At 63.6% G+C, this 56,592-nt stretch carries 50 protein-coding genes; 10 read left to right on the top strand and 40 right to left on the bottom strand.

Annotated elements, in window-relative coordinates; genetic code table 11:
* Nucleotides 1–237: integrase core domain-containing protein (locus BN1136_RS19855; RefSeq protein WP_156135301.1), on the top strand; the 237-nt coding region annotated here is incomplete at its 5' end.
* Nucleotides 238–343: 106 nt separating this feature from the next.
* On the opposite strand, the gene BN1136_RS20200 is transcribed toward BN1136_RS19855, so the two are convergent.
* On the bottom strand, nucleotides 344–1,069 hold the full coding sequence (locus tag BN1136_RS20200; RefSeq protein WP_152552586.1) for an HNH endonuclease: 726 nt from the start codon (nucleotides 1,067–1,069) through the stop codon (nucleotides 344–346).
* Entirely contained in the window at nucleotides 1,066–3,402 is a 2,337-nt protein-coding gene (locus BN1136_RS19850) for an AAA family ATPase (RefSeq protein WP_081843568.1), read from the bottom strand. The genes BN1136_RS20200 and BN1136_RS19850 overlap by 4 nt, the downstream gene beginning before the upstream one ends.
* Before the next feature lie 445 nt (nucleotides 3,403–3,847).
* Here BN1136_RS19850 and BN1136_RS09220 point away from each other — a divergent pair, with 445 nt between their 5' ends.
* Nucleotides 3,848–4,084: a helix-turn-helix domain-containing protein gene (locus BN1136_RS09220; RefSeq protein ID WP_052365650.1), complete on the top strand. Its 237-nt coding sequence runs from the start codon at nucleotides 3,848–3,850 to the stop codon at nucleotides 4,082–4,084.
* Between the two features lie 232 nt (nucleotides 4,085–4,316).
* Here BN1136_RS09220 and BN1136_RS09215 read toward each other — a convergent pair whose 3' ends face one another.
* Nucleotides 4,317–4,838: a GNAT family N-acetyltransferase gene (locus BN1136_RS09215; RefSeq protein ID WP_043756926.1), complete on the bottom strand. Its 522-nt coding sequence runs from the start codon at nucleotides 4,836–4,838 to the stop codon at nucleotides 4,317–4,319.
* 152 nt (nucleotides 4,839–4,990) lie between these two features.
* Between BN1136_RS09215 and BN1136_RS09210 the strand changes: the two genes are divergently transcribed.
* Together BN1136_RS09210 and ypfJ are read left to right on the top strand one after the other, a co-directional pair.
* Nucleotides 4,991–5,254 carry a hypothetical protein gene (locus tag BN1136_RS09210; RefSeq protein WP_043756922.1) on the top strand — a complete coding sequence of 88 codons (264 nt, stop codon included), beginning with the start codon at nucleotides 4,991–4,993 and terminating at the stop codon, nucleotides 5,252–5,254.
* A gap of 73 nt (nucleotides 5,255–5,327) precedes the next feature.
* Nucleotides 5,328–6,182 carry a KPN_02809 family neutral zinc metallopeptidase gene (gene ypfJ / locus BN1136_RS09205; protein ID WP_043756920.1) on the top strand — a complete coding sequence of 285 codons (855 nt, stop codon included), beginning with the start codon at nucleotides 5,328–5,330 and terminating at the stop codon, nucleotides 6,180–6,182.
* Nucleotides 6,183–6,254: 72 nt separating this feature from the next.
* Here ypfJ and BN1136_RS09200 read toward each other — a convergent pair whose 3' ends face one another.
* Nucleotides 6,255–6,932, bottom strand: coding sequence for a Dph6-related ATP pyrophosphatase (locus BN1136_RS09200; protein ID WP_043756919.1), 678 nt, complete (start codon nucleotides 6,930–6,932; stop codon nucleotides 6,255–6,257).
* A 158-nt stretch (nucleotides 6,933–7,090) separates the two neighbouring features.
* Between BN1136_RS09200 and BN1136_RS09195 the strand changes: the two genes are divergently transcribed.
* The 3 genes from BN1136_RS09195 (at nucleotide 7,091) to BN1136_RS09185 (ending at nucleotide 9,599) form a co-directional block, all read left to right on the top strand.
* On the top strand, nucleotides 7,091–8,407 hold the full coding sequence (locus BN1136_RS09195) for an MFS transporter (RefSeq protein ID WP_043756917.1): 1,317 nt from the start codon (nucleotides 7,091–7,093) through the stop codon (nucleotides 8,405–8,407).
* 166 nt (nucleotides 8,408–8,573) lie between these two features.
* The gene (locus BN1136_RS09190) at nucleotides 8,574–9,290 is read left to right on the top strand and encodes a MarC family NAAT transporter (protein ID WP_043756915.1); all 717 of its coding nucleotides are present in this window, start codon (nucleotides 8,574–8,576) and stop codon (nucleotides 9,288–9,290) included.
* Nucleotides 9,291–9,395: 105 nt separating this feature from the next.
* Nucleotides 9,396–9,599, top strand: coding sequence for a hypothetical protein (locus tag BN1136_RS09185; protein ID WP_043808404.1), 204 nt, complete (start codon nucleotides 9,396–9,398; stop codon nucleotides 9,597–9,599).
* 130 nt (nucleotides 9,600–9,729) lie between these two features.
* Here the strand turns inward: BN1136_RS09185 and tldD are convergent, their stop codons facing one another.
* The 25 genes from tldD to BN1136_RS09060 form a co-directional block, all read right to left on the bottom strand.
* Nucleotides 9,730–11,178: a metalloprotease TldD gene (gene tldD, locus BN1136_RS09180; protein ID WP_043756913.1), complete on the bottom strand. Its 1,449-nt coding sequence runs from the start codon at nucleotides 11,176–11,178 to the stop codon at nucleotides 9,730–9,732.
* A gap of 276 nt (nucleotides 11,179–11,454) precedes the next feature.
* On the bottom strand, nucleotides 11,455–12,261 hold the full coding sequence (locus tag BN1136_RS09175; RefSeq protein ID WP_043756911.1) for a carbon-nitrogen hydrolase family protein: 807 nt from the start codon (nucleotides 12,259–12,261) through the stop codon (nucleotides 11,455–11,457).
* A gap of 99 nt (nucleotides 12,262–12,360) precedes the next feature.
* Complete coding sequence (locus BN1136_RS09170) at nucleotides 12,361–16,260, bottom strand: YhdP family protein (protein ID WP_043808403.1); 3,900 nt, start codon at nucleotides 16,258–16,260, stop codon at nucleotides 12,361–12,363.
* Nucleotides 16,261–17,730, bottom strand: a complete 1,470-nt coding sequence (rng, locus tag BN1136_RS09165; protein WP_043756908.1) for a ribonuclease G — start codon at nucleotides 17,728–17,730, stop codon at nucleotides 16,261–16,263.
* 93 nt (nucleotides 17,731–17,823) lie between these two features.
* The gene (locus tag BN1136_RS09160; protein ID WP_043756905.1) at nucleotides 17,824–18,411 is read right to left on the bottom strand and encodes a Maf family protein; all 588 of its coding nucleotides are present in this window, start codon (nucleotides 18,409–18,411) and stop codon (nucleotides 17,824–17,826) included.
* A gap of 51 nt (nucleotides 18,412–18,462) precedes the next feature.
* Nucleotides 18,463–18,948 (bottom strand): rod shape-determining protein MreD, encoded by a 486-nt coding sequence (gene mreD, locus BN1136_RS09155; RefSeq protein ID WP_010672635.1) that lies wholly within the window; start codon nucleotides 18,946–18,948, stop codon nucleotides 18,463–18,465.
* Nucleotides 18,948–19,853 carry a rod shape-determining protein MreC gene (gene mreC, locus BN1136_RS09150; RefSeq protein WP_043756901.1) on the bottom strand — a complete coding sequence of 302 codons (906 nt, stop codon included), beginning with the start codon at nucleotides 19,851–19,853 and terminating at the stop codon, nucleotides 18,948–18,950. Before mreC ends, mreD begins: the two co-directional genes overlap by 1 nt.
* A 41-nt stretch (nucleotides 19,854–19,894) precedes the next feature.
* On the bottom strand, nucleotides 19,895–20,935 hold the full coding sequence (locus BN1136_RS09145) for a rod shape-determining protein (protein WP_005308111.1): 1,041 nt from the start codon (nucleotides 20,933–20,935) through the stop codon (nucleotides 19,895–19,897).
* 216 nt (nucleotides 20,936–21,151) lie between these two features.
* On the bottom strand, nucleotides 21,152–25,186 hold the full coding sequence (locus BN1136_RS20400) for a DUF6701 domain-containing protein (protein WP_197068432.1): 4,035 nt from the start codon (nucleotides 25,184–25,186) through the stop codon (nucleotides 21,152–21,154).
* 25 nt (nucleotides 25,187–25,211) lie between these two features.
* Nucleotides 25,212–25,655, bottom strand: a complete 444-nt coding sequence (locus tag BN1136_RS09135) for an MSHA biogenesis protein MshP (RefSeq protein ID WP_231557855.1) — start codon at nucleotides 25,653–25,655, stop codon at nucleotides 25,212–25,214.
* A gap of 10 nt (nucleotides 25,656–25,665) precedes the next feature.
* A complete protein-coding gene (locus BN1136_RS09130; protein WP_043756897.1) occupies nucleotides 25,666–26,436 on the bottom strand; it encodes a PilW family protein in 771 nt (256 codons plus the stop codon).
* Nucleotides 26,436–27,008 (bottom strand): type II secretion system protein, encoded by a 573-nt coding sequence (locus BN1136_RS09125; protein ID WP_043756894.1) that lies wholly within the window; start codon nucleotides 27,006–27,008, stop codon nucleotides 26,436–26,438. Before BN1136_RS09125 ends, BN1136_RS09130 begins: the two co-directional genes overlap by 1 nt.
* Nucleotides 26,995–27,474: a pilus assembly FimT family protein gene (locus tag BN1136_RS09120; RefSeq protein ID WP_043756891.1), complete on the bottom strand. Its 480-nt coding sequence runs from the start codon at nucleotides 27,472–27,474 to the stop codon at nucleotides 26,995–26,997. The genes BN1136_RS09125 and BN1136_RS09120 overlap by 14 nt, the downstream gene beginning before the upstream one ends.
* A gap of 54 nt (nucleotides 27,475–27,528) precedes the next feature.
* Nucleotides 27,529–28,002, bottom strand: coding sequence for a prepilin-type N-terminal cleavage/methylation domain-containing protein (locus BN1136_RS20600; RefSeq protein WP_043756888.1), 474 nt, complete (start codon nucleotides 28,000–28,002; stop codon nucleotides 27,529–27,531).
* A gap of 19 nt (nucleotides 28,003–28,021) precedes the next feature.
* Complete coding sequence (locus BN1136_RS09110) at nucleotides 28,022–28,681, bottom strand: prepilin-type N-terminal cleavage/methylation domain-containing protein (protein ID WP_043756885.1); 660 nt, start codon at nucleotides 28,679–28,681, stop codon at nucleotides 28,022–28,024.
* Between the two features lie 77 nt (nucleotides 28,682–28,758).
* Nucleotides 28,759–29,217 (bottom strand): hypothetical protein, encoded by a 459-nt coding sequence (locus BN1136_RS09105; protein ID WP_043756882.1) that lies wholly within the window; start codon nucleotides 29,215–29,217, stop codon nucleotides 28,759–28,761.
* Nucleotides 29,218–29,221: 4 nt separating this feature from the next.
* The gene (locus BN1136_RS09100) at nucleotides 29,222–30,442 is read right to left on the bottom strand and encodes a type II secretion system F family protein (RefSeq protein ID WP_043756877.1); all 1,221 of its coding nucleotides are present in this window, start codon (nucleotides 30,440–30,442) and stop codon (nucleotides 29,222–29,224) included.
* Between the two features lie 59 nt (nucleotides 30,443–30,501).
* Complete coding sequence (mshE, locus tag BN1136_RS09095) at nucleotides 30,502–32,214, bottom strand: MSHA fimbrial ATPase MshE (protein ID WP_043756874.1); 1,713 nt, start codon at nucleotides 32,212–32,214, stop codon at nucleotides 30,502–30,504.
* Nucleotides 32,215–32,294: 80 nt separating this feature from the next.
* Nucleotides 32,295–33,497 carry a tetratricopeptide repeat protein gene (locus BN1136_RS09090; protein WP_043756871.1) on the bottom strand — a complete coding sequence of 401 codons (1,203 nt, stop codon included), beginning with the start codon at nucleotides 33,495–33,497 and terminating at the stop codon, nucleotides 32,295–32,297.
* The gene (locus BN1136_RS09085) at nucleotides 33,494–34,384 is read right to left on the bottom strand and encodes an ExeA family protein (RefSeq protein ID WP_043756868.1); all 891 of its coding nucleotides are present in this window, start codon (nucleotides 34,382–34,384) and stop codon (nucleotides 33,494–33,496) included. Before BN1136_RS09085 ends, BN1136_RS09090 begins: the two co-directional genes overlap by 4 nt.
* A 95-nt stretch (nucleotides 34,385–34,479) precedes the next feature.
* A complete protein-coding gene (gene mshL / locus BN1136_RS09080) occupies nucleotides 34,480–36,168 on the bottom strand; it encodes a pilus (MSHA type) biogenesis protein MshL (RefSeq protein WP_043756864.1) in 1,689 nt (562 codons plus the stop codon).
* 70 nt (nucleotides 36,169–36,238) lie between these two features.
* Nucleotides 36,239–36,604 (bottom strand): MSHA biogenesis protein MshK, encoded by a 366-nt coding sequence (locus BN1136_RS09075; protein WP_407921449.1) that lies wholly within the window; start codon nucleotides 36,602–36,604, stop codon nucleotides 36,239–36,241.
* Nucleotides 36,597–37,244 carry a type 4a pilus biogenesis protein PilO gene (gene pilO, locus BN1136_RS09070; protein WP_043756863.1) on the bottom strand — a complete coding sequence of 216 codons (648 nt, stop codon included), beginning with the start codon at nucleotides 37,242–37,244 and terminating at the stop codon, nucleotides 36,597–36,599. Before pilO ends, BN1136_RS09075 begins: the two co-directional genes overlap by 8 nt.
* On the bottom strand, nucleotides 37,244–37,837 hold the full coding sequence (locus tag BN1136_RS09065) for a PilN domain-containing protein (RefSeq protein ID WP_043756860.1): 594 nt from the start codon (nucleotides 37,835–37,837) through the stop codon (nucleotides 37,244–37,246). Before BN1136_RS09065 ends, pilO begins: the two co-directional genes overlap by 1 nt.
* A complete protein-coding gene (locus BN1136_RS09060; RefSeq protein ID WP_043756857.1) occupies nucleotides 37,834–38,700 on the bottom strand; it encodes a hypothetical protein in 867 nt (288 codons plus the stop codon). Before BN1136_RS09060 ends, BN1136_RS09065 begins: the two co-directional genes overlap by 4 nt.
* Nucleotides 38,701–38,769: 69 nt before the next feature.
* Here BN1136_RS09060 and BN1136_RS09055 point away from each other — a divergent pair, with 69 nt between their 5' ends.
* Complete coding sequence (locus BN1136_RS09055; protein ID WP_043756854.1) at nucleotides 38,770–39,717, top strand: 1-aminocyclopropane-1-carboxylate deaminase/D-cysteine desulfhydrase; 948 nt, start codon at nucleotides 38,770–38,772, stop codon at nucleotides 39,715–39,717.
* 79 nt (nucleotides 39,718–39,796) lie between these two features.
* On the opposite strand, the gene BN1136_RS09050 is transcribed toward BN1136_RS09055, so the two are convergent.
* A complete protein-coding gene (locus tag BN1136_RS09050) occupies nucleotides 39,797–41,716 on the bottom strand; it encodes an EAL domain-containing protein (RefSeq protein WP_043756851.1) in 1,920 nt (639 codons plus the stop codon).
* Between the two features lie 514 nt (nucleotides 41,717–42,230).
* Here BN1136_RS09050 and BN1136_RS09045 point away from each other — a divergent pair.
* Nucleotides 42,231–43,751, top strand: coding sequence for an EAL domain-containing protein (locus BN1136_RS09045; RefSeq protein WP_043756848.1), 1,521 nt, complete (start codon nucleotides 42,231–42,233; stop codon nucleotides 43,749–43,751).
* A 173-nt stretch (nucleotides 43,752–43,924) separates the two neighbouring features.
* Nucleotides 43,925–45,022, top strand: coding sequence for a calcium:cation antiporter (locus BN1136_RS09040; RefSeq protein WP_043756842.1), 1,098 nt, complete (start codon nucleotides 43,925–43,927; stop codon nucleotides 45,020–45,022).
* Between the two features lie 87 nt (nucleotides 45,023–45,109).
* Here the strand turns inward: BN1136_RS09040 and hutH are convergent, their stop codons facing one another.
* The 10 genes from hutH to ftsY form a co-directional block, all read right to left on the bottom strand.
* Nucleotides 45,110–46,642 carry a histidine ammonia-lyase gene (gene hutH / locus BN1136_RS09035; RefSeq protein WP_043756839.1) on the bottom strand — a complete coding sequence of 511 codons (1,533 nt, stop codon included), beginning with the start codon at nucleotides 46,640–46,642 and terminating at the stop codon, nucleotides 45,110–45,112.
* A gap of 1 nt (nucleotide 46,643) precedes the next feature.
* A complete protein-coding gene (hutU, locus tag BN1136_RS09030; RefSeq protein WP_043756837.1) occupies nucleotides 46,644–48,362 on the bottom strand; it encodes a urocanate hydratase in 1,719 nt (572 codons plus the stop codon).
* 45 nt (nucleotides 48,363–48,407) lie between these two features.
* The gene (gene hutG / locus BN1136_RS09025; RefSeq protein WP_043756835.1) at nucleotides 48,408–49,358 is read right to left on the bottom strand and encodes a formimidoylglutamase; all 951 of its coding nucleotides are present in this window, start codon (nucleotides 49,356–49,358) and stop codon (nucleotides 48,408–48,410) included.
* A complete protein-coding gene (gene hutI / locus BN1136_RS09020) occupies nucleotides 49,351–50,586 on the bottom strand; it encodes an imidazolonepropionase (RefSeq protein WP_043756833.1) in 1,236 nt (411 codons plus the stop codon). The genes hutG and hutI overlap by 8 nt, the downstream gene beginning before the upstream one ends.
* 156 nt (nucleotides 50,587–50,742) lie before the next feature.
* Nucleotides 50,743–51,447 carry a histidine utilization repressor gene (gene hutC, locus BN1136_RS09015; protein ID WP_043756830.1) on the bottom strand — a complete coding sequence of 235 codons (705 nt, stop codon included), beginning with the start codon at nucleotides 51,445–51,447 and terminating at the stop codon, nucleotides 50,743–50,745.
* Between the two features lie 9 nt (nucleotides 51,448–51,456).
* Nucleotides 51,457–52,116, bottom strand: a complete 660-nt coding sequence (gene can, locus BN1136_RS09010) for a carbonate dehydratase (protein WP_042076162.1) — start codon at nucleotides 52,114–52,116, stop codon at nucleotides 51,457–51,459.
* A 127-nt stretch (nucleotides 52,117–52,243) separates the two neighbouring features.
* Nucleotides 52,244–53,098 (bottom strand): RNA polymerase sigma factor RpoH, encoded by an 855-nt coding sequence (gene rpoH / locus BN1136_RS09005; RefSeq protein WP_043756826.1) that lies wholly within the window; start codon nucleotides 53,096–53,098, stop codon nucleotides 52,244–52,246.
* A 452-nt stretch (nucleotides 53,099–53,550) separates the two neighbouring features.
* Nucleotides 53,551–54,504, bottom strand: a complete 954-nt coding sequence (gene ftsX, locus BN1136_RS09000; RefSeq protein ID WP_005323432.1) for a permease-like cell division protein FtsX — start codon at nucleotides 54,502–54,504, stop codon at nucleotides 53,551–53,553.
* Complete coding sequence (gene ftsE, locus BN1136_RS08995; RefSeq protein ID WP_042076158.1) at nucleotides 54,504–55,172, bottom strand: cell division ATP-binding protein FtsE; 669 nt, start codon at nucleotides 55,170–55,172, stop codon at nucleotides 54,504–54,506. The genes ftsX and ftsE overlap by 1 nt, the downstream gene beginning before the upstream one ends.
* A gap of 131 nt (nucleotides 55,173–55,303) precedes the next feature.
* On the bottom strand, nucleotides 55,304–56,592 hold a 1,289-nt coding region (gene ftsY / locus BN1136_RS08990), incomplete at its 5' end, for a signal recognition particle-docking protein FtsY (RefSeq protein ID WP_043808400.1).

Here is a 56,592-nt window from a genome sequence, read left to right as displayed (position 1 = left end):
CGCTATCGCATGACCCAGAGTAACTGCTGGGATAACGCCCCGGTGGAGCGGTTGTTCAGAAGCCTGAAGTCAGAGTGGCTCCCGGCAACGGGATACATGAGCCTGCGGGAAGCAAAGCGGGATATCAGTTATTACCTAATGGATTACTACAACTGGCGGCGTCCACATCAACACAATGACGGGATGCCGCCAGCAAAAGCCGAGGATCGGCCTAACCAAGTGTCCGGATTTAGTTGACCACTACAAAGCCTGCGCCCCCATGGATTGAATCGCCCCTACTTTCCCTGAAACTATGCTCCAAAATAAGTTGCCTTAATGGCGCCCCGACTAGACTGTTACTCCATTACAGCGGGTCAACAGCAAGTTCCAACGCTTCCATGAAGTCCAACAACTTGGTGTCGTCAGTTGTCGCTGCCATCTGCTGAACTTGGCCACGAAGTTTGTCCATTGCGGCAGAAAACCTTGGGTTGGCACTTTCCGCGAGGGTTCTCTCCGAGGATTTGCTCAGTAGCTCAACACAAAGATGCCGTCCCTGGGGAGTCAAGCCAACGTAGACGCTGATTGATGCACCATTCGTCTCCAAATGAAAATATCTGACATGGGAGTCATAATCATGGAGGCGAGCATGAAAAAAACCGTTGCAGCTCTTTTCATTGATGTACCGCCTACGATTTTGTGGCCAAGTTGACCAATTGGCTTTGCTCTTGACAAGATTACAGTCGAAGCATGCTACTGCAAGATTACGGTATGTAAAGGTGTACTGCCCGTAGGTGTTCTTGGGCAGGATATGCTCAATGGGCCGCGCATAAGCAATCCCAACAAGGCGACGTCGACAGTAACAACAGCGTTCAGCTTGCAGAGCAGCAAGGTGGGATCGAAGTGCTGATATGATCTTCATACCTGAACCATCTTTTTGGCCCTCCACCGTAAATGTAGCAGCACGTATGGCAGACCAGGGGTTGGCTCTGCTTGATGCAAGTTTTCGCCATTCACGATAGAAAGCTCTAGCCTCGACCGAGGTCAATACGTTCTTCCCGAAATCTTTCTCTGCGGTCACTAGTTGATTCACGATCTGGCCTCCTCAGACTTATCGGAGCTAGTCAGTTCCTCTATCGCGAGAGTAGCTCTTCGAATGAGATCAAGGTGCCGCGCAGGTACCTCGGAGCCAAGCGCAGGGACAGCTCTAGTAACCTTCTCCTCCATCTGTTGCAATTCATCAAAGACGCTCTGCAACATTTCAGTTTGCTCCGTGTTGGCAAACTCGATAGCCCGCGAAACCAACTCAGCACAGCGTTCGTGAACCTCTCGGTTGTTGCCTGTGTAGGTATCGAACCCCTGAAAAAGCACTCGTTCGACACTACTTGCAGCTTGCTCCCCAATTACTTCTAGCACACCACCATCAGCCATAAATCGGTATGTGTCGTCCCCACGCGAGGTAGAAATTAGAATCGGTGAGTGCGTAGCGATAACCATCTGGCAATTGAAGTCTCGGCTGATAGTCTGAAAAACCGATGGCAGTGCTCGCTGCCAAGCGACATGCAAGCTAGTTTCGGGCTCATCGATCAGGAAGACAACACCGGGCCGGGCGTATTCAACAAGCCTTGCCGTCAGAAGCAGTAGCTGCTGTTCGCCGGTACTAAGATGATCAAAGGGAACTATCGAATTCTCATGGTTTTTTCGAAAGCCGAGCTTCCACCCATTCATGTTACTTGGAGCCTCATCGACACCAAGTTCACGCACAGACTCCAGGACATCGGAGGTAGCGGACTCCGGCAATAGATAATGTTGACCCGCAAAAGACAGTTGTTCGAGAACTCTGCTGACCGCTGCGATCTTGTCGCGGTCGGCATGGATAGCAACCATCAACTCGGCTAACTTACGTCCAAGCCTTCGCGGCTGTGTGGACATATTACTAGTGCGCGATCCTAGGTAAACGTAGTCGGCTGTTGCCCCCATTTTGGCCTCGAATCTGTCACTGGTTGCAGAAGCGATAGCACGCACAGGCCGCCCAGACGTCACATATGCCTTAGCAAGCTGACGTAAGAGCATGCTTTTTCCCGCCCCGTTGTTTCCGATGACGTAAACGCAGCAGGGTCGCTCTCGTTCCTCCAACAGCTTGTAAACAGGGGAACCATCCAACAGGTCGCTCGCGACCATAGGATCACGCTCGGAAATCCACTGAGATGGATCGAGCACCGCGTTCTGGTTGTCCAGAATTTCTTCTAACTGCACATAGCGAAAAAACCCAGGCACCTCGGGTAACTTCGCCCCGTACATCTTCCGAGCCCGATTTAATAGCGCATCACCCAGATGAGCCTCATAAGGCAGCCGACTCAATGTATCGCCCTTCATTACGTCCATGAATGGGGCACAAAGAAATCTCGCCAAGCGATCCAGAGGTTCGTCTCGTAATCCGTCTACCGCGCGACCATTCATCAGCAGAACCGATTTAATAGTACTAGGCCACTCCTTCGCCATTATCAGCATTGAAAGATCTTTAGGACCGGACACTCGAGCAGGAATCCCTACTACACCCAGAACACACCTACGCTGTAGCAGGTCACGCCGAATCTCGGCCAACCGATCTTTAGCTCGTAAATCAGCGGAGGGAAGGACTACGATCGTGATACGTTGACTATATCTGTGGCCAAGGAACCATTGAGCAAACTCAAGACCTCTGAGCTCTAAGGGGAGAGCCTCATCCGCCAACTTAGAGCGAGAGCGAGTCGGCCAAGCAAATTTGTAGGCTGCTCCTACGCCGTTCCAAGCATTGTCTGCCCCCTGTTTTTCAACTTGAAATCGCACACCATGAGCATGAAGGCGAAGACAGACCTCGAAAAGATAGGGCTGCAGCTCAGCCGGTAATATGTAATCGCCAACAGCATCAACGTCTTTTAGCCGAACCCCTAGCTCACCGGTTGTCAGCGTGTTCAGGTCAAAGACTGCCCGACCACTAACTGACCAGCCATGTGCAAAATCGGCGACGAAGCTTTCGACTTTCCGAGCCCACTTGTTTGAAGATTCCTTAGCGCCCAAGCTTTTGACAAGAAAATCTAATCGATGCAAGTTTGCCGTAGAGTTACCGCTATGGCTGACAAGATAACGTAGCTTATCCAGCACATATTGTGACTGACGTGTCCATTCAAGCTCTGTTACATCAGAGACCTTGAGTCCTAACCAGTCGTTGGCACGGCGCTTGGCATCCATCAAGCCATGAATCGTCTCTGTATCGGCCCATGACCAAGGAAAGTACATGTGTTTTGAGTTCTGCTCAGTGAATAGCAGAAATATGGCAAGCTTGAGACCCCCCTCAGGCATCTGATTAGGCCCTTCTTTCCAGATATCTAAAATCTGCTTCTCAAAGCGAGCGGCATCGATATCGCGTTCGTCTATGTTTTCCATTATCCCAGCAAACTCCCGTAACTCAGACCTAATAAAACTGGTCCTTTCCTGAAAACTACAGCCTCACGATTTACATGTTCACTCAATTAGCGTGTTTCCAGAATCCGATATGGCTTAATCGATAACGATATTGTGTGGCTTTTAGCTTGAGATCACCTTTAACCTGCAACAAACCGACTTTGAAGAGGCACTCGATCGATTTTGTCGAATCACAACAGAAACTTTTACAGTGGTGATTCCCTCTAGTCTCGAAATAAGCGGCTAGTTCGAGCGCGGCACCCTGACCGATGCCGTTCAAGAACAGGCGGCCAACTGGTTAGCAGCTCAGCTCTGGGTGCTCTCCCACCAGCTCGCCCAGCTAAACGATACCTGATACGGCCCATGGGAGGAGCAGTCCACCAACGTGTTATCAGAGCCCCCATCAAAGAAGAAACAACCATGAACAATGACAAAAATCCACTTTCCCAACGAGGTTGCAAGGCTGCAAATCGAGCAAGGATGCTCGCTGCTGGCAGCCTGGCGCAACTACCGGGGCCTGAGTCAGACTGATTTGGCTGAGCGGGTGGGTATTTCGGTGAATGAGCTGGTGACCATGGAGCAACCGGACTACCAGCGCCCCTACCAGCAACTCGCACTGCTGGCAAATGCTCACAACATTCAGCGCGAATATCTGACCGATTAGCTGAGCCAGCTGGCCATGATCTACCGCGCCTGTAACTAGCTTGAGTTTTTACTTGCGGGGGTTTGCGTGGGGGCTAAAAGGTTACCATGACAAAAAATAAAAATAATATTCATATAAATCAAATGCATAAACAATGCTGCTGAGTTCTCCATCGAAGAGCTCAACTGATCCTGCGTGATGCAGGCAGGCCGCATCTCACGGCGGCCCCTTGTACTCTTAGTCCCGGACAGTCCTAGACCTGGCAGGCAGCCGGTTCAGGCACCTCCAGCAGCAGGCACTCCTCTTCGCTGTCACCCAGTCTGACCCGCTTGCACTGACTCAGCCCCAGTTTGGCCAGTAGCCGGACCGAGCGTTCATTGCCCGGAGTGACGATGGCAACGACCCGGTTTACCCCCAGCCTCTCACGACCATCCTGCAGCGCAGCCCGCGCCGCCTCAATGGCGTAGCCCTGTCCGCGCCAGGCCGGCAGGAAGGCGTAGCCGATGTCTTCACAGGGCAGGGTATCGCGCCGGATCAGGCCGCAGATACCGAGGCTGGCGCCATCTTCCCGCCGCACCACCAGGTAGAGGCCGTGGCCGTGACGGGCATAGCTCACCATAGGTCCCTGCTGAATGTACTCTTCCGCATCCCCCTGCGTGCGCAGACCCCGATCGCCGATGTAGCGGTGGAAGTCGCCGTCGTTGAGCAGCTCGAGAATGAAGGGGGCGTCGGCAGGGGTCAGTTCGCGCAGCATCAGGCGCTCGGAGAGGATCATGGCAAGGGCTCCATTCAAAAAAACAGGCCCCAAGACTGCGCCCGCCGCCGGTCCTTGGCAAGATCCGGGCAGACATTTCTGCCCCGACGGCAGGCGTCCCCGCTATACTGCCCACCCCATGACAACCCCATGCAACAGGCAGGAGAGCCACCATGACCGGGACCCCCGAATTTTTTGACGAAGAGACACTGCTGGAGATGGTGGAAAACCAGCTCGCCGACGGCCACCCCCTGCAGGTGAAGGCCACCCTGATGCGCCTGGTGATGAAGGGCACCCCGCGGGAAGAAGCGCTGCAATACATTGCCTGCGCCCTGGGCGCCGAGCTCATGGCCATGGAGGCCGAGCAGGGCCCGTTCAACCTGACCCGCTACGGCGAGTTTCTCGACAGCTTGCCCGAGATGCCCTGGGCCGAGTAAGGCCCCTCGTTAGGCAAGGCGGGTGACCAGCCATTATCATTACTCCCACCACCAATGACGGGAGTATGGGGACATGCGCTGGCAAAATCGCCGTGAGAGCAACAATGTGGAGGACAGGCGCCAGGAGGGCGGTGGCAGCGGGGGTGGCGGCCTGCCCATCGGCGGCAAGGGGCGACTCATCCTGCTGCTGGTAGTCATGGTGGCGGGCTATTACGGCGTGGACCTCAGCCCCCTGCTCGACGATCCGGCCCCGCAGAGCCAGACCCAGCGCCAGAACCCGTCACAGGCATCAAGCGATCCTCTCGCCCGCTTTACCTCGGTGATGCTCGCCTCCACCGAGGATGCCTGGGACAAGCAGTTCCAGCAGAACGGCAAGCGCTACCAGCCCCCCAGACTGGTGCTCTATCGCGGGGCGACCCGCACCGGCTGCGGCCAGGGCCAGTCGGTGATGGGGCCCTTCTACTGCCCGGCGGATAGCACCGTCTACATCGATCTCTCCTTCTATCAGGACATGCGCGACAAGCTGGGTGCCGACGGCGACTTCGCCCAGGGTTACGTGATCGCTCATGAGGTGGGCCACCATGTGCAGCACCTGCTCGGCATCTCCACCAAGGTGCGCCAGCAACAGCAGGGGCTGAGCCAGGTCGCCCAGAACCGGCTCTCGGTCAGGCTGGAGCTGCAGGCCGACTGTCTTGCCGGCGTCTGGGGTCACTACATGGAACAGGAGCAGGTGCTGGAGCGCGGCGATCTGGAGGAGGCCCTCAACGCCGCCCAGGCCATAGGTGACGACCGGCTGCAGCAGCAGGGTCAGGGCCGGGTCGTGCCCGACAGCTTCACCCACGGCACCTCGGCCCAGCGCCTCGCCTGGTTCAAGAAGGGCTTTGACAGCGGCAGCCCCGCCAGCTGCGACACCTTCGCCGCCCGCTGAACGCAATCAGCACGAGGGGCCGGCTCTTTCGGGAGCCGGCCCCTTCTGTTTACCGCCGGCCGGGGCTGCCTCTCAGACGGGGCCGCCCGCCAGCAGGTCGGTGAAGACAAAGCCGTCCCGCAGCACCGTCTCCCCCACTCTGACCGCAAGGGGACGGAGGAACATGGGCCCGTCGTACACCAGGGTGTGAAACTCGCCGTTCTCGCCACAAGGATCCACCCCGGCGGGCAAGGCCGAGAGGAGCGCCGGATCGAATTCATGCCCCCCCAGGGCGATGTCCAGCTTCCCCGGATCCAGGGTGCAGATCCTCGCCTTGAGCCCGGCAGCCATCATCTCCCGCGCCAGATCCGTGGTGTCGCTGCCCCAGAGCGGGAACAGCGGTGTGATCCCGGTACCCGCCAGCTGCTTCTCCCGGTAGGCCCGCACCTCCTCGAGGAAGAGATCGCCGAACGCCATGTGGTGGATGTCCCTGGCCTGCACCCCGGCAATGAAACCCGTCATGATGCGGCCGTACTCCTCGTTGCTGCAGGGCCAGGGCAGATCGATGCAGTGCAGGGGCAGCCCCACGCACTCGGCCTGCATCTCCAGCAGACGTTTGCGCACCCCGTGCATGGCAACCCGCTCGAAGGCCTCGTTGAGGGTGGTGAAGAGCCCGACCACTTCGATGGCCGGATCCTGGCGCAGGCGATGCAGGGCCCAGGCGCTGTCTTTGCCGCTGCTCCAGGAGAGCAGCACCTTGGTCTTGGTCATGATTTCTCCGACTGTCCCGCCCCGGCAAGAAGCTGAAAGACAGTGTTGCAAATTGTGCGATTTACATTACGGGATACAAAAGCATACCCTCGTGGTTGAGCGTATCCCCGCAGAGCATGGGGGAGAATAACTAAAAAAACGATGGGAAACATAAGGATATGAGTACAGTCAGCACACCTCACGACCACGGTCGCCCCCTCAATCGACAGGACTACAAGACCCTGAGCCTGGCTGCCCTCGGCGGCGCCCTCGAATTCTACGACTTCATCATCTTCGTCTTCTTCGCCGTTGTCATCGGCGAACTCTTCTTCCCGGCCGACATTCCCGAGTGGCTGCGCCAGTTCCAGACCTTCGGCATCTTCGCCGCCGGCTATCTGGCCCGCCCCCTGGGGGGCATCATCATGGCCCACTTCGGCGATCTCATTGGCCGCAAGCGCATGTTCACCCTGAGCATCATCATGATGGCGCTGCCAACCCTGCTGATCGGCCTGCTGCCCACCTATGCCGCCCTCGGCATCGCCGCGCCTCTGCTGCTGCTGCTGCTGCGGATCCTGCAAGGGGCTGCCATCGGCGGCGAAGTGCCGGGTGCCTGGGTCTTCGTGGCCGAGCACGTACCCGCCAAGCGGGTTGGCGTCGCCTGCGGCACCCTCACGGCGGGACTGACCGCCGGCATCATGCTCGGCTCCCTGGTCGCCACTGCCATCAACCGCAGCATGAGCCCGAGCGATGTGAGCGAGTGGGGCTGGCGCCTGGCCTTCGTTCTCGGCGGGGTATTCGGCATCGTCGCCATGTACCTGCGCCGCTGGCTGCACGAGACCCCGGTCTTCGCCGAGATGCAGGCCAACAAGTCCCTGGCCGAGGAGCTGCCGCTCAAGACGGTGCTGCGCGAGCACAAGGGCAGCGTCGTCGTCTCCATGCTGCTGACCTGGCTGCTCTCCGCCGGCATCGTGGTGGTGATCCTGATGACCCCCACCTACCTGCAGAAGGTACACGGCATCAGCCCTGCGGATGCCCTGACCGCCAACTCCCTGGCCATCGTCGCGCTCACCCTGGGCTGCATCGTCTACGGCCGCCTGATAGACAGCCTCGGCAGCGGCCCGACCTTCATCCTGGGCTCCCTGCTGCTGGCCGGCTCCGCCTACGCCTTCTATCACGGTCTGGCGGCCGGTACGGAGCAGCTTGTTCCCCTCTACATGCTGGCGGGATTTGCGGTGGGGATCGTCGGCGCCGTGCCCTACGTCATGGTCAACGCCTTCCCGGCAGTGGTGCGCTTCTCCGGGCTTTCGTTCTCCTACAACGTGGCCTACGCCATCTTCGGCGGCCTGACGCCCATGCTGGTGACCCTGTGGATGAAGAGCGACGTGCTGGCCCCTTCCCACTACGTGGTCAGCCTGGCCGGCCTCGGCTTCGTGCTCGGCTGCTGGCTCTGGCTGCGTCAGCGCGGCCAACGCCAGGTCACGCCCCAGGCAGCCTGATCGGCCTGTGCCGGCGACGCCTGATGACATGAGATGAACAGGGGCCCCGACTGTCGGGGCCCGCTCGTTCCGGCTATATTCAGCCGGGCTCCTGTAGAGTTGCCACCCCCTGGGTCGGACCCGTCATCCGCCCCCCTGTTTTTGCCAACCCCCCCCGAGGTGCAAGATGTTCTTCCAGGTCGTATTTCTCGCCTTGCTGGCCCTGCTGCCCATGGTCAATCCCCCCACCACGGCCACCCTGTTGCTGGGCCTGAGCAAGGGGATGTCCCGCGAGCACATTCGCCGCCAGATCAATCTGGCCGCCCTCTATCTGTTTGCCACCCTGTGCGTCAGCTTCTTCATCGGATCCTCCATTCTGGATCTGTTCGGGATCTCCATCCCCGGGCTGCGCCTCGCCGGTGGCCTCATCATCACCTTCATCGGTTTTCGCATGTTGTTCCCGGCGCCGAGTCAGGCCACCGAGAATGACATCAACCAGAGCATCGCCTTCGTCCCCCTCACCATGCCCAGCATGTGCGGGCCGGGCACCATGGCCCTGGTGATCAGCGGCGCCGCCCAGATCGCCGAGTTGCCGGCAGACTACAATCGTTTCGTCATCTACTCCGGCATGGTCACCGCCTTCGCCCTGATGAGCCTGCTCAGCTGGGGCGTGCTGAAACTGGCGGATCCGGTGTGCAAGATCCTCGGCGCCACCGGGATTGACGCCATGACCCGCATCATGGGCTTCCTGTTGGTGTGCATGGGCATGCAGTTCTGCATCAACGGCGTCAAGGAGGTGGCCCAGGATCCCGTGTTCCACGGTCCTGCCGCAGTCCAGGTCGAGCACCCCATGCCAGTAGCGGACAAGGAGACCTTGCCACAGGCACCGAGCACCGCCCCCTGACAGGTGAGCGGGCCTCGAACGCGTTGCGATGTTTTTTTGTACAGCTGGCATTCAGCCGGAAGGGGCTAGAATGGATCCGGAACATCAACCCTCAGGAGAGATACCATGGAAGATACGCTGACCGAGATTGGAAGCTACAGCCTGTTTCACGAGTATCTGAACGTGGTCGGTGTCGATGGCCCCTCCCCCGCCCAAGGTACGCAGGGGTGGGAATACAAGGAGGCCGACCGCCTGGTGGCACTGATCAAGCGCGATGCCAAGGGCCACACCCGCTACTACATCGATGCCCGCGCCATCTCGGTCAATTGACACCGATTATCCTGCAAGCCCCGGCCTACTGACCGGGGCTTTTTGTTGTCTGTGACCCCTGAATAGCAAAACCCCGGCAAGGGCCGGGGTCTGAATGCGTCGGGTTACCCCTTTGCGCGGCTAACCCAACCTACGAAGTGCCGCCCACGGTGAGCTGATCCAGCTTGAGGGTGGGCTGGCCGACACCGACCGGCACGCTCTGCCCCTCCTTGCCGCAGACCCCGACCCCGCGATCCAGCGCCAGATCGTTGCCCACCATGGAAACCTGACTCATGGCCTCGGGGCCGTTGCCGATGAGCGTGGCACCCTTGATGGGGGCGGTGATCCTGCCATCCTCGATGAGGTAGGCCTCGGAGGCGGAGAAGACGAACTTGCCGGAGGTGATGTCTACCTGGCCGCCACCGAAGTTGGGGGCATAGATGCCGCGCTTGACCGAGGCGATGATCTCCTGGGGATCCGACTCCCCGGCCAGCATATAGGTGTTGGTCATGCGCGGCATCGGCAGGGCGGCGTAGGATTCGCGCCGGCCGTTGCCGGTGAGCGGCACGCCCATCAGGCGGGCGTTCTGCTTGTCCTGCAGATAACCCTTGAGGATGCCGTTCTCGATCAGCACGTTGTAACCCCCCGGCGTCCCCTCGTCGTCGATGGAGACGGAGCCGCGACGGCCCACCAGGGTGCCGTCATCGACGATGGTGCAGTGTTTTGAGGCCACCTGTTCGCCGATGCGACCGGCAAAGGCGGAGGAGCCCTTGCGGTTGAAGTCCCCCTCCAGGCCGTGGCCCACCGCCTCATGCAGCAGCACGCCGGGCCAGCCGGCACCGAGCACCACCGGCATGGTGCCGGCCGGGGCGTCGATGGCCTCCAGATTCACCAGGGCCTGGCGCACGGCCTCGCGCACATAGCCGAAGGCGCGGCTCTCCAGCCCGTCCAGTTCGAGGAAGTAGTCGTAGCCGAAACGACCACCACCGCCGGCGCTGCCGCGTTCCCGGCGATCCCCCTTCTCGGCGATCACGGTCACCGAGAGGCGCACCAGGGGACGCACATCGGCGGCGAGTGTGCCGTCGGTGGCGGCCACCAGGATCTCTTCATAGACGCCGCTGATGGAGGCCATCACCTGATTGATGGCGGGATCCAGGCTGCGGGCGAACTTGTCCATCTGCTCGAGCAGGGCGATCTTCTGCTGCTTGTCAAGGGTCTGCAGGGGATCCATGGCCGGATAGAGCAGGTTCGCCTCAGTGCGGGCCCAGGCCTTCACCTTGCCCTGGGCGCCGGCGGCCGCGATACCGCGGGCGGCGGTCACCGACTGCTGCAGCGCCAGCAGGCTCAGCTCGTCCGAGTAGGCGAAACCGGTCTTCTCGCCGCTGACGGCGCGCACCCCGACCCCCTGATCGATGTTGTAGCTGCCGTCCTTGACGATGCCATCTTCCAGCATCCAGGACTCGTGCCAGCTGCGCTGGAAATAGAGGTCGCCGAACTCCACCTGATGGCTCATCAGGCTGCCGAGCAGCTGTTGCAGGCGCCCTTCGTCGAGATCATTCGGGGCCAACAGGGAGGCACTAACCTGGCTCAATAGACTCAAATCTTTCTCTCCAATCTCGATGTGAGATGTCGTAACGGTGAAATCCCGACCCTGGGTTCGATTCGCGAACCGTCAGCGGACGTCAAATACACTATAGGATTCGCGAACATCCGATTGCGCCGCCATGGGGCGAATCGAACCTGCGTATATTCACAACGGCCTGGCGTGTTGCAGCACCGGCAAACGGCTGCGCTTCAGTTCTTCACCACACCATCAGAGCAAACGGGCGTATTGCAGCACCGGCAAACGGCTGCGCTTCAGTTCTTCACCACACCATCAGAGCAAACGGGCGTGCTCCATCACGGGCATGGTGCGCTTCAGCTCGGACACCAGCTGCTCGTCCATCTGTGCCAGCACTGTGCCACACCCGCTGTCCCGGCAGGCCAGCACCCGGCCCCAGGGATCGATCACCATGCTGTGGCCCCAGGTCTGGCGCCCCGTCTCGTGGGTGCCCCCCTGATTGGCGGCCACCACATAGCACTGGTTCTCGATGGCACGGGCCCGCAGCAGCGGCTCCCAGTGCGCCTCGCCGGTCACGGCGGTAAAGGCGGCGGGCACCAGCAACACGCGGGCACCGGCCCGGGCCAGCTGGCGATAAAGCTCGGGGAAGCGCAGATCATAACAGATCGAGAGGCCGAGGGGACCAAAGGGGGAGTCCAGCACCACGGGGGACGCCCCCGGACTGAAGGTCTCCGATTCCCGGTAACGGCCATGATTGTCCGCCACGTCCACGTCGAACAGGTGGATCTTGTGATAGTGGCCCCTGAGCTCCCCGGCCGGGTCGAACACCAGGGAGCTGGTGTGGATATGATCGGACCCGGGGATGGTGGTGGGCATGGCCCCGGCCACCAGCCAGATGCCGTGCTCGCGGGCCCACTCGGCCAGCTGGGCCTGGATGGGGCCGTCACCGATCGCCTCGGCCCCGTCCAGGTAGCCCTGACGCTCGCCAAACAGGGCGAAGTTCTCCGGCAGCAGGGCCAGCAGCGGCCGCCCGGCCGGCAACGCGGCCAGCTGGGCGGCGATCTCTTCCCGGTTATCCTGCCACTGACGGCCCGATACCAGCTGTATTGCGGCTAACCACATGACTCGCTCCTTGTCGTGTTCTCGGCCGGGAGGCTGACTGCCCCGGGCCCTCATGGTGCACTATGGCCCTTTACCCCGCGGGGTGAAAGTCTGCCCGTCTCAACGCTGACCTGGCCCGTCGTGCTTGGGGCTGAGCAGGAAGGGGGTCACCTCATGCGCCGGTAGGCTGGGAGCCACCGCATCGACCGCCTCCTTCTGCTCCTGGTTGAGCTTGATGCGAGCCCGGTTGCGCCCCGCCTCGATCAGTTTGGGATCATCCAGCGGGCCGGAGACCCGAAAATCGATGCGGGTCACCACGTCCACCACGGGCTCGAGCAGTTTGGAGAGCGCCAGCACATAGAGCCCGGTGATCGGGGTCAGGGAGAAGGCCGCCACCACCGGCAGGGTGCCCCCCAGATTCGGCGAGAAGCTCAGTTCGTAGTCGAGGTGCCAGCGCACCAGGTCGGCGATCCCCTCCCCGCGCAGGTTGCCCGCCGCCCCCTTCATGTAGAAGTCGTTGTTCTCCACCACCCCCTGCCTGACCTTGGCCGAGGCGGACATGGACTCGAAGTAGAAGCCCTTGTCGAACACGTCGCGAAAATCGAGGCGCAGCTTGCGCAGCAATGAGTCGAGGCTGAGCAGGGAGAGCAGTCGTGCCCCCTTGTCGTTGACCTCCCGCAGGGTCCCCCCCTCCAGCTGATAGTCGGCACTGCCGGCCAGGCTCGGCAGGTTCAGGCGGTAGGGGGTGTCACGCCAGGCCAGATCCAGCGCCAGCTTGCCCGGCGCATCGCCGATGGGCGAGGTAAAGCCAAGGCGCTTGAGCAGCATCTCGCTGTTCGGGGTCGCGAGGTGAACCCGGGCACGGGTCTGCATCTGGCCGCTGCGCGCCAGCCACTCGGCGCTGCCGGTCAGGGTGCTGCCGGCCAGGCGCATCTCCAGCCCCTTGAGATCGAGCCGGTTGGCGCCGGGGACCAGCTCCCCCTTCAGCTCGCCCAGAGGGAGTTTGCCGAAGCGGCAGTCCACGCAGCTGAAGGTGAGCCAGGGGATGGCATCCATGATGGCCTTGTCCTGTCGCTCATCGGGATCCGGGCTGAGATCGGCCCCCTTGCCTGACCAGTAGATGCGGGCGAACCTGGCGTCGACGGGCTGACGGGGTGCCACCGGCAGGCGAATCACCCCCATGACGTCCGGGCTGTCGATCACGACCTCGGTCGCCTGGTTCACCGGCCCCACGGTAAAGTGCAACGCCTTGAGGTTGGCGCTGCCGATGTCGGCACGGGCCAGCTGGCCATCCACCCACCACTCCTGGGGCAGGAAGGCGGGACCGACCACCGCCGCCCCCGTCTCCTCGCCCTTGCCGGGCAGCCAGCGTGCGAGCCGGGCCAGCCAGCCCGCCACGTCCGCCTGCTGCTGGTTGATGGTGAGCAGCATGGGCCTGTCCTGGATCACCCGCGCCCCGGGTTGACCGACGTTGACCCGCACCCGGCTCAGGTAAGCCGCCCCTTCGCCATAGACCAGGCGGCTCTGCATGTCGACGTCCGTCCCCAGCACGGCCCGGATATCGGCGCTGCCGTCCCTGCCCCGCGCCGTCACCCTGAGGGGGAGGCGATCCCCCGGGGCCTTGGTCAGCGGCACCGGCAGATCCAGCCCCATGCCCTGCAGGTCGGAGTTCAGGGCGAGCTGGAAGCTGAAGACCTGATTCTCCGGCAGGGTCAGCCCCAGGGTTCCCGCCCAGTTGCTGCGCCCCTGGAGCATCGCCAGGGCGGGGATGTCCTGACGTTGGCGACTGCTGTCCCAGCTGCCCTTGAACTTGAGGTCGGCCTGATAGGCATGGGGCAGCCGCTTGCCCTGGTAGTCCAGGGTCAGCGGCTGGTTCCACAGGCTGGCCTTGAGGTTGTGGATGCGCGTCTGCTCGTTGTCATACTCGAGCCGCCCCTCCACCTTCTCCAGAGGCAGATCCAGTGAGGCGATCCTCACCTTGTTGTCGTGGAAGCTGGCGTCTCCGCTGGCCTTGACCTCGCCCTCTCCATCCAGGGGAATATCCAGCTTGACCGTGCCCTTCATGGGGCCGTGGATCTCCACCTCCCGCAGCGCCTGCCCGACCGAATCGCCGAGGGGGGAATCCTGCAGATAGTCGCTGATGGCCTGCCCCTCCCCCTGGACCCTGGCATCCACGTAGAGGTGGGCACCGGGGGAGAGATCCGGGATCCAGGCGTGGACGAAGTCGGAGCTCGCCTTGCCGAGCCGGGTCGCGCTGCTGCGCATGTCCAGCCCCGCATTCTGGAACAGGAGGTCGATCTGCAGGTCGGTCAGCGGCTGCCAGCCGGGGAAGAATTCATAGGTGGCCTGCTCCAGGGGCACCGCCACCTGGAAGACCCCCTCTCCGTGTGCGTAGGGGAAGTCTTTGAACTCCCCGTACCAGAGCAAGTCTGCCCCCTTCGCCTTGCCCCCCTTGATGGCCCCGCTCAAGTAATCCACCAGATCGTCGCTCATCACGGCCAAGGGGTAGTAGCGATCCGCATGGGCCGCATTCTTGACGTCGATGCGGCCAGTCAGGGCGAGGAAGGGGTGTTCGAACAACTCGAGGCGAAAGCGGCTGGCGAGGCGCAGATCGGGGTTGTCCAGGGCGATGTCCTGGCCATAGAGCACCCAGCCTTCCGGCACCTGCCACCAGTCGAGCCGAGCGCTCAGGCTGTCGACCGGGATGGGCTCCTTGAAGTGACGGGCGGGGTCGACCTTCCCCTTGCCCAGAGTGAGGCGGGCGCTGCCACCCGTCGGGGTCAGCCAGAAGTCGCCATCCAGTTTCTGCAGGCCGGGCACGTCATGCCAGGCCTGGGTCTCGAACCCCTTCAGCTGCCCGCTCAGGGACAGATCCTGCCAGTCGCCGTCGGCCTGCAGCACCAGCTCCTGCAGCTGGCCCCTGGGCCGGGTGCGCTTGAGGGTCTCGGTCAATTCGGGGTAGAGGCCGGACACCAGCTGGCTCAGGTTGGCGACCTGGTCGAGATCGATGGCAGGCACATAACCCTGGATGCGGGAGCCCACCCGTTCGAGCTGCAGCCGGCTGCGCAGCCAGGTGGCACCGTCGAGCTTGAAGGTGACGTCGTGGCTCGCGAGCTGCCACTCCTCACCGTCGCGGCGCAGCTGGATCTTGCCACCCCGCAGATCGAGTCGATGGGGCTCGCCTTTGGTTTCATCCTTCCAGATCAGATGGTTGTTGCCAAACGCCAGCAGGGAGTCTCCCAGCCTGCCGTCCGCAAAGTCGCTCCAGAGCTGGAAATCGAGCTGGCCGCTCACCGCTGGCTCGCCGGCGTGGATCCTGGCCAGCATGGGGCTGATGTCGAGCTCGCTGGCCCCCAGGTAGAGCTGACCCCTGAGGCGGTCGAGGCGCGCCTCGGGGGCATCCACGTCGATGATGAGATCCAGGGTGCTCTCGCCAATCCCGTTGATGAGGTAGGCCTTGCCGACCCCCTGATGACGCTTGCCGCGATTCTGCCAGCGCAGCTGGGCGATGCTGAGGGCACGCACCTCGCCGAGCGCCGTGGTGAGGCTGAGGCGGCTGTCGTGAATGTCGAAGGTGGAGAGCTGGGTCAGCAGGAAGCGCAGCAGGGCCTCCTGCTGGTTCGCGCCCTTGTCGTTGGCCGGGGTGGCCGGCTGGGTCAGATCCAGCGCGATGTCGCCGTCGCTCAGGAGCAGCTGGCCGAACACCGGCTTCCAGTCGTGGAGGGAGCGCCAGAAGTCGAGGTGGGCCCACACCTTGCCAAGGCGCAGGGAGAAGCGGCCCGAATCGGGGGCGATGACGAGCCCTTCCAGCTCGATGGCCGGGCCGCGCTGGGTCCAGTCCAGCCCGACGTGCCCGACGCTCACCTCCAGCTGGCTCTCCCCGAGCAGGGTCGCGATCACGGCCTGGCGGTGCTGGTTGAGCATGGGGCCGCCCAGTCGCACCACGCTGACCAGAATGGCCAGCAGTACGAAGAGGACTCCGAGGGCCAACCAGCCCCGACTCAGCCAGCGATAGATCAATTACATCATCACCACATCGAATTGTTCCTGCCCACAGAGCGGCTCGGACACCACCCTGACCTGCTTGCCGATGAAGACTTCCAGCTCGGCAAGGCTGTGAGACTCCTCGCCCCGCAGGTAGTCGGCCACGGAAGGGGCCGCATAGACGGTGAACTGATCCGCGTCGTAGGCGCGGTTGACCCGGATGATCTCCCGCAGGATCTCGAAGCAGACCGACTCCACCGTCTTGACCCGGCCGCGCCCCTTGCACTCGGGGCACTCGGCGCACAGCACGTGCTCCAGGCTCTCGCGGGTACGCTTGCGGGTCATCTCCACCAGGCCGAGCTGGGAGAAGCCGTTGACGTTAGTCTTGGCCCTGTCCTTCGCGAGCGCCAGCTCCAGGCTGTGCAAGACCCGGCGGCGGTGATCCTCGGACTGCATGTCGATGAAGTCGATGATGATGATGCCACCGAGGTTGCGCAGTCGCAGGTGGCGGGCGATGGCGGCGGTCGCCTCGATGTTGGTATTGAAGATGGTCTCTTCCAGATTGCGGTGGCCCACGAAGGCGCCGGTGTTGATGTCCACCGTGGTCATGGCTTCGGTCTGGTCGATGATGAGGTAGCCGCCGGATTTCAGCTCAACCTTGCGCTCCAGCGCGCGCTGGATCTCGTTCTCCACGTCGTAGAGATCGAAGATGGGGGACTCCCCCAGGTAATACTCCAGCTTGCCGGCGAGCTCGGGCACGTACTCCTCGGTGAAGCGTTTGAGCTGGTCGAAGCTCTGACGCGAGTCCACCCGGATCTTGTCGAGCTCGGCACCGACGAAGTCGCGCACCACCCGAAATGCCAGGCTGGGATCCTCGTAGAGGATCTTGCACGGCGGGTACTTCTGCTTGCGCTCCAGGATCTTGCGCCACAGGCGCTTCAGGAAGGCGGCGTCCTGCTCCAGCTCCTGCTCCCCCACCCCTTCGGCAGCGGTGCGGATGATGTAGCCGCCGAGCTCGTCCACGTAGCCGGCCACGGTGCGCTTGAGACGCTCACGCTCCGCCTCGGATTCGATGCGCTGGGAGACACCCACGTGGGCGCTGCCCGGCATGAACACCAGGTAGCGGGAAGGCAGGGTGATGTCGGTGGTGAGGCGGGCCCCCTTGGTACCGAGGGGATCTTTCACCACCTGCACCATGATGTCCTGACCCTGGCGCACCAGCTCGGCGATGTTGCCGGCCTGGAACTGCTCCTTCTCCTTGATCGCCACGCACTCGGTGTGGGGCACTATGTCGGAGGCGTGCAGGAAGGCCGCCTTGTCCATGCCGATATCCACGAAGGCCGCCTGCATACCGGGCAGCACCCGGCTGATCTTGCCCTTGTAGATGTTGCCCACGATGCCGCGCTTGGCCTGACGCTCCACGTGCACTTCCTGCAGCAGACCGTTCTCGACCAGGGCGACCCGGGTTTCGGAGGGGGTGACGTTCACCAGCAGTTCTACCGACATAAGTTACCTTGCCTGTTCCAGTGTTGAATTCAATGAAGCCAATCCGGCACAACTCGCGCAAGGAAAACGCAGCAGAGCCCAGCTGACGGGAAGTTACTTGAGCTGTTCCAGATGCTGTTTGATCAGCAGGTCCGTCTCCAGCAGGGGCAGGCCGACCACGGCGCTGTAGCTCCCCTCGATGCGGCTGACGAACTTGCCGGCAATGCCCTGGATGGCGTAGGCGCCGGCCTTGTCACAGGGCTCACCGGTGCGCCAGTAGGCCTCGATCTCCGCCTCGTCCAGCTTGCGAAACGCCACGTTGGTGGTGACCAGCCGCACGTCGCAGCGCTCCGGGGTGGCCAGGGCCACCGCCGTCATCACCTGATGTACCCGCCCGGAGAGTGCCTCCAGCATGTCCTTGGCGTCCAGCAGATCGGAGGGCTTCTCCAGCACCCGGTCCCCCAGCACCACTATGGTATCGGCCCCCAGCACGGGCAGCGCCGTGGGAGCCGCGGCCACGCCGGCCATCGCCTTGTCCCGGGCCAGCCGGCAGACGTAGTCCTGTGGCTTCTCGTCCGCTTCCCGCTGCTCGGGGACATCCAGCCTGAGCACCTCGAAGCGGTAGCCCAGCTGGGTCAGGAGTTCGTGCCGGCGGGGCGAGCCCGAGGCGAGATACAGTTGCAGTTCGTTGTGCTTGTTCATATTCACTCAATGAGACGAGGAGCAGTCACAATCCGTTGTTTTTGCTCAGATTCATTTGATATTGAAGCGACGCCGCACCTTGCGCAAGACCATAAAAATCCAGGGCCATATTAACATCGTTGTCAACGTCGACCAAAAGTAGGCGAAATTGAGGCTGGCCCGGCTGAACAGGTGTTCGGCCCAGAACACGGTGATCTTCCCCACCAGGGAGAGCAGGCCGATGATCAGCGCCTGCTGCCAGAGGGAGAAGTTGCGGATCTTCTGGAACTGGAAGGCCGCCAGGTAGGTGGTGATGGCCATGGCCATGGCCCGCACCCCGAGGGTGCTGCCGAGCAGCACGTCCAGCAGCAGGCCCGCCACCCAGGCGGTACCGACGTTGGTGCGGTGCGGCAGCGCCAGCGCCCAGTAGATGAGCACCATGGCGAGCCAGTCCGGCCGGAAGGGCTCGAATTGAAAGGGAAGCGGCAGGATGGAGAGGCACAGGGCCAGCAGGATCGAGCACCAGATCCAGATCCTGCCGCTGGCGGGTTGCAGCATCAGTGCGTCGCCCCCGCCGCCGAGGTAGCCGTCACCGCCGAGGCGTTCGCCGCGGGCTCCTCATCCTTGTCGTGCACGTCCGGTTTCTTGTCGGTCCACAGCAGCAGCAGGTAGCGCAGTCTGTCCAGCGCCACCAGGGGCTTGGCCTCGATCTGTGCGAAGGGTTTGCCCTCCACGTAGTCGGAACGGGTCACGGTGGCCACCGGATAGCCTTCCGGGAAGCGGCCACCCAGGCCCGAGGTGACCAGCAGGTCGCCGACCTGGACGTCGGTGTTGCGCGGCAGGTTGCGCAGCTCCAGCTTGTCGAGCTCGCCGCTGCCGGAGGCAATGGCGCGCAAGTCGTTGCGCAGCACCCGCACCGGGATGCCGTGGCTGGAGTCGGTGATGAGCAGGACGCGGCTGGTGGTGGATCCCACGTGCAGCACCTGGCCGACCACCCCCTGATCGTTGATCACCGGCTGGCCGTTGTAGACGCCGTCCAGCGCCCCCTTGTTGATCAGCACCTGGTGGCTGAAGGGATCGGAATCCACCGACAGCAGCTCGGCCACCATCTTGCGGGACTCCTTGTGCACGGGGGAACCGAGCAGCTCCCGCAGGCGCTGGTTCTCGTGCTCCAGCTGATCCATCTTCAGCAGGCGCGAGCGCAGGGTGAACAGTTGCTGTTCCTGCTGCTTGGTCTGCTCGATGAGATCGGCACGGGTCTGCACCTGGGTCGACATTGTGTCGAGCAGGGTACCGGGGGTGTTGGCGATGTACTGCAGCGGGCTCACCAGGGAGCTCAGGTAAACGCGGACGTGGCTGAACACACCGAAGCGGGAATCCGCGACGATGGCAGCGACGGAGATGATGACGGCGAGAAACAACCGTAACTGAAGCGAAGGGCCTCTACCAAAGATGGGTTTCATGAGTCGTCAAAAAAGAGCCGGCGCTCGGCCGGCTTTGGGTCTTATTCGTAGTGGAACAGATCGCCACCGTGCATATCGATCAGCTCCAGCGCCTTGCCACCACCTCGGGCGACACAGGTGAGGGGATCTTCAGCCACGACGACCGGGATGCCGGTCTCTTCCATCAGCAGACGGTCGATGTCCTTGAGCAGGGCACCACCACCGGTCAGCACCATGCCGCGCTCGGAGATGTCGGACGCCAGCTCGGGCGGGGACTGCTCCAGGGCCACCATGACGGCGGAAACAATGCCGGACAGCGGCTCTTGCAGGGCTTCCAGGATCTCGTTGGAGTTCAGGGTGAAGCTGCGCGGCACCCCTTCGGCCAGGTTGCGACCACGGACTTCGATCTCGCGCACCTCTTCGCCCGGGTAGGCGGAGCCGATCTCGTGCTTGATGCGCTCGGCGGTGGCTTCCCCGATCAGGCTGCCGTAGTTGCGGCGCACGTAGCTGATGATGGCTTCGTCGAACTTGTCGCCACCGATACGGACGGACTGGGAGTAGACCACGCCGTTCAGGGAGATGATCGCCACTTCGGTGGTACCACCACCGATGTCCACCACCATGGAACCGGTCGCTTCGGAAACCGGCAGCCCGGCACCGATGGCGGCAGCCATGGGCTCATCGATCAGGTAGACCTCGCGGGCACCGGCGCCCAGGGCGGATTCCTTGATGGCGCGACGTTCCACCTGGGTGGAGCCGCACGGTACGCACACCAGCACGCGCGGGCTGGGGCGGAAATAGTTGTTGTCGTGAACCTGCTTGATGAAGTGCTGCAGCATCTTCTCGGTCACGTAGAAGTCGGCGATCACGCCGTCTTTCATCGGACGAATGGCGGAGATGTTACCAGGGGTACGACCCAGCATCTGCTTGGCGGCATGACCGACAGCAGCGACCGATTTGGCGTTCCCGCGCTCTTGGCGAATGGCGACAACTGAGGGTTCGTTAAGGACGATCCCTTGATCTTTTACATAGATCAGGGTGTTGGCAGTTCCCAAGTCGATCGACAGATCGTTGGAAAAGACGCCTCTGAGCTTTTTGAACATGGCTACGGGAAATCCTAAGAATTTTGAGGTGCAGAAAACCGGCTAACTTTACCAATGCCCACCCCAATGGGCAAGCGCTCAAACTGTCACCAATCAATCAGGCGCGACAAAAATGCGAGTCATCACTCACCCGCACAAGCCGACAAACTCTACGAAACAAGGAGATAAGACGCAGGTGTACACCAATGCGTCTCTCTCATCGCCGCGGCACGGGTGTCAGGGCATCACTTCCCGGCGATAAATAATTCTGTCATTACCCCGATCCCGGCCAAAGATGGCCTCCCCCAGCAGGTGATCCGCCGTGGCCGGGTCCGCCAGCCAGAGGGGTGCCATGGGTTGCAATGGGAGCTTATCCAGCTGGATCTGGTAGGGGATGCGCACGCTCTGGTTCGGCGCGGCGAAGTGGAACCGGGTCTCCCCGCCCTCGACGCGCACCTCGCTGCCGCCGGGGGCAACCTGCCCCAGGCCGAGGCGGATCCGGGTGCCATCCTGGAGGCCCAGCTCCCCGGTCGCGGCGTCGTAATGTTGCTCGCCATCAGTAAAGCGAATGCCTTCGTTCGCGAGGGATATCCGGGTACAGAGATCGTCCTGATTCACCCGCCACAGGCCCGCCTCGAAATATTGCACCTGCAGCGGCAGTGCCAGGGGGGCACTGGCGGCCCCCTGACGGGTGCTGGCCAGCAGGCGGCCGTAGTAGGCGATCATGGTGTTGTCCGTCCCCTGCGGGACATCGAGCCGCTTCGCGGTGCAATTCACCCCGCTCTGGCAGGTGCCGGTCACGGCGGGATTCATGTCCCGGTCGGCGAAGAAGCTGGTCTCGGGCGTCTCGCCATCCGCGACCCGAAGGCCGAACTGCAGCCGCCGCAACGGCTCTTCCGGCGCACTCAGGCTCGGGGTCAGCTCGCGCAACCGCATAAAGCGGCTCTGGCCGGTGAAGTCCGCCACGCCGGCGGACCAGCTGGTCACCAGGGGATCCAGCCGGTTGGATCTGTCCACCCCGTCCTGGTTGTTGGCGGCCACCAGAGTGAGTGCCCCTTTAGCAAAGGCATCACGGTAGTTCTTCGTGACGCTCCCTTCCTTGTTGCGCGCCTGCACCATTGTCTGCACGTCAAATGGCTGGCCCATATAGCTGAAGTCGCCGCAGGCCGGAGTGACGGTGCCGCTCACCAGATTGAAGTCCCAGGGCACGAAGCGCCCCACCGGCACGCTGCTGGCTGGGGGGATGGTGTAGCCGAAGTAACCCGAGGCCGGCGGGGTCGCCGTCATCCTGAACACACCGACCTCATTGACCGTCTGGGTGAGGGGGTTGAGGTTGCTGCTGCCCTGCTGGTTGGAGTGGTCATAGCTGACGGTGCCGACCACTGCCTCCACACCGGGTGAAGGAGCCACCAGCTGGCTGCCAAGGGCGATATTGGCCAGCGTAAAGTTGGGAGTGGGCAGGTTGCCGCTACAGAAGTCGGTATCAATGTCGGCCTGCCAGGCCATGGCAGCAACGGTCAGCGGGAATGCCTCTCCCGTTCGCTTGAACAGCGGGCAGCTACTGTTGCCTGCCGCGCAGGCTCCCTGGGTTGGCGTGATGCAGAGCCCCACCGGACGGCTGATGAAGGTGTCCGACCCCGTCATCACCAGCCCCGCCGTATCTCCGCTGCCATCGTGGCGGGCATTGAGCCGCATCTGGCCCGCGTCTGGATAGCGAACATTCTTCAGGGTCGCCTTGCCCTGGTTATCGAAGTTCACGTTGATGACAGTGCCGGCCGGCGACGCCACATTGGCCGCATACGTCGAGACAGGATTGCCATCTATCGCGACCTTGCTGCCAAATAGATTGGTATCGGGAGTGATATAAGCACCCCAGAAGCTGACCGGCTTGCTCACGCCGGCGAAGCCGGGAACGCACTGCTTGGTCGCATCGTCTTTCTTGACGGCGCTGATCACCACATCCTGCGGCCTGTTGGCATAGGTATCCAGCACATCGAACACGAAGCCGCTGTCGGCAAAGTTGAGGGTACAGGCAGCGGCACTCGGCCCCCCGCTCCCCGCCCGGCACAGGGTCTGATAAAGGAACGCTGGCGTCGAACCCGAGACACCCATGGTCACGGCACCCGCCGTGTTGTTGCGCAGCTGGGCCGTGGTAGAGCCTCCGCTGAAGGTCAGCTGGTTGCCTCCCACCCAGCCATTGCTGGCGGTGCCGGGAGAGAGGCTCAGGGCCGCGCTGACCTGCTCGGTGACGAGGCGGGAACAGCTCGTATCGGCACAGGCCTTGATGACCACAGTCTCTGGGTTGCAGGTGAGCCCCTGACCGGAGTGGCTGAGCTCGAAGTGATCGATCTGGGTACCGCCCGAGCCGCCACCACAGGTGTTGCTACCGAGATCCACCTTGTCCACGGCATCCTGATCGAAGTAGTAGTCGCCATTCCCGCTGATATCGAGGGTGCCCCCTGTCGCCAGCGCCCCTTCGAGTGAGGCATTACCGGCCATGCGCACATTGCCCGCCACATAGACGACGGCATTTATCTGGTTCTGGCCGGCGATGGAGAGATTCCCCTTCACATAGATGAAGAGGTTTTCGGCTGGATTGTGGAGGTTGAGTATGGCGTTGTTCAGATCGAGGTTGTTGAAATAGAGTCTCGCCGTCACGCCGGTGGCGATGATCTCGGCCTTGTTGCTGATGCTGCCGTTGTCGAAATCGTAGTCGCCGGGCCCGAAGCTGTTGCCGCTGTGGCCGGTACAGCTGGTGCCGGTACCCTGCTTGTTGCACACCAGATCCCCGAGGGGGGGCACCAGCACGCCAGGGGGAGGCGTCAATGTGGTCCCCTCCGTCGGAGGATCGGTAAAGATATCCTTGCAAGTGGAGAAGGGGCATATACCGGGCCAATCTCCAGCGAAGGGCTCATGGATGATCTTGCTGTTGCCCGCCATGGTGACATTGACCGCCGATACGGTGCCGGTCAGCAGGGTATCATCGCCCATGACCAGATCCCCTGCTTTCACATAGAGAATGGCGTTGAGTTTGGCATTGGCACTCATGGTGACCTTGCCGAAGTGGTAGATCATCAGGCTGTTGGCCTTGCCGGTGGCATTGACTTCCATCTGATCGCTCAGGGTGAGATCGCTCCTGAGGTAGAGTTGGGTGGCACTGCCACTGTCGAAGAACAACTTGTCGTTTTGTCCAAGCTCCATCTTGTCTATCCAGTGGTTGCCACCACGGAAATAGAAATTGATGTTGGAGGAGCTCTGGTGCCTGAACGTTTTGACGTAACGGGCCTGCAGATAGCCGCCGATAGCCGCATTGCTGCTCATTTCCAGCGTCTGATGAAGCTGGACGGTCAGATCGTTGCGACTGCCCGCAACACTAATACGGCCCTGATCCGCCATCTTGAGTCCGTAGACGTCGAGGGTGCTCTGGCCCTGAAAGGCCAGGGCACTGTTGTTTTTCATCTCCAGATTCCGGATGAGCCAGTTCCCTGCAGCCATGAGCACGCTCTGGCCCCCCGCCGACACATCCATGGTGACGTTATCGATATAGCGCGGCTGGAAGATGGCCGTCCCGGTATTGCCATTGCCAGAGATCTCCAGACTGCTGTAAACGGTGACCCTGGCGCCGGACAGCTTGCCGTCGCCCGTGACGATCATCTCGTTCGTGTGGAGGCTTCCCGACCCAGATATGCCGCTGTTGTAGTCATTCCTGATCGTCAGCTTCCTGACATAGAGGGTCGCGCCATTGAGGTTGAGCATGGCTCCCTCAGCAAGCGAGAGGGTGTCGAAGCGATAGGTTTGCCCCGATTTCAGCGTCGCCACGCAGCTGTTTCCGCCCCATGAGGCATTTCTGTAGTCACCGGCTGCGGGGGAGATGGCCCCATCACAGGCCAGGTCGTGTTGACCCGTGTAGGTGGGAAAACCACCCGGGTTGGCGGGAAAAACATTGGGATCAGTGATGAAGGCGACATCTTGCAGGGGGCTCGCCAGAGCGCCAGTGACATTGCAGGTGGAGACCCAGACCCCGTTAACCCAGACACCGCCGCTGTTGCAGTTGGCGTTTGGCTGTATGTTCTTGCTGAGGAAAGGATACTTGGTTCCCGCAGTCGAACTGACGATCTTGCTCTCGTTGTTCATGCTCAGCACACCGGGCGCGGCGTGGCTCTGCACCGGCAAGAGCAAGGCAGCGGTGCACTGATCGGCCGCCAGCACCGGGAGCGGGCTCGACAGCATGGTAAACAAGATAGAAACCCAGAGAGACGGGCTGAACTTCATGGGTATTGGCTCCTTGCAAAGCGTCTCACGGGATGGCGCCATCAAAGGCTTCCGCCTCCAGAGTGCGGCTGACGGCAAAGTCCGGGTTGGGGCCACTGTTCACACCCGGATCGCCGCAGCGCCCCTCACTGCGAAATTTGTATCCGGTCTGGGTCCCGCCGGCCGCGCTCACGGTGATCTGCTGACAGCTCACCTCGGCTTCGCAGTCCGCCAGGCCGGGCAGCGCAAAGGCGGTCGTGGTCGATGCATCGCACTGCTGGGCGGTCCACTCGTCGTTGGGATAGAGTCGGTAGAGGGCGATCTCCAGCCCGCTCTGGGCCGCCATCAGGGCCCGCACTCCGCGCACCTCCACCGTATTCTTCTCGCCGCTGTCCACCAGGAAGCGGCCCATGGCGGCCGCCAGCAGCGCCATGATCACGATGACGAAGAGGGCGATCATGATGGCGCTGCCCCGCTGGGTGCACCGCATGCGAGGGGGCCTAGGGGACATTGAGCGTCTCCAGCTTGTGGTTGAAGAGGACGCGCTCGCCGCGCTGCTCGAGCTCAAGCCGCAGCCCCACCTCGCTCGAGCTAAAGGCAGCGGGATCCCGATAGAAATAGGAGCCCGTATCTATATGCTCGGCCATCAGGGCCGGCGTGATCCCGCTAAAATCCAGGCCGATGGCGGCGCTGGCCCGGGTCAGGGTGGTGCCCGTCACGCAGTAGCGCACCTGCTGGCTGGCAAAGTAGATCCGTTGTCCCGGCGACTCCCTGGCAAAGCCGCTGTCAAGGGTTAGCGCCAGTGCCCCCGAGGCCGGACTGCCCACGGTATCGACCCGGGCCACGCAGGTGCCATGGAGGCAGCCCTGATCCAGGGTCAGCACGGGGTCGGTAAGGGGGTAGACGATGGCACTCTCCCCGTCCCGGGGTAGCGGATCCGGCTCGACTATGGTGAGCCCGTTGCCGAGGGCAGAGCCCAGGTAACGGCTGGCGGTGACGATGGGCCAGAGACGCAGGCAGGCCCCTTGCTCCAGGGCGTTGCCCCCCTCGTCCTCGATGCGCACCGAGCCCGGCACCGCGTCCCGCACCTCGCGATTGAGCCGCTCCAGGGCGAAGCGGGCATCGCTCATCAGCTGCTCGCGGCGGCTGGCGTCCCCGTAGATCTGGGTGCCGATGCCGATGAACTGGCTGGAGAAGGTGGCCAAGACCCCGAGCAGCAGGATCACCATCACCAACTCCACCAGGGTGAACCCTCTCGATGACGCGCGCATCAGTAGTTCCCCCGATAGAGGGCAAAGGCCAGCTCGCTCTTGTCCGGCAGACGCACCCACAGCTCGATACGCTTGCCGATGGACTCGGCACCATGGCCCTGGCTGCCGAACAGGGTGTCGGGGGTAACGGCAATCTTCACCTGGTAGCCGCGATACTCCTCGTCGCGGATGCCGGCGGCAGTCTGGGTAAAGCGGTTGGCCTCCACCCAGCTCCCCTCGGTATCGAAGTCGTCCACGTCGTTGAACTGATAAGGGCGGCTCTCGCCGCCGTCCGGGCCGTAGTCGGCAGGGGCGGTACAGGGGGAATAGGTTACGGCAGGCTCATCCGCCGTCTCGCCACAACGAAAACGCCCGCCGTTGTGATCCGAATGCTCGTCGAAGGACTTCTGCAGCACCTCGTTCAGGATGCGCTGGGCCAGCTGGGCCGCCCGCACCTGCTGCACCGGATCCACCGCCTGGGGCGCCTGGTTGATGAGGAGCCCCAGGATGCCGGTCAACGCGATGGCCAGCAGCACGATGCCGACCACGAACTCGACCAGGGTGAAGCCGCGGCGAGCCTTAGGGGATCGCATGGACATAGCCTTCCGGCTCGATGCGCAGCCGGGCGCTTTCCCTGCCGTCGCTCACCACCAGGTTGCAACCACCGGTGCAGGTTGACGGAGAGAGGGGGCGACCGCTGCGCTTGTCGAAAGAGAAGCTGCCTTGGGGGAGGGAGAGGCCACCGGAGGCCGTGACCAGCCGCCCCCGGGTCTGCTCATCCCCGCTCCAGCCAGCGATGGGGCCGGGCGTACAGCTCCCCGTCCGGGTCAGGTGGCCGAAGCGGTTGGCCTCCAGCACCAGCTGGGTACAACGCCCTTCCCCTTCATGCATGTTTATGGTCTGCACCAGCCGCAGCCGGGCCACCAGCTCGTCGCGCAGGGTATGGGTTTCAAAGCCGCCTTTGCCCAGCCATTTGGGCACGGCAAAGGCGGCCAGAATCCCGAGCAACAGGATCACGATGACCAGTTCAATCAGGGTAAAGCCCTTGGTTGCAGCCATGGGTCTTCTCATCAGGTAAAAGAGAAAGCGAGGCCGAAGCCTCGCCTTGTCACATCACTGTGCCGCAGCACATTGGCTGCTGGCATTGATTTTACCAAGTGCCGATGTCGCCGGAGCATTGGAAGCCGCTTGTGTATAGAGCACGCAGTCAGCCTTCTCCTTGGCATCGGCTGGCGCAAAGCTGAAAGTATTGGCTGCACTGGAGACAGCTTTCCAGGAGCTGTCGATGGTCACTGCTTTGGCAATGCCATCGTCAGAGGCTTTGGGATAGCCATAGACCACGGCGATCGCGGTACCATCAGCGCTGGACACGGAGCCAGTGGCAGCAGCCTCAATGCCTTCCAGAGCGGATTTGCTGTATACCAGTTGGGAAGAGCTCTGCACGGCAGCCAGTACGCCACTGGCTGCGGCCGTTTTGGCATCATCCTGCAGATTCAGGAACTTGGGTGCGGCGGTGACCGCCAGAATGCCCAGAATGATGATCACGATGACCAGTTCGATCAGGGTGAAACCCGATTGCTTCTTCATTACGTCTTTCCTCGGTTTATCAATTGATATGGGTGGTCACCTGGCCGGAGGCCGGGCGGTAACTGAAACTCATGTAGGCGTCCGTGCTCCCTTGCGGGTCCTGATAGCGCCCATCGCTGCCCTTGCTCAGACTGTTGACCAGATAGTAACGACAGACTGAATCGAGTCCATTACTGGACACGGTAGCATAAAACTTGAGGTCATTGCCGCTGCCGCGTACCTCGTCAAAGCTGGCGGTCGCCTTGGGCGGATTCTGCAACAGTCCCTCCCAGATATTGAGGCAGCGGGCCGCCGTCAGGCTGGCCGGGTCCACATCGGCGCTGCCACTCGCCGCCGTGTCCATAGGATACCCCGGGGAGAGTTCGCCGTTATTGACCTGAGTGTCGGTTGGCGTCGTCAGGTAAAAACGCGAGCCGTCATAGAGCACGGTGTTGAGTCCATCCTGTTTGGCGCGCCCTTCCGCCTCCCACTGTGCCCGCACCAGGGAGACGCCGGTAGCGAACCCGCCGGAGACCCCCTCCACGCTCGCCTTCTTCGCCTCGTCGGTCACGTCGAGAAAGCGGGGCAAGGCGGTGACGGCCAGGATCCCCAGGATGACGATGACGATCACCAGCTCGATCAGGGAGAAGCCCCCCATCCTGCCGGGGCCCCGACAGGGACTCACTCTCTTTGCTGTCATGCTGCCTCCGTAATGTTGTGCATTATTTCATGCAGATAGAAAAAAATCATGTCGATGAAGCACTTGAGAGGGGGGGCTCAAGGCTTGACCACCCTGCCATCGTGAAAACGGTAGCTCAGCCAGTGCGCCTCCCGGCCGAATTCGCACCCGGATCCATCCCGGCTGGCGAGCCCCTGCCATGACGGCATCCCCTGTTCCTCCGGCCCTATCAGGGCCAGCCACAGCTGGCGGCAGTTCTCGGACGGTGAACCCAGCGGCAACACCCCCAGCGGCCAGCCCCGCTCGTCGAACTGCCAGGCCAGGCCCTCGGCGTGAAGCACGGCGGGGCGCCGCTCATCGAGCCAGCGCCCGTGCAGCCGCTGGACCCGCTCGGTAAACTGCTCCCCGAGCAGGCTCAGGCTGACCGCCAGCGCCTCTTCCCTGTGGCTGCGATAGCTCATGGCCAGGGTGGCGAGGATGATCAGCAGCAGGGCAAGGACGACCATCCGCCGATACCCTCCCAGCCAGCGCTCATCCTGTTCGGACTGTCTGCTCATCCCTTTACTGTCCTCGCACCGCCCTCATCATGTCCCACATGGGGGTAAAGATCCCCAGGGCCAGGACCAGGACCATGACGGCGACGATGCCGATCAGGATGGGTTCGATGCGGGCGGTGAGACTCTTGAGGTCATAGTCCACCTCCCGCTCGTAAAACTCGGCCGCCTCGTGCAGCAGCTCGTCCACCTGGCCCGTCTCCTCCCCCACGGCGATCATCTGCATCACCAGGGGGGTGAACAGGCCGCTGGCCCCGGCGGTGCGCAGCAGACTCTCCCCCCGTTCGATGCCGCCCCGCATGTCGCGGATCCGCCCCGCCATATACGCATTGTCCACCGCATCGGCCACCAGGGTGAGCGCCGTGTTCAGCGGCACCCCGGCCTTGAGCATCATGGAGAAGCTGCGGGCGAAGCGGGCCAGCAGGGAGCGCTCTATGATGGAGCCGACGATGGGCAACCGGAGCTGCCAGCGGTGCCAGGCCAGCTTGCCCCTGGGCGTGGCAATCCAGCGGCGCCAGCCGACGACCGCCCCCACCAGAATGGCCAGCAGCAGCCACCAGTAGTGGACGAAGAAGTGGGAGGTGGCGAGCAGGATCCGGGTTGCCAGCGGCAGCTCGACGCCAAACTTGGCGAACATGTTGGCAAAGACCGGGATCACCATGATGTTGAGGATCACCATGGCCACGCCGATGGCGATCATCACGAAGCTGGGGTAGCGCATGGCGGTCTTGATCCGCTTGCGGGTCTCCAGCTCCAGATCGAAATAGTTGGCGAGCTGCAGGAAGGCCTCCTCCAGCTGGCCCGTGTTCTCCCCCACGTGGATGATGGCCACGAAGAGGTTGCTGAACACCCTGGGGTGCGACTGCATCGCGCTCGACAGCGGCCGGCCGTTGCCGAGATCCTCCCCCAGAGCGTGGAGCGCCCGCTTGAGGGGCTTGCTGTGGGCGCTCTCCTCCAGCCCGGCGATGGCGCGCAGTATGGGGATGCCTGCCCGGGTCAGGGCATACATCTGGCGGCTGAACACCACCAGCTCCTCCAGCTTGACGCCCCCCTCCAGCAGCAGGGACCAGTCGATGGACGCCGCTTTCGCCTGGCTGGCCTTCAGCTCGGTGGGCATCACCCCCCGGCGCATCAGCTGCTCGGCGGCCGCCAGCTCGCTGGCCGCCTCCACCACGCCACTGACGGCCTGGCCCTGATTGTCGCGCCCCTTGTAGGCAAAGCGGCTCATGGGCGACCTCGATTGCCCGGGGGGCACTGTGATGCACTGCGATGGGTGTGAGTCATGACTTACCCCAGATCCTCCGCCAGCCTGAGCACCTCGTCCACCGAGGTGATCCCCTCCCGGGCATAGTCGAGCGCCGTGAGGGCCAGGGGCCTGTAATGAGCGTGCTCCCGCGCAGCCCGGGCGAAGCCTTCGGCATCGTTGCGGCGCAGGGCGTCCATCATGGGCTGATCCAGCTCCAGGAGTTCATACACCCCGATCCGGCCCGCATAGCCGGTGAAGTTGCAGCTCTGGCAGCCGCGCCCCTTGCGATAGACGTGCTGGCCCGGCACCTCGCCGCTGAGGGCGCCGAGCCAGGTGGCCTGCCCCTCGTCCGGCGCGCTCTCGCAGGCGCAGTGTTCACACACCCGCCGCACCAGGCGCTGGGCCACCACGGCCCGCAGCGCACTCGCCACCAGGTAGCCTGGAGCCCCCATGTCGATGAGGCGCAGGGCGCTGGTGACGGCGTCATTGGTGTGCAGGGTGGTCAGCACCAGGTGGCCCGTGATGGCGCCGCGCAGGCCGATCTCCACCGTCTCGTTGTCCCGCATCTCCCCCACCAGCAGGATGTCCGGATCCTGGCGCAGGGTGGAGCGCAGTACCTGGGAGAAGGTGAGCCCTATCTTGGGATTGACCTGTACCTGGTTGATCCGCGGCAGACGGTATTCCACCGGATCTTCCACCGTGATGATCTTGTGGCTCGCCTGGTTGAGCTCGGAGAGCGCACCATAGAGGGTGGTGGTCTTGCCGCTGCCGGTGGGACCCGTCACCAGGATCATGCCGTGGGGACGCTTGAGCTGGCGGCGGAAGCGCGCCAGCATGGCCGGCGGCATGCCGGTATCGACCAGGGAGAGGATGCCGGAAGACTGGTCCAGCAGGCGCATCACCACGGACTCGCCGTACTGTACCGGCATGGTGGACATCCGCACATCCACGTCGCGACCGCGCACCTTCATGTTGAAGCGGCCATCCTGGGGCAGTCGCTTCTCCGAGATGTCGAGCCCCGCCACCAGCTTGAGGCGCAGCACCAGCGCCTGGGCGATGCGCACCTCGCTCAGTATGTTCTCGTGCAACACGCCGTCTATCCGCTGGCGGATGCGCAGCACCTTCTCGTCCGGCTCGATGTGGATATCCGACGCCCCCACCTGCACCGCGTCCTCGAACAGGGAGCGCAGCAGCTTGGCCACCGTTGCCTCTCCCTCGTCGGCACCGGTATTCAGGCCGCTGTTGCCGAGCTCGAAGCCGGTCTCCTGGTGCTCCTCGTGCAGTTGCACCGCGAAGTTCTCTATCTCCCGGGTGCGGCGGTAGAGGCGGTCGAAATACTCCAGCAGCTGCCCTTCCCTGGCCACCGCCAGCACCAGCTCCCGCGGGTTCAGCAGCGCCGCGATGGCGTCGAGGGCGCTGAGATCCGCGGGATCCGACATCACCACCGTCACCTTGTCGTCGGTGAGGTTCACCGCCAGCGCCCGGTAGCGGCGCGCCTGCACCTCGGGCAGCAGGGTCACGGCCGAGGCGTCTATGGTGAGGTTGTTGAGATCGAAGAAGGGCACGTCCAGCTGGCGGGCGAGGAAGGTCAGCAGCTGCACCTCGCTGATGAAGCCGAGATCGATGAGGGTGGTGCCCAGCTTGCGGCCGGTGTGACGCTGCTGCTGCAGGGCGAGCTGCAGCTGATCATCCGAGATGATCTGCTCCTGAACCAGCAGGTCGCCGAGGCGCATCTTCAGTCTGGGTTGTGCCATTTACACTCCGAATCGGTTGCTTCACTCCCGCCCGTGGGCCGCCCGACCTGTGCCGGCCGCCCCCGGGTTACGGCGGGTTCTTAGGGGTTCAACTGGGCGATGCGCTGCTCCAGCCACTGGGTCGAGGCCTCGCCCAGCTCGCCGTGCAGCTGGGCGTTGCGATAGGCATCCAGCGCCCGCTGGCGGTGGCCCTGGCCGTCCTCGGCCACGCCGAGCCCCAGCCACCAGCGCCCCTGATCCGGCTGCTGGCGCAGCAGCCTGACGTACAGCTCGGACGCCTGGCCGGACTGGCCCAGCTCCTGGGCGAGCCCGGCCCAGGTGGCGTAGTAGTCGAGGTTGGTGGCCAGCTCGGGCCGATAGCCGGTGAGCCAGTCCAGCGCCTTCTGGCGCTCGCCACCGGCGATGGCCACCCGAGCCAGCAGCAGGCGCAGATCGGCCTGGGCCGGATCCAGGCTCAGCCCCTCCTCCAGTACCCGGGCAGCCTCCGCCAGCCGCCCCGCCCCGTAGAGCAGGCCCGCCAGCTGTTCGCGCGCGCCCTGATTGTGGGGGTCATGGGCCAGCACCTCGTAGTAGTTGTCCTGGGCCTCCTGCATCTGTCCCTTGGCCATGGCGGTGGTCGCCTTGCGCTCCGCCAGGGCGGCCAGCTCGGAGGGAGAGAGTTCCACCGTCTCGATCTTCAGGATCCCGGGTTTGCGCGGGGCCGGGACGGCCGGCGCCGCCTCCTGTGCCTCCTGCTCCGCGGCCAGCTCGGCATAGAGATCCGGTTGCAACTCCTCGTCGCTCGGGATCGCCTCGTCCACCGGCACCTCGTCTACCTGGTTCTCATCCGCCTGATCCTCATCGGCCTGATCCTCATCGGCCTGAGCCCCGGACGCCGGCTGGGCCTCATCGACAGGCGCCTGCATCTGGGCCGGGATCGACGCCCTCGCGGGGGACGCCGCCAGTACGCTCGTCCCACCCACCGAAGAGGCGCTGGGCACTGCCGTGCTCACCATCGCAGGGAGAGCGGACGAGACGATTGGAGCGACAACCGCAGACGACACCTGGGCCGGAGATGCGACGGCCCGGAGCTCGACCCGCGCCGTTGGCTGGGCGGCCCGCTGGCTCTGCTGCCAGTAGATCCAGGTTCGCCAGCCGAGGATCGCCAGGGCCAGGGTGCACAGCAGGGTCAGCACCAGCATCCACCAGCCCTGCTGGCGCACCGGCGCCACGTAGACGGCGCTCTCCTCGGCGCCCGGCTGGCGTCGCTCCAGATCCTTCAACATCTGATTGATCACGCTCATGACCAGACTCCATAGGCCAGGGCAGCCCCCAGCAACAGCAACAGGGGCCACCAGCGGGAGACGCTGCGCACACCGGCATCATCGGTATCGCGGATGGCGAGACGCACCAGGGCGCTGTCGACCCGGCGCACCCCGCGGCCGTAGGCCAGCATCAGGCACTTCTGGGCCAGCACGTTGATGAGCCGGGGGATGCCGCGGGAAGCCCGCCACAGCCGGCGCAGGGCCCGCCCCTCGAACAGCGCGGCCCCGCGATAGCCCGAGACCTGCAGCCGGTATTCCAGATAGGCCCGGGTCTCGTCGAGCCGCAGCGGCCGCAAACGGTAGGAGAAGCCGATGCGCTGGCGCAGCTGGCGCAGATGGGGTTTGCCGAGCCGCTTATCCAGCTCGGGCTGGCCGAACAGCACGATCTGCAGCAGCTTGCTGGATTCGGTCTCCAGGTTGCCAAACAGCCGGATCGCCTCCAGGGTCTCGTCCGGCAGGGCCTGCGCCTCGTCGATGAGCACCACCACCCGGCTTCCCTGCCTGTGCAGGGCGATGAGGTGGCGGTGGATGCGATCCGTGAGATCCAGCTCGCTCTCCCCCGCCAGCGGCAATCCCAGCTCCAGGGCCAGGGCAGTGCGCAGCTCCCCCGGGGTGAGGTGAGGGTTGGGCAGCCAGGCCAGGCGCACCGGGTTCGCCTCCGAGCCCAGCTCGCTCAGCAGCTTGCGACAGAGCAGCGTCTTGCCGGTACCCACCTCGCCGGTCACCTTGATGAAGCCCTCTCCCTGCCCCAGCGCCCAGTTGAGCACCTGCATCGCCTCCTCGTGAGGAGGCAGGCCGTAATAGAAGCCGGTGTTCGGGGTCAGGCCGAAGGGGGCCTCCCGCAGGCCGAAGTGGTTCAGATACATGTTCCCTCCCCGTTCCCGTCAGCCCCAAAATGGGGGGCTGCTGCGGCAACAGGCCGGCGAGATGGTGCTGGCACTATGGGGGGGCGCATCATGGCTTAGCCCTTGGGCGGATACCACTTGTCGAGCAGCTCGGAGGAGCGCTGCAGCTCCTGCTGCCAGGTATCCTTCTCCACCACGGTCGGCTTGAGCATGATCACCAGCTCCACCTTGCGGTTGCTCTCGCGGCGGTTGGTGAAGGCCTCACCGACCCAGGGAATGTCCCCGAGCAGGGGCACCTTGCTGACGATCTCCTGCTTGTCGGTCTTCATCAGGCCGCCGATGACCACGATGTCGCCGTTGTTGGCCTGCACCACCGTATCCGACTCGCGGATGGAGCTCTTGGCGAGCGGCAGCACCAGGGGATCGGTGGTGCCGACGTTGATGGTCTTGCTCTGCTCCTCGGTATCGATGACGGAGGGGTGGATGTGCAGCAGCACCCGGCCCTGCTCGTCGATCTGCGGCGTCACGTCCAGGGCGATGCCCGAGAAGAAGGGGGTCAGCTCCACGTTCGGGGTGACGATGGGTGCCGAATTGCCCGAGGTGGTGGTGGTGGTCGAGGCGTTGGTGACGAAGTACTCGTCCGTCCCCACCTTGATCACCGCTTTCTGGTTGTTGGTGGCGGTGACGCGCGGGCTCGACAGGGTGTTCACGTCCCCCTGGGTCTTGAGCAGGCTGACCGCCACATTGAAGTTGCCGTCGGAGATGGTGAAGCCGGCACCGCCCCCCAGCGCCCGGAAGATCTGGTTGGGGGTCGAGGCGATCGGGCTGTCGAGCAGGGAGCCGCCCCCCGTGATGCCCTTGCCGCCGTCCCAGCTCGCGGAAAGACCGCTCCAGTCCACCCCCTGTTCGTAACCCTCGTTGAGGGAGACTTCCAGGATCCGTGCCTCCAGCACCACCTGGCGCTTGAGGTGTTCGCCGGACTGCTCCAGGAAATCGCGCACCGCCTTGAGCTCCTTCGGATAGGCGCGCACCGTGACCAGACCCGCCTGGGGGCTGGTGATGACGGCTCTCCCCTCGCCGCTGCCGATCAGGGTCTGCAGGGCATCCCGCAGATCGGTCCAGTAGTCGTTGTTGCTGTCCGTCTCGATCCGGGTGCCGTTACTGTTGCCGTTACCGTTGTTGCCGTTGTCGAAGCTGTTGCTGTTGTTGTTGTTGTTGCTGCCGCTGTTGTTCAGGCCGTTGTCGAAGTTGTTGTTATTGCCGTTGTCATTGTTGTCGTTGGCCGTCACCCCGCCGGTGCTCACCGAGGTGCGGGAGAGGCCGCGTCTGGCCATCATCAGGTAGTTGACCGGGATGGTCTCGGTGCGCAGACCCGCCGGATAGACGTGGAAGACGTTGCCCTTGCGCTGCACGTCGAAGCCGTACATGTCCCCCACCGTGGCCAGCGCCTCCTGCAGGGTCACGTCTTTCAATTCCACCGAGATGACGCCCGCCACCCCGGGGTGGACGGCGACGCTGTAGCGGGAGCCCTTGAACAGGGAGCCGAAAAATTCCACCGCATCCACGTCGTGGGCCGCGATGCGCATCCGCTTCTCGGGCACGCTCAAGGGCTGCTGGGGACGGTTGAGCTGCAGCAGTTCGCTCTGCACCGAAGGAGGCAGGGTGGTCAGCGGGGCGGTCGGGGTCTGCTCGCTCATGGCCTGCTTGATCGCATCCTTGGCCTGTACCGGCTCGGGATGACGATAGGTAGTGCAACCCGCCACCGCCAGTGCGAGGGGAAGCAGACAAAAATGGTGTTTTTTCATGTTATTCGTGCACCTGACTCGCAATGAAACTCGACACATCTGGCCCGCAGCATCCCGCGCGGCAACCACTTCACATCCGGATCTTGCTGCCAAACAGGGTCAGTGTCTGGCGCTTGCCCGCCTTCTCCAGCACCACGCTGTCGGCGCTGATGCCCACCAGCCGGAACCCGTGGACCTGCTGGCCCACCCGGTAGCTCTGGCCGTTCAGCACCGCCAGGGCAGGCCCGTTGCCCAGGATGACGCTCTGCAGACGGGGCAGGCCGGCCTCCCTGGTCGCGTTCGCCGCCGGCACCGAACCGGCCAGGGGGGTGGTGGGATCCTGCAACACCTCGGCCTGGGCCAGCGATCCCAGCAGGCAGCCCCACAGGGCCAGCCAGCGGCAGGACGAGAGCGCGAGGACGCGGGATCCCGTCCCGCCGATACGCCACTTAACCACGGATAAACTCCTTGCTGGTGCTGAGGGTGTAGATCTCCATCTCCACCACCGCCCTGGGGTGCTCGACCACCCTGTAGTCGAAGCCCTTCCAGTAGAAGTGGCGAGGCAGGGCCTCCAGCGCCTTGAGGTACTGGTAGACGTCGAAATAGCCCCCCTCCAGCTGAAGCCGGATCCCGTGCCGGAACAGGTTGGCCTTCTGCTGCCCGGCCATCAGCGGCTCGGGTTTGAGGGTGGTCAGCGCCAGCATATGCAGGTTGGCGGAGCGAGACAACAGGGCCTCCAGCACCGCCGGCATCTCCCGGGCCGGGATCAGATCCACCGTCTGGGCCTGCAGCCTGGCATCCAGCTGGGCCAGGGAGGCCTCCACACTGGCCAGCTGCTCACGGGCGCGGGCGTTGGGATCCCGCCCCAGCCGGGCCTGCTTGCCCTGGTTCTCCAGGGTCAGGATCTCCAGATCCCGCTCGGCGGCGGTCAACGCCTGCCGTGTCTGGTTCAGGCGGATATCGGCAGCATCCAGCCAGCCATAGACGCCGGCGGCGCCCAGCAGGATCACCCCGGTCAGCAGGATCAGGACCCGCTCCCGCAGGCTGAGGGCGGCGACCCGCGTCGCCCATGCCTGCCACTGTGCCTTCATCTCCATCAAGGGGTCTCCCGCGCTATGCCGCTGAGCTGGAAGGCCAGCTGGCCCTGCTTGTCCCGGCTCAGGGTGAGCTCGCCAAACTCCTTGCCCGCCAGGGAGGGCGTCTGCTTGAAGCGGTTCACCCAGGCGGGCACATCCTGGCTGCGTTCGGCCACCCCGGAGAGGTTGATCCGCCCCTCGCTTATCTCTATCCGCTGCAGGGAGAGACGGGCATCCCGCAGGCGGGCCAGATCCGCCATCACGCCAGCGTACCCCCGGGACTTTTGCAGGGAGAGGTCGCCGAGCTGCTGCATCAGCGCCTGCTTGGCCCCCAGTTCTTCCCGCTTGTCGGCCAGTTGCTGCTGCAACCTGGCGTCCGCCTGGTGGCGTGCCAGCTCGCCGTCGAGGCGTGCCGCCTCGCCGCGCTGCACGTCGAGCTGCGCCCGCAGTCGGGCCAGATCGCGATCGACGCCCCGCTGTTGCCAGCCATAGGCCAGGGTGACCGCGGCCAGCACCAGCAGAACGCCCCCCCAGACCAGGCTCATCTGGGGGAGGCTGGCCCACAGGCGTCTTGGCCGGAATTCGGCCCCATAGAGGTTGATATGATGCTTCATCGCTCGCTCCTGCCCAGGGCCGCGCCATAGGCGCAGAGGTATTCAACCCCCGCGAGGACCGCCTTGTTGGCCATGGCGGAGACCGGGAAGCCGAAGGCCTGCTCCAGGTGGCGGACCAGCAGCCCGATGGCGGAAGAGGCGATGGCGAGTTGCAGCTGGCCCGGCTCCGGCAGCTTGAGGTGGCCGGCCAGGTAGTCGATGGAGCGCTGGAGCTCCAGCGCCAGCCCGTCGAGCTGTTCGATGTCGGGCTCACGGGGGCCGGTGAGGGCGGCAAAGCCGCGCAACTGGCGGGAGAAGCAGAGCCCGCCCCGGTGGAAGACCAGCAGTTGCAGCTCCTGCCCCCTGGGTTGCCAGAGCAGCATGCGCACCGTCTGATCCTCCTCGTAGAGGGCCGTCATGGCCAGCTCGTCGCTGACGATGGCGTCCAGGGTGGCCACGCCGTTGACCGCGTCCGCCACCAGCTGGATCCGGCTCTTCGGCACGCAGATCACGTTGATCCTCGGGCTGCCCGCGGGGGGAGTCGGCAGATCCACGTAATCCATGGCGAGCTGCAGCACAGGCTCGTTGACGAAGTCCTTCACGGCCCAGGGCAGGGCCCCCGCCATCTCGGCATCGGGCACGGCGGGCTTGTCGATCTGGATCTGCTGATAAAGGCTGGCCCCGAGGGCCACCCGCACCTTAGACTTGGCCAGACCGTGCTGGGCGAACAGCTCCGTCGTGGCCCTGGCCCATTCGTGAGGACCATTGACGGCGCGACTGGTGAACACGGGCGCGGATCCCGGGCAGGCCAGCAGGATGCGATCGCTGGCCAGCAGGAGTCCGACCTGGTGGCTGGGAGGCGAGCGTCTGAACAATGATTTCATCTGGACCTGCACCTGGCGGTATGAAACGGATTAAACCTTAACATAAACAGGCGATTAGCCTCCAACTTTATGACAGACGATGCCTTGAAGGACGAGGGGGCGCCCTCCGGATGCAATCCGATTGACCCCCTGCAACTTCCCTCCCCCCTGCACCGGATCCACCACCCGCTGCTGACGGCCCATGGGGTCACGCTCTGGTGCAAACGGGACGATCTCATTCACCCGAGCATGTCCGGCAACAAGTGGCGCAAGCTCAAGTACCATCTGCAGCAAGCCCGGGCACAGGGCAAGACCCACATACTGTCGTTTGGCGGTGCCTACTCCAATCACATCCACGCCCTGGCGGCAGCAGGGTGCAGATTGGGGCTGCGCACAACAGGCATCATACGCGGCGAAGCCGCCAGCGTCAGCAACGCGACCCTGAGCGCCGCCAGAGGCTGGGGAATGGATCTCGTTTTTGTCGATCGCCAGAGCTACCGGCGCCGCCAGGATCCCGCCTGGCTGGCCCAGTTCGAGGATGCCGACACCCTGATAGTCCCGGAAGGGGGGAGCAGCCCGCTGGCCCTCCCCGGGGTGGCCGAACTGGTGGACGAGCTGCCCTTCTCGCCGGATCTCTGGGTGTTGCCCTGCGCCAGCGGCGGCACCCTGGCAGGGCTCATCGCGGGCAAGCGTGAACGGGAGCGGATCCTGGCCATCGCCGTGATCAAGGGGGGAACCCAGCTGCGTGACGAGGTGTGCCGGCTCCATCCCGGGGCGGCCACCACGGAGGGTTGGCGCATCGCCCTGGAGCACCACGACGGCGGTTACGCCAGGTTCAGCCCGGCGCTCTGGCAGTGGGTGCAGGCGTTCAGCGCCGAGACCGGCCTGCCGCTCGAACCCATCTACAGCGGCAAGGCGATGTGGGGACTGTTTCGGGAGCTGGAGGCTGGCCGCATCCCCCGCGGCAGCGAGGTGGTCTTCCTCCATACCGGCGGCCTGCAAGGGCTGGCGGGGCTGCGGGAACAGGGACGCCTGTAGTCGCCCTCCCTGTTGTCGCCCCGCCTGGCGGTCAGCCGGGCGGTCAGCCGGGCGGTCAGCCGGGCGGTCAGCCGGGCGGTCAGCCGGGCATGGTGAAGGGGGTGGGCTCGGCGAACCAGGGCCCCTGCCCCGCGTGCACCCCGAGGTGGCGCAGCATCTTCCACTCGTCGCCGCTCTCCACCCCCACTGCTATCACCCGGGTCTGGGTGTTCGCGCAGCCCCCCACCAGGCTGCGTACCGCCATCTGGTTGACCTGACGCAGGTGGATCTCCCGCACCAGGCTGGGATGCAGCTTGAGGAAGTGGATCTCGAACTCCTTGATGTACTGGGTGCTCACCACGTCCTGGCCCGCGTGATCGATGGCCAGCCTGCAACCCAGCATGCGCAGCGCCCGCAGCGGTCGCTTGAGCGCCTCGTAGTGGCGGGTCACCTGGGATTCCGACAACTGCAGGATCAGCCCCTCGTTGGTGCTGCGCGGCAGCTGGAACAGCTCGAAGAAGAGCTCGCGCTGGAACTCCCGGTTGAGCAGGTTCTGGGCGCTGAGGGAGAGGCTGACGGGGCAGCTCGACGCCGGCCGCTGGCGCAGCAGGCGCAGGGTGCTGGCGATCACCAGCCGGTCCAGCGGCAGCAGGAGCCCGGCCTTCTCCGCCATGGGCATGAAGACCCCCGCCTGCAACTCCCGCCCCTGCTCGTCGTGGATGCGGATCAGCAGCTCCTGCTGCAGCACCACCTGATCCCGCTCCTGCTGCACCGGCTGCAGGTAGAAGGAGATCCCCTGCTCCTCGATACGCCGGGAGATCAGGGTGCGCCAGCGCACCGTCCCCTTGTTGCTCGCCTCCTCGTTGAGGGACTTCTCGAACAGGAACCAGCCGCTGTGCCCCTGCAGGCGCGCGCTCTTGAGCGCCAGCTCGGCCTCCTCCTGCACCTTGAGCAGGGAATCGTCCGCCTGATAGCAGACGGCCCCCAGATAGACGGCCGTCTCCACATTGACCGACTCCGGCCAGTGCAGACGCTGCAGGCTCTTGAGCAACTGGCTGGCGCCGTCCACCATCTCGCTCTCGGACATGTTGGGCAGCAACACCGCAAAGACCTGGCCGGCATAGCGGGCCTGCAGGGCGCCGCTGTGCTTGCGCACGAAGGTACCGATAGAGGCGCTCGCCTCCATCAGCAGCTCCTGGCTCGGGCGGCTGCTGAGCTCGGGATCCAGCTCCTCCAGACCGGCCAGCTCGATCAGTAAGACACCGCCGCTGATCACGCTCGCCTCCATGATGGCGCTTTCCAGCCGGTTGTCGAAGAAGAGGCGGTTGCCGATGCCCGTCGTCTTGTCGACGAAGGCGTTGCTGCGGATGAAGTTGTCGAACCGGCTGCGCTCCTTTCGGGCGTCCGCCAGCTCGGCCAGCAGGTAGTCGAGGGCCTGGCTGGCAGGAGCCGGCCACTCCTCGGCGGGATCATGGGCCAGCTTGGTGAGCTTGCCGTCCAGGATCAGCTGGGCGCGATCCGCCAGCAGCTCGGCGCCGCGCAGCTGCTGGCGCAACCAGCGGATGGAGTACCAGAGCCCGAACACCACGATGAAGACCCCGAAGGAGATGCCGAACATGGCCCGCATGGAGTACTCGAACTCCTTGAACGGCCTGTCCAGCTTGAACTCGGCCCGCATGCCGGCCTGGTTGGGGATCGCCTTGCTGTAGGGGATCAGCAGGCTCTCGTCCGTCTGCTGCTGCACGTCGCGAAACCAGTAGACCCGCTGCTTGTCCTGGCGGATCTCCAGCTCGACCACGTGGGAGGCGCGCAACAGGGAGGGCAGCCAGCGGGCCAGGGCCTGCTGGTCGTCGGTCACCCCGAGCTGCTTGTCGATGATTTCCACCAGGGAGTCGACCCGGTTCTGCTGCAGCTCCATCCCCATCTGGCGGAAACTGAAGACCCCCCCCAGCATCACCATGGCCATGGCCGAGATCACGCACAGGGTAATAAAGGAGACGAGTTGAGTGGTCAGTTTCATGTGCCTTTCCGTAGCCGACAGCATCCATTGACCCTCATGGTATCAGCCTTGGCCAAAAGGCGCCTATGGATGAAGATCCCGCTTCTGCAAATAAGCGATGGCAGGCGTCAGACCGCGGCACCACGGCGCGAGGGAAAAATGGGGAACGGGAGCGAAATCAGGAAGAAAGGAGGTGACAAACGGGCAGAAAAATGGTCCCACTATGGGGACCAAAAGAAACACTCATATCAAAACTAACACTCTGTGCTACTGACAAAAATAGATACAGGAGTATTGAACACACGGTGAGTCAAACCGCACTGCTACTCTAGCCATTTCAGATAAGCTGGACAATTGTCATTTATGACAGGTCAGCGATTGAATCTTCACCGCTCGCTTTGTCATATTGGTTGTTTATCAAGGAATTAGCATTTTTGTTCCAAGTGTGACCGATTCGACTCAAATCGATGTAGCTAATGTTATGCTGGTTGAGCCTCAATCGAGTGACCTTGTTTCATGGAAGAAGGGTTTCCCTATGTCGACACGCTCTCCGTTATGGATTTCTTTGGGGCTGTTCTGTGCCCCCCTCCTCCTGATGCTGCTTCTCAGCCCTCTGCTGACCGACTGGCTGGCTCGCCACCTACTCGAGTCGAAGGGAATGGAGCTGGCGGAGTTCCAGAAGGAACGCACCCGGATACTGGATCATCATGTGCCCCTCCAGCTGGATCGCTTCGTCTTTGACTGCGGCCCCAAGGACATGGCCCTGCTGAGAGAACCGGAATATTACAACCGCCATATCCGCCTGGCCGGCCTGCAACTGGCCAATGGGACGGGCTGCTCGACCCTGGGGCTGGCAGTCCCCCTGCTGTCCGGTGCGGCTATGCCTACCGACCCGGGTCTCCACTTCACCAGTACAGTCCCCATGTTCGACACCGAGCGGGAGACCCTGGTCTATGGGAAGCGCGACAATAATCTGGCCTTCTGGGTGCTCGACAGCAGCTGGAGCCATGAGTTGCTGCGCACTCCATGCGACGACTGCTTCTACCTCGAATTCAACCACAAGGATCCGGCCCGGGCCGGGCTCTACTTCCCTCGGGGCAACAAGCACATACGGGAAGAGGCAAACGCCATCCGCGTGACCAGCATGGACGAGCTCCATCGGGTGGAGCAAGACCTGTGGGCGGGCAAGGCGCTGCACGACTATGCGAGAAGCCAGGTTCGCCATGACGGCCTCTGGTTCGGCGGAGCCCTGGGGCTGCTGCTGGTCGCCGCCTACTGGGGGCTTCGCAACTACCGGCGCTCCCTCAAGGGCCTGCTGCAGGCCGGGCTGGCACGCAAGGAGTTCATCCCCTTCTACCAGCCCGTGGTGGACAGCCGTACCCGGCAGGTGGTGGGGTTCGAGGCCCTGCTACGCTGGCAGCGGGGGGGCGGCCTGGTCCCCCCAGGAGCCTTCATCGGTTATGCGGAGGAACAGGGGCTGATCCTGCCCATGACCAGCCAGCTGCTGGAGAAAGTGATCGCCGATCTGCCCAAGCTCGCCGACGGACAGTGGGTCAGCGTCAACATAGTGGCCACCCACCTCGAACACCCCCACCTGCGCGAGCTGTTGCAGCAGAACGACTGGCCCTCCCCCATCAGGCTGACCTTCGAGCTCACGGAACGTGAGCCCATCAAGGATATAAAGACCGCCATGGGAGAGATCACCACGCTGCAGGAGAAGGGGTATCACATCAAGCTGGACGATTTTGGCACCGGCTATGGCGGCTTTGCCTACCTGCAGCGCCTCGGCATCCGCCAGATCAAGATCGACAAGATGTTCGTCGACACCATAGGCACGGACGATCTCAAGCGCAGTGTGCTGGACGCCATCATCGCCTTCGGCCGCAAGTCGGGCATGGAGATGATCGCCGAAGGGGTCGAGACCCAGGCCCAGGTCGACTATCTGAGCGAGCATGGCGTGTATCTCATCCAGGGTTATGTCTATGCCAAACCCATGTCCCTCAGCCAGTTGAAGATCTGGCAGATGGCCTGGAGTCAGAGCCGCACGAGCACCTGATGGCGGCGCCGGATCCGGGTGACGGGTCCGGCGCTCTCGCGATTTGTAACAAAATGATTTTCCCCTGAACGGACAACAGCCTTTATCATCTGCGGGTGCGTCACACCGGTGACGACGCCAAGTCGCTCCATACCCTGTCGGCCACCGCCGCCCCGAGATGAGAACCACTGCCTATGAAGTCATTTATCCGCCAAGAGATTGCCCTGCCCGCCGGCCTGCTGACCCTGCTCTTCTTCAAGACGCTCGGCAGCGAGCTGCTGACGGAGGCAACCCCCCTTGCGGTCTACCTGCCAGTGTCGCTGCTCCTGCTGGCCGTCGTCACCTGGGCCATCTTCTCCGTCGTCCGTCACTCCGATGCCCTTGCCATCAAGCTCGGCGAACCTTTCGGCACCCTGATCCTCACCCTGTCGGTCATCTCCCTGGAGGTGGTGATGATCTCCTCCGTCATGCTGACCGGCGAGCCCAACCCCACCATGGCCCGTGACACCATGTTTGCGGTGGTGATGCTGGTGACCAACGGCCTGGTGGGCTTCACCCTGTTGTTCGGCGGCTGGCGCTACCACACCCAGAATTTCAATCTGGACGGGGTCAAATCCTATCTGGTGGCCATCATTCCCCTGGCCCTGCTCTGCCTGGTGCTGCCGAACTTCACCCAGGGGGGCACCCAGGGCGGCCTGTCCGGCGCCATGTCCTGGATGCTGATCATCATCTCGCTGCTGCTCTACGGCGTCTTCCTGCTGATCCAGACTCGCAGCCACAGCCACTTCTTCGTCGACAGCGACCACGAGGATCACGAGGAGCACCACGGCCCCCTGCAGAGCAACGTCTATCACACCCTGCTGCTGCTGGCCTACCTGGTGGTGGTGATCCTGCTGGCCAAGACGCTGGCCATCCCCATCAATCACGGTGTCCATGTGATGGAGGCCCCGGCGGCCCTGGGTGGCTTCATCGTCGCCTGTATCGTGCTGGCGCCGGAGGCGGTCGGCGCCATCAAGGCGGCCTTCAACAACCAGCTGCAGCGCGCCATGAACCTCTACTTCGGCTCCGTGCTGGCCACCATCGCCCTCACCGTTCCCTCGGTGCTCTTCATCGGCTCCCTGGTGGGCCACGACGTGCGCCTCGGCCTATCCCCGGCCGACATGGTACTGCTCGTCACCACCCTCATGGTGTGCAAGGTGACCTTCAGCAGTGGCCGCACTCACGCCCTGCACGGCGCCACCCACCTGGTGCTCTTCGTGGTCTACCTGTTCCTGATGTTCGAGCACGGATAACGGCTCCCGATGGCCAAGCACAGGACCCAGAAATAAAAAGACCGCCCCATGGGCGGTCTTTTTTTTATGGTTTGCTCAGGCTTCGATTCAGAGGCTGGGCAGGGTCCCGGCCGGGATCAGGTCGTTGTAGCTGGCACGGCCCAGCAGGGCGGCGGCCGCCTCGATGTCCGGTGCGAAATACCTGTCCTTGTCGTAGAAGCTGACCTCTTCACGCAGACGGCCCTTGGCCAGTTCCACCAGCTCGGTGGAACGCAGCGGCGCGCGGAAATCCAGGCCCTGGGCAGCAGCCAGCAGCTCGACCGCCAGGATGCCGCGGGTGTTCTCCGCCATGTCCGCCAGACGGCGACCGGCGAAGGTGGCCATGGAGACGTGGTCTTCCTGGTTAGCGGAGGTGGGCAGGCTGTCCACCGAGGCCGGGTGGGCCAGGGTCTTGTTCTCGGAGGCGAGTGCCGCCGAGGTGACCTGGGCGATCATGAAGCCGGAGTTCACGCCGCCATTGTTGACCAGGAAGGCCGGCAGACCGGACATGCGGGAGTCGATAAGCAGCGCCATGCGACGCTCTGACAGGGAGCCAATCTCGGCGATGGCCAGCGCCAGGTTGTCGGCGGCAAAGGCCACCGGCTCGGCGTGGAAGTTGCCGCCGGAGATGATCTCCTCGTCGTCGGCAAACACCAGGGGGTTGTCGGAGACCGCGTTGGCCTCGCACACCAGCACCTCGGCGGCCTGACGGATCTGGGTCAGACAGGCGCCCATCACCTGCGGCTGGCAGCGCAGGGAGTAGGGATCCTGCACCTTCTCGCAGTTGTGGTGGGACATGCCGATCTCGCTGCCATCCACCAGCAGGTGGCGGTAGCAGGCGGCCGCGTCGATCTGGCCACGCTGGCCGCGCACCTCGTGAATGCGGGCATCGAAGGGACGGCGGCTGCCGAGGGCCGCCTCCACGCTCATGGCCCCGATGGTGATGGCACCGGCGTAGAGGTCTTCGGCGTGGAACAGCCCTTCCAGCGCGAAGGCGGTGCTCGCCTGGGTGCCGTTGAGCAGGGCCAGCCCCTCTTTCGGCGCCAGGGAGATGGCCTCCAGGCCTGCAATCTTCAGGGCAGTGGCGGCGTCGATCAGCTCACCCTTGTGGCGCGCCTTGCCTTCCCCGATGAGCAGGCAGCTCATGTGGGCTAGGGGCGCCAGGTCGCCGGAGGCGCCGACGGAGCCCTTCTTCGGCACCACGGGATAGACCTCGGCGTTGATGAGGCGCATCAGGGCCTCCAGCACCACCAGGCGGATGCCGGAGAAGCCGCGGGCCAGGGAGTTCAGTTTCAGCACCATCATCAGGCGCACGGTGGCGTCATCCATGTACTCGCCGATGCCGGCGGCATGGGAGAGCACGATGGAGCGCTGCAGCTCGTCCAGCTGCTCCACCGGAATGCGGGTGTTGGCCAGGAGGCCAAAGCCGGTGTTGATGCCGTACACCACGCGATTCTGCTCGATCACCTTGGTGACCACGGCGGCGGAGGCGTGGATCCCCGGCAGGGCGGACGGATCCAGGCTGACGTGTACCGGCTCGCGGCTGACGCGGCGCAGGGTGTTGAGGCAGAGCTTGCCCGGTTGCAGATTGAGTTCAAACATCTTATTTCACCGCCTTTTCATTCAACCCTTGGCCGGCTGCATGCAGCATCGGCAGATCCAGTTTCGCCTCGTGGGCGCAGTTGATGGCAATCTCGTAGCCGGCATCCGCATGACGCATCACGCCGGTGGCCGGGTCGTTGCGCAGCACGCGGCCGACCCGCTTGGCGGCATCGTCGCTGCCGTCACAGACGATCACCACGCCGGAGTGCTGGGAGAAGCCCATGCCGACACCGCCACCGTGGTGCAGGGAGACCCAGGTCGCGCCGCCTGCGGTGTTGAGCAGGGCGTTGAGCAGCGGCCAGTCGGAGACGGCATCGGAGCCATCCATCATGGATTCGGTTTCACGGTTCGGGCTCGCCACCGAACCGGAGTCCAGGTGGTCGCGACCGATGACGACCGGCGCCTTCAGCTCGCCGTTCTTGACCATCTCGTTGAAGGCCAGACCGAGGCGCACCCGATCCTTGACCCCGACCCAGCAGATACGCGCCGGCAGGCCCTGGAAGGCGATGCGCTCACGGGCCATGTCGAGCCAGTTGTGCAGGTGGGGATCGTCCGGGATCAGCTCTTTGACCTTCTGGTCGGTCTTGTAGATGTCTTCCGGATCGCCGGAGAGCGCGACCCAGCGGAACGGACCTATCCCTTCGCAGAACAGCGGACGGATGTAGGCCGGGACGAAGCCGGGGAAGTCGAAGGCATTCTTGACACCCTCTTCCAGCGCCATCTGGCGGATGTTATTCCCATAATCGAGCGTGGCAGCGCCGCGGGCCTGCAGGGTCAGCATGGCTTCAACCTGACGGGCCATGGAGCGGCGGGCGGCGACATTCACCTCTTCCGGCGCGCTCTTCTGCAGATCGCGCCACTGGGCCACGCTCCAGCCCTGGGGCAGGTAGCCGTGTACCGGGTCATGGGCGGAGGTCTGGTCGGTCACCACGTCCGGGGTGATGCCGCGGGCCACCAGCTCGGCGAAGACGTCGGCGGCGTTGCCGAGCAGGCCGACAGAGACGGCGGTGCCGCTCTGCTTGGCTTCCTCGACCATGGCCAGCGCCTCATCCAGGCTGTAGGCCTTCTTGTCGACGTAGCGGGTCTTGAGGCGGAAGTCGATGCGGGTCTCGTCACACTCCACGGCGATCATGGAGAAGCCGGCCATGGTGGCGGCCAGGGGCTGGGCGCCGCCCATGCCGCCGAGGCCCCCGGTCAGGATCCAGCGGCCCTTGGGCTCGCCGTTGAAGTGCTGGTTGGCCACGGCGAAGAAGGTCTCGTAGGTGCCCTGGACGATGCCCTGGGTACCGATGTAGATCCAGGAGCCGGCGGTCATCTGGCCGTACATCATCAGGCCCTTCTTATCGAGCTCGTTGAAGTGCTCCCAGTTGGCCCAGTGCGGCACCAGGTTGGAGTTGGCAATCAGCACGCGCGGCGCGTCCTTGTGGGTCTGGAACACGCCGACCGGCTTGCCGGATTGCACCAGCAGGGTCTGATCATCCTCGAGACGGGTCAGTACCTCGACGATCTTGTCGTAGCACTCCCAGTTGCGGGCGGCGCGACCGATACCGCCGTACACCACCAGGGACTGGGGATGCTCGGCCACTTCCGGATCCAGGTTGTTCATCAGCATCCGCAGGGGCGCCTCGGTGAGCCAGCTCTTGGCAGTCAGCTGGGTACCGTGGGGAGCACGGATGATCCGGCTCGGATCGTGGCGGGGATCCTGGTGTTGTACAGACATAGACACTCCTTGTTTATCGATACGGTCAGGCGGCGCGGTGCGCCGCTACTTGGTCAACTGGTGAACCAGGCGCGCAACCACGCGGGCGCTGCGGTTGTCCTGATCCAGGTTCGGGTTGTACTCGGCCAGATCGGCGAGCCTGAGCTTGCCGCTGGCCCGGATATGGGCGATCAGGGGTTCGATGACGGCCAGCTCCACGCCGCGGGCGGCGGGGGCGCTCACCCCCGGCATCACGGCGGCGGGCAGCACGTCCAGATCGATGGTCAGATAGAGGTGGTCACAGCGGGCAATGAAGGCATCCAGCCCCGCCAGCAGCACCGGCAGATCGGCCTGGGTCATGGCGTCATCCAGCATGTGCCACACCCCCAGCGCCTCGGCGCGGGCAAACAGCGCGGCGGTGTTGGCGGTCTCGGCCACCCCGAGGCAGGCGTAATGGAACGCCGTGCCCTGGGCCGCGCACTGTTCGGCGATCTGGTAGAAGGGGGTACCGGAACTCGCCTGCTCCTGCTTCATGCGCAGATCGAAGTGAGCGTCGAAGTTGATGATTCCGACCTTGCCACGGCCAGCGTTCTGTTGCAGAAGGTGGCGGTTGAGGCCGCTCCAGCTGCCGAAAGCCACCTCGTGGCCGCCCCCCAGCACCAGCGGGAACTGGCCCTGTTCGAGGGCAGCGGCGACCCGCTCGGCCAGCCGGCCGTGGGCGGCATCGAGATCCCCGTCCTCGCAGCGCACGTCGCCGCCGTCATAGACGGGCTGGTCCAGGTGCCAGGCGCTGTTGGCGAGCAGCTTGCGCACCGCCAGCGGTGCACCGGCGGCGCCGACACGCCCCTTGTTGCGGCGCACCCCTTCGTCACAGGCGAAGCCGAGCAGTACCACGCCGGGTTCACCCCGTCCCTGCCAGGGTTGCACCTTGTCGTGCCAGCGCAGGGCCAGGGCGCCGTCTTCCGGATCCTGGCGCCCCTGCCAGACCGACATGTCGACCGGGTTGATCTTATCCATGGAGCGTCTCCTCGCCGTTGAGTACCCGGCTCACCAGCTGATCGACGCCGATGAGATAGCTGAGTTCGGCCGGATGGCCGCAATTCCAGATGAGAAAATCGGCCTGCATGCCCACTCTCAGCTGCCCCAGGCGCTCCTGCTCGCCGAGCGCCTTGGCGGCGTGGCGGGTCACCCCGGCCATGGCCTCCACCGGGGTCAGGCCGAACAGGGTGCAGGCCATGTTCATGGCCATCCGCAGGGAGACGATGGGGGCCGTGCCCGGGTTGATGTCGGAGGAGACCGCCATGGGCACACCGGCGCGGCGCAGGGCTTCCACCGGCGGCAGCTTGGTCTCTTTCAGGAAGTAGAAGGCGGTGGGCAGCAGGGTGGCGACCACCCCGCGATGGGCCAGCGCCTGGATGCCGTCCTGATCCAGATATTCCAGATGGTCCACCGAGAGGGCGCCGAAGTTGGCGGCCAGCGTGCTGCCTCCCAGGTTGGAGAGCTGATCCATGTGCCCCTTCACCGCGAGATCGTACTGGGCCGCCGCCAGATAGACCTGTTCGGTCTGGGCCAGGGAGAAGCCGATGTGCTCGCAGAAGACGTCTACCGCATCGGCCAGCCCTTCTTCGGCCGCTGCCGGGATGATCTCCTGGCAGATGGTCTCGACCCAGGAGTCGGGATCGTCCCGATACTCCGGCGGCACCGCATGGGCCGCCAGCAGGGTGGTCCTGACCCGGATGGGCAGGGCGTCGCCCAGACGGCGGGCGACCCGCAGCATCTTGAGCTCGTCCGCCAGAGTCAGCCCGTAGCCGGACTTGATCTCCACCGTGGTGACCCCTTCCCGGATCAGGGACTTGATCCGCGGCAGGGCCAGCTCGTAGAGCTGATCCTCGCTGGCCGCGCGGGTGGCCCTCACCGTGGAGAGGATGCCACCCCCCTTGCGGGCGATCTCGGCATAGGGCACGCCTTTCTGGCGCTGCTCGAATTCCTCGGCGCGGCTGCCCGCGAAGATGAGGTGGGTATGGCAGTCGATGAGGCCGGGGGTCACCAGCCTGCCCTTCATATCGCGCCAGTGGGCGGGATAGGGCCCCTTGAGATCCTGCATGGGGACCATGGCGTGGATCCGCCCCTCTTTCACGCCGAGGGCGTGGGGCTCCAGCAGACCGTAGTCCGCCAGATCGGAGCGCAGGGTGGCGGGTGTCACGTTGAGCCAGACCCGCTCGCAGTTCAACAGTTCCTTGTTCATACCGACCTCTAAATGTATATACAATAATTTATAGCCGATCTCTGACGAGAAAGAAAGGATCAAATTCACATCCTGATAACAGCGGCTTCATTAGAGTTTAAACACAAAAAAGCCCACCGAGGGGTGGGCTTTAAAATGCTTGAGTTGTATATACAATTATGCGAGGCGCGTCTTGGAGCTCAGCTTGTAGCGGGAGCCCGGCGAGAGCAGCCTGGCATAGGAGACCAGGTAGCCATCCGACCAAGTGCGCCGGTGCAGCAGCAGGCAGGGGGTATCGACCCGTACCTGCAGCAATCCAGCTTCCCCCGCGCTCGGCAGCACGGCCTCCACCACGTGTTCCATCTCGGAGAGGGGGCAGACTTCCATCAGATAGCTGTTCGGCGTCTGCTGGGTGAAGTCCTGCTCGCCGTAGTCCGGCAGGCGCTCCGCATCGACGAAGCGCTCTTCCAGCTGCAGCGGCTCCCCGTCGGCCTGGTGGACGATGAGGCTGTGAAAGGTGGGCGCACCCACCCGCAGGCCCAGACGCACCGCTACCTTCTCGTCGGCGGCCTGGCGTTGCAGGCGGATCACGCGTGCACTGTACTGGCTGCCCCGCTCGGCGATCTCGTCGGCGATGTTGCGTATGGCCAGCAGCGGCGACTCGGTGCGCCTGTCGGCCACAAAGCTGCCGGATCCGGCGGTGCGCACCAGCCAGCCCTCGGCCACCAGTTCACGCAGCGCCTTGTTGACCGTCATCCGGCTCACGGCAAACTGCTCGCACAGGGCGGCTTCGGTCGGGATCCTGTCTCCCGCCTGGTAGTGGCGTTCGCGGATCCCGTCCAGGATGTGCTGCTTTATCTGCAGATAGAGTGCGGGGGCCACCTAGGCGCCTCAGCGACGGCGGTGGGGCGGACGCATGTCCGGCCAGGCGCGGTAGACGTCCGGGATCTGGTCCGGACCGCTGATGCAGAGGTCGAGATCGTGCAGCAGGCCGTCCTTGATGCCATAGATCCAGCCGTGCACCGCCAGCTCCTGACCCTTGCGCCAGGCATTCTGGATGATGGTGGTGTGGCAGACGTTGGCTACCTGCTCGGCCACGTTCAGCTCGCACAGGTAGTCGAAGCGCTCGTGCTCGTCTTCGATGGCCTCAAGCTCTTCGCCGTACTTGAAGTAGACGTCCTTGATGTTGCGCAGCCAGTTGTCGATGAGACCCAGCTCCTGGTTCTGCATCGCCGCCTTGACGCCGCCGCAGCCATAGTGGCCGCAGACGATGATGTGCTTCACCTTGAGCACTTCCACCGCGTATTGCAGCACGGAGAGGCAGTTGAAATCGGTGTGCACCACCAGGTTGGCAACGTTGCGGTGGACGAAGACATCCCCCGGCAGCAGCCCCATCAGCTGGTTGGCGGGCACCCGGCTGTCGGAGCAGCCGATCCAGAGATACTCGGGGGCCTGCTGGGCGGACAGGGTAGCGAAGAAATTGGGATCCTCGGCCTTGATCCGTTCCGCCCACTCGCGGTTATTGGTAAACAGGTCGTTCAACAGTTTCACTTCTGCTCTCCCTACTGTGGCAGTGGCGGCAACATACCATACACAAGGGTAACCAAGGCAAGGCCGACCAGCTCCCCGTGAAACAAAAACAGGGCCATCAGGCCCTGCTTAATCTCGGCGGAAGCCCTCAGGCATCCATCGCATCTTTCAGCTTCTTCAGCGCGTTTTTCTCGAGCTGGCGGACCCGCTCCGCGGAGACGCCGTAGTTGTCGGCCAGCTCCTGCAGGGTGGTCTTGCTCTCTTCATCCAGCCAGCGGGCACGGATGATGTGCTGGCTGCGCTCGTCCAGAGTGGCCATGGCCGCACTCAGACGACGGGTGGCATGGCTGTCCCAGTTGTCGTTCTCGATGGTGGCGGCGAGATCGGAAGACTTGTCTTCCAGATAGTGCACAGGTGCGAAGCCACCCTCGTCTTCATCGTCACCGACCAGATCGAAGGCCTGATCGTAATTGCTCATGCGCGCTTCCATCTCGGTGACGTCGGCGGCGGAGACCCCGAGGTCGGCGGCCACGGCCTGCACCTCTTCGTGGTTCAGCCAGCCCAGACGCTTCTTGGACTTGCGCAGGTTGAAGAACAGCTTGCGCTGGGCCTTGGTGGTCGCCACCTTGACCATACGCCAGTTGCGCAGCACGTATTCGTGGATCTCGGCCTTGATCCAGTGCACGGCGAAGGAGACCAGCCGCACCCCGACACTCGGGTCGAAGCGCTTGACCGCCTTCATCAGGCCGATGTTGCCTTCCTGCACCAGATCGGCCTGAGGCAGGCCATAGCCGGAGTAGCTCTTGGCCACGTGAACGACAAAACGCAGATGTGACATGACCAGCTGGCGGGCAGCCTCGAGATCACCATCCTGCTGCAAACGCATCGCCAGTTCGCGCTCTTCCTCTGCGCTCAGCACAGGGATCGAGTTGACGGCCTGGATATAGCCTTCCAGACTACCTTGCGGAATCAGAGCCATAGTGCGCTGCAATGAAGTTCCCATGTTCTACCTCTTACTTTTCAATCGAATCAGTCTAACACCCTGAGAAGACGTGTCTACCGACCAGGTATCATTCTGCGGGCTGCATCATACATAACCCCAGCATGAACCCGGCCTATCTTAGGCTGACGGCATGAATCATAAATGAACAATCAAAAAAAAGGGGTCACAGTGAAGGACCCCCGAAAAGTAGCATGCTAAGTCCATTGTTGCGGAGCTCGCAACCTTCACATGCTTGCCAAGTCAGACGAGCAAGGCATAGGGGCCATACCCGTATAAATTTGTCGAACTAGTAGACCGCTAACAAATTGGAAGGTTCCCAAGACTCGGAGAAGCGCCTGATGATTCAGGTACAATTCAGATTACCCCGAGAAAGTGGGCCTTGCCAGAAACGGGCCACTCTTTTACTTGATCCAGTTCTCAAAATCCAGTGCTTTACACTGCTGGTAAATTCATCAGGAAGGTTCGATGTCGCGAATATGCCTGTGGACCGAAAACCAGGAGGCGATCAACCCCAGCAAGGCCCCGAGCAGTATGAGGTTGAAGCCGTCAAACGCCCCCATTCCCACCAGCCGGAAGTTGCTGTTGTAAAGTCCCGCCAGCTCCTTCACCACCCCCTCGCTCCAGATCACCATCACCTCGGTCAGCCACCAGGCCAGCATGCCGCCGATGACACCGAACCAGATGCCGGTATAGAGGAAGGGACGATGAATGAAGGCATCGGTCGCCCCCACCAGCTTGAGCACTTCAATCTCGGAGCGCTGGTTCAGGATATTCAGGCGCAAGGTGTTACCGACGATCAAGAGCACGGCGGAGAGCAGCAGCACGGCGATCCCCGTGATGGTGTGGCGCAGCAGGTTCATGATCCCCTGCAGCCGCGTCAGCCACTGCAGATCCAGCTTGCCCTGCTCGATGCCGGGTTCGTTCTCCAGCTTGGCGAGCAGCTCGGCCGCCCCTTCCGGGTTCTGCCAGCGCGGATCCGGGATCACGCTCAGCACCGGCGGCAGCGGGTTGCTGTCGAGGTAATCGAGGGCATCGCCGAAACCGGAGATCTCGCGAAACTCCTTGAGCGCCTCGTCCCGGTTCATGTAGGTAACGGACTCCACCTCGGGGTAGAGCAGGATCCGCTGCTTCATGTCGAGGATGCTCTGCTCCGGCAGATCCTTGCGCAGATAGAGGGAAATCTGGGAGCTGGTCTGCCAGCTCCCCTCCACTACCTCGGCGTTCTTCAGCAGCACGTGGAAACAGGAAGGCAGCGCCAGACTCACCCCCAGCACGGCCAGGGTCATCAGGGAGGCGAGCGGATTGCGCCACAGCTCTCCCAGGCTGGCAAAGGCCTGACGCACGTGGTCCACGCCATACATCATCAAACGACGCAACGGCGGCTGTTTATGACGAACAATAGCCATCAGAGCTCCTCCCCGGACGAGTACATGCGCCCCGCCTTGAGGGTCAGGGTGCGGTAGCGCATGCGGGCGATCAGCCCCAGATCATGGGTGGCGATCAGCACGGAGACGCCGAAGCGGTTGAACTCCTCGAACAGGCGCATGATGTCCATGGAGAGCTGGGGATCCAGGTTGCCGGTCGGCTCATCCGCCAGCAAGAGCGGCGGCTTGTTGACGATGGCGCGAGCGATGCCGACCCGCTGCTGCTCCCCGCCGGAGAGCATGCGCGGCTGGTAGCGCTCCTTGCCGAGCAGGCCCACCTTGTCGAGCGCCGCCGCCACCCGCTTGTTGATGTCGGCGTGGCTGTAGCCGTCGATGACCAGGGGCAGAGCCACGTTGTCGAACACGGTGCGGTCCATCAACAGGCGGTGATCCTGGAAGATCATGCCGATCTGGCGGCGTACATAGGGGATCTGGCTGCGCTGGATGTGGCTGACGTCATCGCCGTGGAAGAAGACGCGGCCGTCGGTCGGGCGCTCCATCACGCTGATGAGCTTGAGCAGGGTGCTCTTGCCCGCCCCCGAGTGGCCGGTCAGGAAGGCCATCTCCCCCTTACGCAGGTGAAAACTGACCTTCTGCAGCGCCTGGTGGCCGCCGCTGTATACCTTGCTGACCTTGTCAAAACGAATCATAACGGTTCCCTGACAGTGACAAACCCCGATCGGGATCGAGGGGGATCATACCCTGAGAGTGACAAGCCCCGACCTGAGTCGGGGCTGGGACACTGGCTCATCGCGGCTGAGCTGGCGCATCGCGGCCAGACTCATTCATCGCGACTGAACAACGCCTCGATAAAGTCGTTGGCCACGAAGGGACGCAGATCGTCGATCCCCTCGCCCACCCCGATGTAGCGGATCGGGATCTGGAACTTGTCGGCCACCGCGAAGATGACGCCCCCCTTGGCGGTCCCATCCAGCTTGGTGAGGGTGATGCCGGTCAGGCCCACCGCCTCGCTGAACAGCTTGGCCTGGCTCAGGGCGTTCTGGCCGGTGCCCGCATCCAGGGTCAGCATGATCTCGTGCGGCGCTTCCTCGTCGAGCTTCTTCATCACCCGCACCACCTTCTTGAGCTCCTCCATCAGGTTGCTCTTGTTCTGCAGGCGGCCGGCGGTGTCGGCGATCAGCACGTCGGCGCCGCGTGAGCGGGCAGCCTCGATGGCATCAAAGATGACGGAGGCGGAGTCGGCGCCGGTGTGCTGGGCGATCACCGGAATGTTGTTGCGCTGACCCCACACCTGCAGCTGCTCGACGGCGGCGGCGCGGAAGGTGTCGCCGGCGGCCAGCATCACGCTCTTGCCCTCGGCCTGGAACTGTTTGGCCAGCTTGCCGATGGTGGTGGTCTTGCCGACGCCGTTCACACCGACCATCAGGATCACATAGGGCTTCTTGCTGGTGTCGATGACCAGGGGCTGCTCCACCTTGGCCAGCATGGCACCCATGTCCTGCTTGAGCAGGCCGTAGAGCGCCTCGGCGTCCTTGAGTTGCTTGCGATCCGCGTGCTGCACCAGACCCTCGATGATGCGGCTGGTGGTATCCACGCCGAGATCCGCGGTCAGCAGCTGGGTCTCCAGCTCCTCGAACAGATCGTCATCGATCTTCTTGCCACGGAACAGGCCGAAGAAACCGGAACCGATGTTCTCCTTGGTGCGTACCAGGCTGCGCTTGAGACGGGCAAAGAAGCCCTCCCGCTGCGGCTTGTCCTGGGTGTCGTCCTCCACGGCGGCGGCCAGCGGCAGGGCAGCCAGGGCGGCGGCCTCCGCCTCCATCTCGGCTACCAGGCGCAGATCTTCCGCGCGCTGGGCCTCTTTAGCGAGACGGGCTTCCTCGGCTGCCTGAGCTTCGGCAGCAATACGCGCCTCTTCCGCAGCCTGGGCCTCGGCGGCAACACGAGCCTCTTCCGCGGCGCGAGCCTCGGCGGCAAGGCGGGCCTCTTCCGCGGCGCGGGCTTCGGCGGCAATACGGGCTTCTTCCGCGGCACGGGCTTCGGCGGCAATGCGGGCCTCTTCCGCGGCACGGGCTTCGGCGGCAAGACGGGCTTCTTCCGCGGCACGGG

It is taken from the genome of Aeromonas taiwanensis, assembly GCF_000820165.1.
Lineage (GTDB): Bacteria > Pseudomonadota > Gammaproteobacteria > Enterobacterales > Aeromonadaceae > Aeromonas > Aeromonas taiwanensis.
The sequence above is the reverse complement of the archived record's forward strand: the minus strand, read 5'-3'. Positions and strand labels throughout refer to the sequence as shown.

Excerpts from the sequence above, each read along its gene's own strand:
- BN1136_RS19850 (WP_081843568.1), bottom strand. The coding sequence starts at position 3,402 with ATGGAAAACATAGACGAACGCGATATCGATGCCGCTCGCTTTGAGAAG.
- BN1136_RS09220 (WP_052365650.1), top strand. The coding sequence starts at position 3,848 with ATGACAAAAATCCACTTTCCCAACGAGGTTGCAAGGCTGCAAATCGAG.
- BN1136_RS09215 (WP_043756926.1), bottom strand. The coding sequence starts at position 4,838 with ATGATCCTCTCCGAGCGCCTGATGCTGCGCGAACTGACCCCTGCCGAC.
- BN1136_RS09210 (WP_043756922.1), top strand. The coding sequence starts at position 4,991 with ATGACCGGGACCCCCGAATTTTTTGACGAAGAGACACTGCTGGAGATG.
- ypfJ (WP_043756920.1), top strand. The coding sequence starts at position 5,328 with ATGCGCTGGCAAAATCGCCGTGAGAGCAACAATGTGGAGGACAGGCGC.
- BN1136_RS09200 (WP_043756919.1), bottom strand. The coding sequence starts at position 6,932 with ATGACCAAGACCAAGGTGCTGCTCTCCTGGAGCAGCGGCAAAGACAGC.
- BN1136_RS09195 (WP_043756917.1), top strand. The coding sequence starts at position 7,091 with ATGAGTACAGTCAGCACACCTCACGACCACGGTCGCCCCCTCAATCGA.
- BN1136_RS09190 (WP_043756915.1), top strand. The coding sequence starts at position 8,574 with ATGTTCTTCCAGGTCGTATTTCTCGCCTTGCTGGCCCTGCTGCCCATG.
- BN1136_RS09185 (WP_043808404.1), top strand. The coding sequence starts at position 9,396 with ATGGAAGATACGCTGACCGAGATTGGAAGCTACAGCCTGTTTCACGAG.
- BN1136_RS09175 (WP_043756911.1), bottom strand. The coding sequence starts at position 12,261 with ATGTGGTTAGCCGCAATACAGCTGGTATCGGGCCGTCAGTGGCAGGAT.
- rng (WP_043756908.1), bottom strand. The coding sequence starts at position 17,730 with ATGTCGGTAGAACTGCTGGTGAACGTCACCCCCTCCGAAACCCGGGTC.
- BN1136_RS09160 (WP_043756905.1), bottom strand. The coding sequence starts at position 18,411 with ATGAACAAGCACAACGAACTGCAACTGTATCTCGCCTCGGGCTCGCCC.
- mreD (WP_010672635.1), bottom strand. The coding sequence starts at position 18,948 with ATGCTGCAACCCGCCAGCGGCAGGATCTGGATCTGGTGCTCGATCCTG.
- mreC (WP_043756901.1), bottom strand. The coding sequence starts at position 19,853 with ATGAAACCCATCTTTGGTAGAGGCCCTTCGCTTCAGTTACGGTTGTTT.
- BN1136_RS09145 (WP_005308111.1), bottom strand. The coding sequence starts at position 20,935 with ATGTTCAAAAAGCTCAGAGGCGTCTTTTCCAACGATCTGTCGATCGAC.
- BN1136_RS20400 (WP_197068432.1), bottom strand. The coding sequence starts at position 25,186 with ATGAAGTTCAGCCCGTCTCTCTGGGTTTCTATCTTGTTTACCATGCTG.
- BN1136_RS09135 (WP_231557855.1), bottom strand. The coding sequence starts at position 25,655 with ATGCGGTGCACCCAGCGGGGCAGCGCCATCATGATCGCCCTCTTCGTC.
- BN1136_RS09130 (WP_043756897.1), bottom strand. The coding sequence starts at position 26,436 with ATGCGCGCGTCATCGAGAGGGTTCACCCTGGTGGAGTTGGTGATGGTG.
- BN1136_RS09125 (WP_043756894.1), bottom strand. The coding sequence starts at position 27,008 with ATGCGATCCCCTAAGGCTCGCCGCGGCTTCACCCTGGTCGAGTTCGTG.
- BN1136_RS09120 (WP_043756891.1), bottom strand. The coding sequence starts at position 27,474 with ATGGCTGCAACCAAGGGCTTTACCCTGATTGAACTGGTCATCGTGATC.
- BN1136_RS20600 (WP_043756888.1), bottom strand. The coding sequence starts at position 28,002 with ATGAAGAAGCAATCGGGTTTCACCCTGATCGAACTGGTCATCGTGATC.
- BN1136_RS09110 (WP_043756885.1), bottom strand. The coding sequence starts at position 28,681 with ATGACAGCAAAGAGAGTGAGTCCCTGTCGGGGCCCCGGCAGGATGGGG.
- BN1136_RS09105 (WP_043756882.1), bottom strand. The coding sequence starts at position 29,217 with ATGAGCAGACAGTCCGAACAGGATGAGCGCTGGCTGGGAGGGTATCGG.
- BN1136_RS09100 (WP_043756877.1), bottom strand. The coding sequence starts at position 30,442 with ATGAGCCGCTTTGCCTACAAGGGGCGCGACAATCAGGGCCAGGCCGTC.
- mshE (WP_043756874.1), bottom strand. The coding sequence starts at position 32,214 with ATGGCACAACCCAGACTGAAGATGCGCCTCGGCGACCTGCTGGTTCAG.
- BN1136_RS09090 (WP_043756871.1), bottom strand. The coding sequence starts at position 33,497 with ATGAGCGTGATCAATCAGATGTTGAAGGATCTGGAGCGACGCCAGCCG.
- BN1136_RS09085 (WP_043756868.1), bottom strand. The coding sequence starts at position 34,384 with ATGTATCTGAACCACTTCGGCCTGCGGGAGGCCCCCTTCGGCCTGACC.
- mshL (WP_043756864.1), bottom strand. The coding sequence starts at position 36,168 with ATGAAAAAACACCATTTTTGTCTGCTTCCCCTCGCACTGGCGGTGGCG.
- pilO (WP_043756863.1), bottom strand. The coding sequence starts at position 37,244 with ATGGAGATGAAGGCACAGTGGCAGGCATGGGCGACGCGGGTCGCCGCC.
- BN1136_RS09065 (WP_043756860.1), bottom strand. The coding sequence starts at position 37,837 with ATGAAGCATCATATCAACCTCTATGGGGCCGAATTCCGGCCAAGACGC.
- BN1136_RS09060 (WP_043756857.1), bottom strand. The coding sequence starts at position 38,700 with ATGAAATCATTGTTCAGACGCTCGCCTCCCAGCCACCAGGTCGGACTC.
- BN1136_RS09055 (WP_043756854.1), top strand. The coding sequence starts at position 38,770 with ATGACAGACGATGCCTTGAAGGACGAGGGGGCGCCCTCCGGATGCAAT.
- BN1136_RS09050 (WP_043756851.1), bottom strand. The coding sequence starts at position 41,716 with ATGAAACTGACCACTCAACTCGTCTCCTTTATTACCCTGTGCGTGATC.
- BN1136_RS09045 (WP_043756848.1), top strand. The coding sequence starts at position 42,231 with ATGTCGACACGCTCTCCGTTATGGATTTCTTTGGGGCTGTTCTGTGCC.
- BN1136_RS09040 (WP_043756842.1), top strand. The coding sequence starts at position 43,925 with ATGAAGTCATTTATCCGCCAAGAGATTGCCCTGCCCGCCGGCCTGCTG.
- hutH (WP_043756839.1), bottom strand. The coding sequence starts at position 46,642 with ATGTTTGAACTCAATCTGCAACCGGGCAAGCTCTGCCTCAACACCCTG.
- hutU (WP_043756837.1), bottom strand. The coding sequence starts at position 48,362 with ATGTCTGTACAACACCAGGATCCCCGCCACGATCCGAGCCGGATCATC.
- hutG (WP_043756835.1), bottom strand. The coding sequence starts at position 49,358 with ATGGATAAGATCAACCCGGTCGACATGTCGGTCTGGCAGGGGCGCCAG.
- hutI (WP_043756833.1), bottom strand. The coding sequence starts at position 50,586 with ATGAACAAGGAACTGTTGAACTGCGAGCGGGTCTGGCTCAACGTGACA.
- rpoH (WP_043756826.1), bottom strand. The coding sequence starts at position 53,098 with ATGGGAACTTCATTGCAGCGCACTATGGCTCTGATTCCGCAAGGTAGT.
- ftsX (WP_005323432.1), bottom strand. The coding sequence starts at position 54,504 with ATGGCTATTGTTCGTCATAAACAGCCGCCGTTGCGTCGTTTGATGATG.
- ftsE (WP_042076158.1), bottom strand. The coding sequence starts at position 55,172 with ATGATTCGTTTTGACAAGGTCAGCAAGGTATACAGCGGCGGCCACCAG.